Raw genomic sequence first — 57,271 nt, forward strand, 5'->3', positions numbered from 1 at the left:
TCCACGCGGTGACATCCCCAACGTCGACTGGGCGAAATACGCCGAGCGAAACCGCGAGCGCGGTATCGAACAACCCTTCCAGCGACACGGCAGCTGCTCGATACCTGCCCTCGGCACACCCGGCGTGCAGGAAGTCCCCCGTCCCGTCCACACGCCGGTCGACCGCCTTGACGCCGAACAGAGCGGTCAGATGGACGCCCACGGATGGCTCAATGCCACCGAAATCTTCGACGAAGACGGCGACATCCCACTCCCAATCTGGTGGCGCGAACAAGCTAACGTCGTCTACGTCCTCGTCGCCGCCGACACCGACCGAGACGCGATCCACGCCGCCGTCCACGACGTCATCGCCACCTCACAGCCCGAATCCACACCCGCGCCAGACCACCCCATCCCCCAGGGCAAGCGCCGCCTCTGGGCGCTCGTGCGCAACCTTGAGCACTTCGGGACCGCACTCGAGAACGACGACTCGGACGCCACCGGCGACACCACAGCGGCCACCGAGGACGCCAGCGCGAACGCGCTCACCGGCGTCGCGACTCCCGACACCTCCGAGACGACGGCGACGACAGAGCCGAGCCTCGGCCTCCCCACGACGACCTGCCGGTGTCCCGAGTGTTCCCACGACCGGGCGCACTACCGGCTCGTCCAACTCCGCTCCATCGACGAACCACCGACTAGACTCCTCTCGTGTGCCAGTTGCGCCCAGCGCTGGCGCGACGACAGCTAGGAACCACGGTTCGATTCGCTACACCTCGACTTGACTCGATACGATTCGACTCGACTCCACACCATCTGACGCTGCGATTCTCCCGTACTCCTATGTGCTCAAAGACCAACTCCGATCCCGATAGCAACGACACCGAGACCACTCCCGCCGACGAGGAACTGTTCGACCTCGATATCGTCGACGGTGAAGACCCCTCGCGAGCGGTCAATCCAGACGATCGCTATCGGCCCGACCCACCGGGCCCTGGCCCGACCGTCGGGACGCGCTTCGCCACGCTCCAAGACGGGTCGTTCGCCATCATCGAGCGAGCCGCCCTCGGCGGATGGATCAGCGCCGACGAAACCATTAGTCTCGAAGACGCCCGCTGACCGGGCGGGCCAGTATTCGCAGGCTGTCACGATCAGCAATCCCTCCCAGAGTTTTTGCTCCCCAAGGGGGGTGAGGGGAATCGGAGGAGAGACGAGAGATACCGTGTCTATTCACTCGCCTTCGAGTGTCCCGCTCGCAGGTGCGTTCCGAGTCGCACAACAAGCAGTAACCCTGTTTCGACGCTTCCCGGTCTGTCTAGCTCGTGAAGAAATTCCCCAGAAGACACCTCAAAACAGAACCTATGTCCACAAATGTAACCCCCGCAGATTCGGCGGTCAACGCCTCCAGCGACGATCTCGCGACGGCCGCGACCAGCCTCATCGAACAGTTCCCCGACGCCGCCGGCAATGGAAATCTCCCGAGTGTCGACGATATCGTTACCCGACTCGATCAGATGGTTAACGCCTATAACGTGCCGCTTGAGGAGGCCACTCGCGCCACTCGCAACCACTACCTCGACGTGCTCGGCATCGAATACGACAATCTCGTACTCCCCTCGCAGAGTGCCGGCGACACGACGCTCGACGCCATCAACACCGACGGCCAGTGGGTCAGCGTCACGGTCAAAGTCGTTGACCTTTGGGAGCCGACCAGCGACAGCATCGCCCAGGTCGGACTCATCGGCGACGAGAGTGGCCGACTCAAGTTCACCAAGTGGGCGAAATCCGACCTTCCCGAACTCGAAGAGGACGGCGTGTACCGCCTCGACAACGTCGTCACCAGCGAGTACGATGGCCGCTACTCACTCAACCTCAACTCCCGGTCGGTCATCGAACCCGTCGATGACGACATCGAAGTCGGAGACAACGCCGAGGAATTGACCATCGAGGCCCCGATGGTCGCGATCCAGTCCGGAAGCGGACTCATCAAGCGCTGTCCTCACGACGGCTGTACGCGCGTTCTCCAGGACGGCCGGTGTGCCGAACACGGGAAGGTCGAAGGCGAGTTCGACCTCCGCATCAAGGCCGTCTTCGACGACGGCGTGCGCGTCCAGCACGCCATCTTCGACAAGGACGCGACCGAAGCCCTCGCCGACATCACCATCGAGGAGGCCAAACAGCAAGCGATGGACGCCCTCGATACGAGCGTCGTCGCGAACGACCTTACCGACGCCCTCGTTGGTCGCTACTACCGAGTCACTGGCCGCGTCATCGGGAAATACCTTCTCGTCGATGAGGCTGACCCACTCGCGTAGTCCCACGCCCCGCCCACTACCCTCTCCAATTCACGACAATGAGTAACTCAGCATCCACAGCCGACAGCAGTACCGACAGCAACAGTACCCAGCGACAAGGCCGACAGGTCGCAAAGCGCTCCTTCGCCGCCGAACTCAACGACGCAACCCACGTCTTCAAAGAGAGCGACGAGGAGCGGGCCCCGAATTTCGCGCTGCTTCCCAGTGGCGAGACCGCGAACCGCTTCTTCCTCGTCGGGACCGTCACCGAAGTCAACGACGTTGGCAAGGACAGCGAATATTGGCAGGCCCGAATCGTCGATCCCACGGGGACGGTGTTCGCCTACGCCGGTCAGTACCAGCCCGACGCCGCCGCGTTCTTCTCCGGCCTCGAACCGCCCGCGTACGTCGCTATCACCGCCAAGCCCAGCACGTACGAAACCGACGACGGCAACGTGAACGTCTCACTCCGGCCCGAGACCATCACTCGCGTCGATGAAGCCATCCGTAACCAGTGGGTGCGCGAAACTATCGACCGAACGGCTGCTCGCCTTGACGCCTTCGAGAACGACGATGATGACGACGGCTCGAATCCGTATATCGCGATGAGCCGTGAGCAGTACGGCGAGGACCGCTCGCTTGAGACCTACCGCGTGGCCCTCAACGAGGCCCGCGAAGACGTAGGGATGGACGCTGTCCCCGTTCCCAACTCCGACGGCTCCGACGCCGACCACGGAGCGGCAGATGAGCAGAACGAGACCGAGGTGGGGGCAGAGGACGCCGTCGACGAGGCGGCCATCGCCTCGGCCGTCGCCAACGCCGATTTCGAGGAGTAATGCACCAGGGATAGCCCACACTCCGATACCTGGGAGTTCTCTCTCGAGGGGGATGTCCAATCATCCCACCCACTACGCTCCGGTTCATCTCCTCCGCGTTCACAGCGAGAACGCGAGTGAAGCCCACGACTGGCCTCGATTTTCAGTACCGCGATGATTCTCGATTTAATGCCGCTCAACCAGTACGGCCACCCGCACGGCGGCGAAATACTCGTGGTCGAGATCGTCGACACCCAACTCATCTAGCTCCTCGAACGCGCTCGCCTCACCACTCGTTTGTGCCCCTCGAATCGGTGGAGGGCAACAGTCCAACCTACTCATGGCCACACTCCAAGTCAGTACCACCTCGAATGTACCGACCGTCGACCCTGACCGCGTCGATGAACTCCGCTCGTTCCTCGACGAGTGGCTGCTCGGGACCGGCCCGTTCGACACCCTCACCGTCGACGTTGTCGAACCCGACCGCGACCCCGACACCGGCGAGCGCCCACCACCGTACCTCGTCCTGTACGGCTACGCCTCGTTCGGGCCAGTACACCGCCCGACTGTCCGCCACGCCGCTTACGAACAGCTCGACGCCGCCAGCGACCTCGAGGGTCTCAGTGACGCCGACCGCGAGGCCCTCATCGACGCCGAAACCGAGGACCTCGTGTACGACTACCAGCACGAGCATACTGAAGACTTCCTGCGCGAACTCGTAGCGTACCTTGTCGAACCGTTCATCGTCCAGACCGCCGGCTACGAGAAATGCCGATTTCCCCTCGTCGGCTATCAGTATTCGGTTGACCTCGATGGCGAGATCGACCACGTCTCGCTCAGTTGACCGGCATCGCTCACCTGTAGTCCTACGCAACAGAATTCACTTATCTGACTCGAATTGTTGCGTAGGAACTCCAGCAACCCAACACTACCCCATCTCTTATGACCTTCTACACCCGACTCTCCGGCTACCTCACGTATCGCACGCACAACCATCTTGACGCTGCTATCCAGTGCCTCATCCGTGGGGCTTGGCTCAACGACGACGAGCAGTGGCTTCTCAAGGGCCACCCACGACAGGTCCGCGCTGACGCTACCATCGACCACGACCGCAACCTCCTCGTCATCCCGCCCGGCGTGTATCAGAACCTCGGGCGGATCACCACCGAACTGTTTGCCGGGGCAACTGACGGTCTCGTCGTCACCTCCTCGAGTGACAACTGCTTCGACGCCTGGATCGAGACGCCACTCCTAAACGCCGCTGATATCCCCGCCGGCGATGGAGGTGACGTCTCCTCGATTCAGTGTATCGACCTCGAACAGGTTGCGCTCTCGAACGGCCTCGGCATCAAGCGGCTCGACGATCCCGGTCACGAACAGTGGCAGCGCGACGTTCTCGACGCCTTCCACGACCAGTACGACCCCGACGTCCACGCCATCCTTGAATCTCCCTTCCCACCGCCCGAGTAATACCGCTGGTAACTGTGCATCACCAAGACTAGCCAGTCAATCACCCATTCATCCAGCCATGACATCAAATCCAACCGATACTCTATACACGTTCGCCGACCTTCGTGAGCGATTCGACAAGGAATGCGTTCTCCACGCGCTCTCGAAAGCCCGAGAAATCGACTGCGAAAACCCCCCGACAGTCTTCTTCCTCGACGAAGAGACCGGCCGCGTCTATCGCGTCCTCGAAGCCACGCGTGGCTCACCCGACTCCGGATGGTTCGTTCTCGCCATTGGCGGCCCCCACGTCGACGACGGCTACGAACGCCAACTCCGCATCCACGACTCGGATACGCACCGCGTCCTCCTCGAATCCGATTTCAAGTCCGACGACTACAATGAACCGACGCCCATCGACGACATCCAGGCAACTGCCGATGTAGACGTGGAAGGAACGAACGATTACCGATTGGATCGTCGCGCCAGCTACCCACCCACCGAAGATGGCGAACTGGACTTCCGGACAATGGCCGACGACCTTGGCATTGCTGAGGTCGCTCCGTACTCGCAAGTATTCATCACCGACGGGACGGGTACCGTCCGGCGTATCGTCTCCTGCGATATTAACCGGGGGCTCGTCCGTCTCCGCGACAAATACGACGGTCAGGAATACGACGTCGACCCCTCCGACCTCTGGTCGGACTGGCACTACGACGATCTCCAGTTCCGCAAGCGTGTCTTCCTCGACTACGACGACTACGTCATCGACGATGAATGCTGCCCGGCGTTCGAGACACTTCTGGACGCCGCGAAAGCCCACGCCGCTGGACAAGACGCCGTGGATGAAGTCCTCGATGAGGTCATCCGCCTGTTCACCGACCTCCACGAACTCCCCTGGACGATTCGGTGATGCCCGGGCTCGCACTGCCCATCGACGGCGCTCAGTTTGTCTCCTCCGCCTCGCTAGAGGGGGCCCCTCCTCACCGTAGTTTCCATGTCCCAGCGCACTCTCACCGGCGACGCAAGCACCAGCCCTACCACTATCCCGCACCCGTCTTGGATGACCACACCGCGCCCCAGACGGGCTCCCAAGTCCGAAGGCGATCCGGACTCGGACGAACGAACACCAGCAGCCTTCGAGACCGAACGCCAACACCGCCGCCCCGACCGCAGCTGTCCCGAGTGTGCGACCGACGAACACCTCGTCGCCGACGAGACTGAAACCTACTGTCAGTCCTGTGGGCTCGTGGTTGCCAGAGACATCCTTGACCGGGAACTCCAGTGGGAGACAACCGACGATGGCGAACGACAACCTGCCCGGGGCGGCGCTCCTACGACCATCCGCCGCCACGACAAGGGACTCCCAACCGAGATTGGCTCCTACCGCGACGGCTACGGAAACGAACTCTCGTCGAAGACACAGCGCCAGTTCAATCGCCTTCGGAAGTGGGACGACCGCGCGAAGGCGAGCACTACTCACGAACAGTCGCTCCGTACCGGCCTTGGCGAAATCGCCCGTCTCGTGAGTGCGGTCGAACTCCCTGTACCGATCCACGACCGCGCTGCGAGACTCTTTCGCGACGCCTGGGAGAGCAATCTCCTCCGTGGGCGCTCCATCGAAGCCATCGCGACCGCCAGCATCTTCGCCGCCTGTCGCCTCGAACGCCTGCCACGGTTCCTCGAGGAACTCGCCGCCGTCGCCCGCGTCGACGAATCCGATATCAAAAGCGCCTACAAACTGCTGAATCGCGAGCTCGAACTCGCAACGCCACCGCCGCTCCCGCAGAATTTCCTCCCCCGACTCGCCAACGCCGTCAACACCCATCCCCGCGTCGAACGACGAGCCCATCAACTCGTCACTGCCCCCGCCGTCGGTATCCTCGCCAACGGCCGACAGCCCGCCGGCGTCGCCGCAGCGTGCCTCTATCATGCCCACGATGAGAGCGGGGTGACCAACCACAAGCTTACACAGCAGCGACTCGCCGACGCAGGCTTCTCCACCCCGACGACCATCCGCAACATCCGCCGGGAACTTCTCTCGCTCGACGACTCTGGTGATCTTCCCGATCCGGACGGCAATCTCGACGACTACCTCGGGTAGGTCGGTCGGCGCGGCATCGCCCCGCAGGTTCATCGTCCTACGCAACAACTGGATCGGCCATCGACTCCACTCTGTTGCGTAGGAGTGACCCACCGCCTCGTTTGTCTCCCTCGAAATCGCTGGAGGACAACCAGAATGGGCACACTCAGCCACCACCGTGCAGCGGATCGCTTCCAGACCGCACTCCGACAGCGTCTCGATGCCGCGTCTGACCCGAATGCGGCCCAGCAAGCCTACGACGACGCACTTGAGGCGCTCATCAGCATCGCCATCGACGAAGTCGAACTCGACCGGGCCGCCCGCGCCCTTGCTACCGACCCCGACGCCATTGACTTCCCCGAGACGAACGCACAGTCACACTCGAACCCCACCTCTGAGTCTCAAACATAACGAGTACTTCGACACACCGACTCCGAGAGCCGACAGCTCGCAGCCAGCAACCCAGACCAACGCCTCAGTATCGTCCTGCGCGACTACCCTCACCATCGCCGGTTCCCCCCGTGCGATACCGACGCTCAGTTTTGGCCCCCCAAGGGCGGTGAGGGGGCAGAGATGAGCATTATCCACACCGTGACTGCGTTGCTCGCTCGCGAACTCCTCACCCGACTCGACGAGCAGCCGAGTTCGACCACCGAAGCATGGTCGAGTACCCAGAACCGTACCGACGCAGACCAACCCCCCGAACACGCTCGAAACCGATGAGTACCAACACTGAATCTGACACCGCTGACGCACAGCCCGCGACCACTCCCAACGTCGAATCTGAAACCGCACCTGAAACCGAACCCGAGATCGACACACAACCGGAACCCGAGGTCAAAACAGAAGTCGAACCGGAACCCGACCTCAGCGTCGAAACCGACACCGACGCCGACGGTGAGACGGACACCGAGAGCGAGAGCGAACCCGATAGCGAGGGTGACGATGACGCAGAAGAGGTCGTCACGAGCCCGCCCCAGCAGTTCACCGCCGCCGTCAAGGGCGGAGCGATCAAGGAGTTTGTCAGCACGCTTCGCGCCATCGTCGACGAAGCGAAAATTCGCGTCGGCCCAGACGGTATCCACACTCGAGCCGTCGACCCCGCCAACGTCGCGATGTACGACGTCTCCCTCGCAGCCGGAGCCTTCGAGTCCTACGACGCTACCGAGGGCATCCTCGGTGTCAACCTCGAACGCTTCGAGGAAGTCCTCAAACTCGCCAAGAAAAACGACCTCGTCCAGCTCTCGTTCAACACCACGTCATTCAAACTCGTCATCCATATCGACGGCGTCGAGTTCACGATGGCGCTCATCGACCCCGACAGCATCCGCAAAGAGCCCGAAATCCCCGAGATGGACCTCCCCATCTCCCTCACGCTCGAGGAAGCACAAATCTCGCGTGGCGTCAAGGCCGCCGATATGGTTTCCGACCACATCCGCTTCCGCTGTGACGAGGCCGAGACCACCGTCTACATCGAAGCCGAAGGCGACACCGACAACGTCAGTCTCGAACTCGCAGATGACGACCTCGCCGCGCTCACGGCCGCCGACGGCAACGCACTATACAGCCTCGACTACGTCAACGACATCTCCAAACAGTTCCCCAAGGGCACGGAGATCACGCTCACCTTCGGCGGCGACTTCCCGATGATGTTCGAGTACCAGTTCAGCGACGGCGAATGCGACGTCCTCGCGATGCTCGCCCCGCGTATCCAGAGCGACTAGTTGACTCCTCCCCCACGCCGTATCGCACAACCACCACAGCCACACTCCGTGCATCATCCCAGATTCTTATGAACTCACTCACCACCCTCAGCGACGGCGAAACCTACGCCGACGTTCGCTTCGGTGACGACTTCATCGTGACCATCGACCGCACCGCTCGCAAGGACGCCATCACCATCCGTGTCTTTCATCCCGACACGCCCGAGACTCCCGTCGGCGAACACCACCTCAACCTCTCCCTCGACGACGATTCCGGCCTCGGGACGCCGAGCGAGTCCACCGATCCCACCGGGGCTCTCGGCTGAGATGGCTCTCGACCGCTACGCAGCGCCACTCTCCCTCGTCGAATCCGAATCAGAGACCGGCGACCAACGCAAGTGTCCGTATTGTCGGTGGAACTCGCACACACTCTATCGACTCGACAGCTGGCCCGCTGACCACGCCGGATGTACCTACTGTGTTCTCGAGTTCCTCCGCAGCGACGAGTACCTCATCTATCACGACCGCGACCACGGCGCCGCGCCGACTGGCCCGCCCACATCTGAAAACGCCACCGGGTGACCACCCCGTCCCACACCATGCCAGCGAAAACCGACTACTCCAGAAAGATCAAATGGAAGACCGAACCGTACCGAGGCGAACGCTCCATCGGGGGCAACTTCGTCTACTCCGGTGAGAACCTCCTCGACAAGCATCTATTCGTCCATCGAGTCGCCCCCGGCGGCTTCGATTGGGGGCCCGACGCCTCCGACGAGAAAGCCTGCCAACTCGCCATCGCGCTCCTTGCCCCGTACAAGGGCGTGGACTACGCCGTCGAACACTACCACCTGTTCGCCGAGAACTTCGTCCGGCGCGAACTCACCGAGGACACCTGGGAAATCAAGCGGAGCGACTTCCGCAGTCCAGACTACGTCCGTGCCATCGACGGCCGCGACTACCCAGAGCATACCGCCCCCAGCCCAGAGGATATGCCCGCCCTCGAGGACGTCGACCTCGACGCCATCACCTACGCCGAGGAGATTGCACTCGCAGAGAAATACGACGACGTCCTCTGGCACAGCGGTAACCGGCGCGACAACCTCCGTCGTCTCCTCGCCATCTGGAACGGCAAGGAAGACCCGAGTACCGACTCCGTTTCCTCGAGCACCCTGTATCGGGTTCAGGGCCTCTCCATTCCCTCGAACGCCCTCAGTACGCTCGTCCGCGAGTTCGACACGATGGGCGACCTCGCCGGCTGGATCTGCTTCGGTCGCCACCACGACCGACTGAACGGCATCAGCAAAGCGACCGCGAAGAAACTCACCGATGCTCGCCCCGGCCTCATCCAGTACTTCGGCGGTAAGGAGTACATCCCCGAACACGAAGGTCGAGAGATGACGCTCTCGGAAACCACGGGCCACGAGAGCGCCCAACAGACGTTCCGGAGCGCGCTCGCAGACGGCGACGATGCCTGATTCCACAGCTCACTCTCACCCTCCGCAGTACCCGTAGAACGCGGGTTCTACGTGTTCTTTGAGTTCTTCTCGTTCTCCGCGTCCTTCGAGACAGGAGTCGCGACCTACGGTCTGCCCGTTCCTACGCAACTGACTACACTTGCTGGTCGGTCCAGTCGTTGCGTAGGACTCGTTTGTCTCCCCCGGAGGAGGTGGAGGGCGGACGTCCACACGGAGCGCTCCTAGCGTGTTGTGTCGACACCAACGGCCCAGTGCGGTTCCGCGTGGGCGTGCCACACCTCGCCCTCTATCTTCGGAACGGAACACCCTCCGTTCTTTCTCCCTCACAGAGGAAGCACCGACACGCTACTTGTCAGGGGCATCACTCTCCCGTCCTCTCCGGTCTACTCTCCCCTCTCCGCTGAAGCTCCTGTCCTGACCTCTCTTCGCTCGTCTCTTCTCGAACCGTTGTACCGCCCCCGACCGCACTCCCATCTCCGTTCTCCGGTCTCTCTGGACAACCGCTGTGCCACCCAACGGCGGTTGCCACTTTTCGTACGAGAAACCGCTCCACTCCAATGTCCACAGAACCCACCACCACGTCCGATACCGAATCGTCCACCTCGACCGAGACCGAGACCGAGGCTGAAACCGAGGCCACGGCCGAGGGCGAGAATAAGAACACGAACGATACCCAGCACGCGAACAGAGCTGATACCGCGTCCGGGGTGACCGGCCGCCCGGCCGTTGCCCTGGCAGATCTCCTCACCCGAGAGACGGACATCAAATTCGCCGGTCTCACCGAGACCGACAGCGGGTCGTATCCCGACGAAATTCCACCGGAAACTAGGTGTCTCGCCGATTCACCTCGCTCGTTCAAAGAGGCGATTCGCGTGCTGCCGAAGGCCAGTCCAGGCGAACTCTGGGCGACTAACGATTTCGTCGAGACGAGCGGCCGGGTCGATACCACCGCCATCCGCGATGTGCACGGCCTCGATATCGACGCCCTCGAAGCCGCCACTGGTCGCTCACTCGAGGACCTCGCCGCTGGGAGTAGCGCCGACGCCGTCGTTCGAGTCCGCGACCACAAAGACATCGTCGACGACCGCCGGAAAGCGTTGAACGCGCTCGGCTACGACGTCAAATTCCGCTGGCAGATCGCCAGCGACTCCTACAGCATCATCAACCCGCAGGACGCGTATCTCCCCATCATCAGTGCGCTCCAGCAACGAGGCGAAACCGACGCCTTCGGATGGGTGTCCTACCGCGACTGGGGCGGCCTGCTCAAGATGGTCGTCATCTGTCCCAGCCTCCGCCACGTCGTCTCCAACGGGGAAGCAGACCTCGAGAACGCCGTCGACGAAGACGGTCTCGCGAGCGTCGTCAGCGCCGCTCAGACCGACAGTGACACGAGTGACGCCGAGACCGAGTCCGACTCCGACGCCCCGGAGACAGTTGTTTACGGTGGTTTCCAGACCGGCTACGACTTCCGAGGCACTCAAACACTCTGGGCGCGACCCATCCTGTTCTTCCCCGACTCAGGGACGGTCCTCCCGGATATGGGTGAGCGCTACACTCGACGCCACTACGGTCAGGCGACCAACGCCGCCCATGAGCGCAAACAGGGTCGCGTCCCCATCAGCGAGTGGTGGCGGAACATCTACGACGACATCGACACGCGGATGATCGAAGTCGATATCGCCATCCGACGGACCCGCGCCATCGCCTACGACTTCGACGACCTCCCCTTCTCGCTCGAAGACTGCTACACCTACTGGGGGGTCGCGTTCAAATACGCCGAGCGAGCCGCCGAGCGTGCAACCTCAATCGCTAAGCCCGCACGCCGCCCCACCGTATTCAACATCCAGCTCTCCTTGGTCATCGCACTCCTCGAGGAATACAAAGGCTCGATGGCCTCGAACTCCTACCAGGAATACCTCGAAGTCGCTGGCGAACTGTTCAGGAAGCCCGCGATGATGATTCAGTTGGCGATGCAAGAACACGACCGGCGAGCCGACAGCGATGTCGATCGGGTCCTCCCTGAGAGTCAACAGACGCTCTCAGACGCTCTCGAGGATATCGTCGATATCCCCGGCATCAGCGTCGATACCGAAGCAGACCTCACCGACCAGCAGGCCCAGCGCGTCCAAGACCGACTCCAGCAGCGGCTTGGAGACGCCTAGCCCTCTCACCGCCGGCTCGAAAGCATCTCGACCGCACCGCAGATGAACTCTCTCGAGTCACCGGAGGCCGCCCCCAGCCACCGAGCGTTGCACGTGGTCGGAGTGCGAATTTGAGTATTGTTTGTCGCTCCCGGAAGCGTGGAGGAGCCGAACAGACTCGGCCTCGCAATCTCAATCCCATGTCCTCAACCACCACATCCGGTAGTCCCGACAGTACCGACAGTCCCGAGGGGCAGGTTATCCTCTCGCACCTCGTGAATCGACTCCTTCAGCGCGAAGGAGGAAACATCCCCGTCGAACGCGTTACGCTCCGCGTCTCCGACTACGCTGATCTCTCCGACCAGGACGCCGCCGACCTCATCGACGACGGCGCAGACGCAGGCATCTACACACTGAATCGGTCACAGAGCGGAAGCGCCACCATCGCCGGCGTCTCACCACAGGGGCCCGAACCACAGGTGATCACCGACGCCTTCGGCGAACTCCAACACGACACCGGCGCAGACTTCCGCGTCATCAGCGTCGTCACCGACTCGATAAACGACGCCCTCCACGACGCCGGGTACGATGATTTCACCGCACTCGCGAGCGCCAGCACCGACGACATCGCCGGCCTCACCGGAACCCTCACCGAGAGCCGCGCCGAGAATCTCCTCAAAGAAGCCCAGCGACACGTCCCCGTCGGTCACCGCCTCGCACAGCGAGCCGCCGCCTACTACAGCCAACGGAGCAATCCAGACACCGGCCTCGGCGAAGCCCGCGTCACCGACCTCTCGCTCGTCACCGAATCCGTCGGCGAACCGCGCTTCTTAGCCGAAGGCTGGGACCCCGACGACGAACGCGGGATGTACGTCTCCAACATCGGACGGAACGCCGGGACTCCCGTCCCCACGGGTCTCCACATCCTCGATAACCCCGACCATCCCAGCGTCCCGAAGGCCGCGACCCATCCCGATGCGAACTACGATGCCCTCCCCGTCGACGAACACGGCGAGGTCATCCCGCCCGCTGTCCCCATCGACCCACGCCTCCAGCTCCCGCTCGACGAACTCATCGCGAAGAAACTCGCCCGAGGACTCGTCCCCGTTAGAGTCGTTGGCCCCCGGGGATCGGGGAAGAACTACCTGCTCAAGTACCTCTGCCACAAGACGAACCGTGGCTACCAGTCCATCGACGTCGATCGAGCGACTGAACCCGAGGACCTCTTCGGGCCGCTCGTTCCCGACGGCGATGTCATCGTGCCCCGCAACGGCGCCGTTAAACAAGGACTGCTGAACGGCGATACCATCGTCATCAACGAGTTCCCCGTCATGCAGGCTGGCGCCGCCATCACCCTCCACCGGCTCCTGAACGAGGGGACGCTCCTCGTCAAGTCTCACGGCGAACTCGTCGAGCCGCACCCTTCGGCCCGCCTCGTCATCACGATGAACCCGCCCACCAGAGAGTACCGTGACTCCGAGCCGATGAACTCCGCCACCCGTGGTCGGTTCCGAGCCTTGGAGCAACCCTACATCCAGGACGTTGAGGAGGAAGTCGAGACGCTCGACCGCCAGGTCAACAGTACGGACATCGTGGTGGACCGCCCGACGCTCCGGAAGATCGTCCAGTTCGCTCACCAGACGCGGCAGAACGAGTCCTGGCCGACGCTGTCGACCCGGAATCTCACCATCCTCTGCGAACACATCGAGGATGGAGCGTCACCGAAGGCCGCGACGAAAAACGAGCTCTGGGCGGTCGCGGAACCGAATCAGTATCCCGAAGACGCCTACGAAACGCTCAACGACTACCTCTAAGACCAAACAGGAATTATACTGCGGAGCGGATTATTGATGGGTATACTCTCGATACTCCCCTGCTAGTCTTCCCGATGACTCTTGCTCAGTGGCCATCTCGTGCAATAGGAGATTCTCCGTATTCCATTGGAGGAGCTGTTCGTGAATTGTCTCCACAGCGAGATTCGCGAGCGAGGTGTGTTCTTTCATCTGCATGAGATGGGGGAGTCCAGCAATATACAGACAGAGGCCATTATCTGAGTTCCGCTGGAATATCTCGACTATCCTGTCCCGCGTGTCAGTCGGGTCCTGTACAAGAAGATCCGTTAGTGTGGCTTCACGGAATCGTGACTGAGAGGGCTCACCTCTCTCACGCGCCCACGCATTGGCGATGGACTCAGGTGAGACCGCATCATCCTCGTTGATGACGGCGATATTCCCCGCAGACGCGAAGCGAACAGTTCGCCAAGCACTCTTACTGAGTGGAAGTTCTTGGTCGGTGTAGAAGTTTGAGTGTTGAATGTCCCGATCATCGATGAGGGCTCTAACCGATGAAGCGGTGAGTTGCTGGCACTCGTCCCCGCCAGTCTGCGCTTTGACAGCGGCTTCAATAAATACGTCCTCGATATCAGCCCCCGTGAATCCATCCGTCAACTTACTGAGTTCCGAGAGCATCCTAGACCTAGTTGGATGCTTGGCTACCTCTTGGAGATCCGTCTGGAGATGCTCGGGATTTCGTCGACGGATCTGTTCGACGTAATGGTGAATAATCGCTTGACGCTGTTTGTGGTCCGGACGTGGGAACGAGATCGGTTGGTTTCCGAGCCGACCGGGGCGAAGTAGTGCGGGATCGAGGACCTCTGCAAGGTTCGTCGATGCGATGACTTTCGGCGCGTCCTCAGTCTTCGCGTCGACCCCGTCGAGCAGGACTAAGAGTTGAGCGACAAGCTGTGCGCTGTGTTCCTGTGACGCCTCGCTTCGACTACGAGCGATAGCATCGATTTCGTCTATATAAAGGACGTTCGAGTCGGTGTTTTGGGCTTCGTCGAACTTCTTTCGGAGTAGCCGCTCGGACTCGCCCACCCATTTGCTGAGGATCTCTGGCCCGGAGATCGTCACTGGCATCGCGTTATACTCCTCTTGGCAGGTCTCGATGACGAGTTCCGTCTTTCCCGTCCCTGGCGGCCCCTCGAGGAGTATGCCGGTTCGATCCGCTAGTCCCCATTCGGCGTTCGACATCCGGAGGAACTCCTGGAGGTCGTGCTTCTGTCTGTCGAGTCCGGCCACTCTCCCAGCAGCCACCGACTGCACTGCGTCGTGCGCGACGAGTTCTCGAAACTCACCCGCCGTAAGGCTGATTGACTCTGTCATCCAGTCCAAGATGTCATCATCGGGTGGCAGTTCGAGAATGAGCCGTGTCCGGAACTCGGCTGAATCCTCACCAGCCTCCGTGTATTCATACCGTCTCCAACACTCACGTTCCAGGTCCCCAGTGTCGTTGGTTACGAGATGGTAATGCTCGGTTGGGTTCCCTCCGTCGTCACGTGTGAAGGTGTATGTGTCGTCGTCAGAATGGTTGAGCTGGTCTGGTGCTAGCCACCCGCGTTCGTCCTGTAACGAGAGATGAACCTCCCCGAGCGAGGAATTAGCGAGTTCTGCGAGTAACCACGTGCCGAACTTCTCATCAGTCATTGTCATAGAACGTGTCAATTAATGGCTCCACCCGCCGAATCCCAATACACCGCCCGTTCTCCAGAACGGGGACACAGAGTTCGACGGTCAAGTCATCGAACTGCGTTGCTTCAGCCTTCACGAGATCTTGCACGAGTAGTGCTTGCTCCCGTCCACGATAGAGGATACGTGGTGGGATGACTATGTAAATCGCGTCGATCGAACTCGTGTAGTCGTGATACTTTTCAAGCGCTTCAGATAGCTTCCGATACTGGAACGCCCCCTCTGAGAATCCAGTCTCGAACTCGATAACCGCCGGTAACCCTGTCTCAATCGACTCGTCGTCTTCACTAAGCAAGAACGCAGTGAGCGCGTCCTCAGCGTCGGATCGTGTCGCGTCGAAATAGATGTCCGCAACTGGTCCGCTCTCCCCGAAGTCGTGTTCGCTTTCTAAAGGATTCTCCTCCAAGAGTGTCGCCCGGACGAACGTATTAAATGGCGTCTCAGGATCCATCACCTGCCAGAGTTCCCGAGCCATTCCTTCGGTGAGTATACCCTTCCAATTGTAGTGTTGGTCGCTCTCTCCGCCTTCAGTCTGCCGTTCAGTGAGTGCGACCTGCGTCCAGCGACCACTCCGTAGAAGCCGTTGGAAGACGGTGTCCGCTTGTGCGATCGTCTCCCAGGATCCGGGAATGCCATTAAACGCGTAATAGCACGCAATCCGATCGTCGAACGTATCTTCCTCAACTCTTGGTGTCGCGATCGAGACGGGCGCCGCCTGTAGTCGCTCGAGAACACCCGTCTCCTCCTCACTGGCTTTGGGGAGAGACACAGAAGCGAGATGTTCGACGAGACGATGAGTAAATCCGGAGAATCGGACTGATCCCTCCCAGCGTTGTGGGATGTTGATAAGAAGATATCCGAGCCCGCCACTGTAGAGCGTCTCAACTTGGTCGACGAGATCCGGAACGATGTCGACGCCAGCATGCTCGATCGCAGGCCGTCCGTTCGTTTGCGACGGCGACCACTCATCCCCCGAGACGTCGATAGTGACGATTGACCCCGGGACGTCGGGAACTCTTAGTTCGTTTGCGACGAACTCCGCATGCTTGATAGTCGGCTCTCCACCGCGGGATTCCGAGTACGCATCGCGAAGGGAACGCTGTAGGAATTCAAACGACGGCACCTCTTCTGTCGCACGATGAACGATGCAAACGGGTCGATCACTACTATACGGTAGACCGCCACCCCACTGGAACACTGGGTCGAACTCTTCAAGCTCGTCCAGTAGTTGTTGACTTCCTGCTAGTGGAGTGAGCTGGGTGGTCGGCCGTGACTCGCGCCCTACTCGTTCGAGTAGCCGCGTTACAGTGATTTCCTGCCCGCCCAGGGTTCGTCCCCGGTTCATTCGTCGGTTCTGTTGGCTCGTGGTTGAGACTGGTTGTTCTGACGCCTTCTCTTTCTGCTGGGAGACCGAAACCGTCTGCGGGGTAAGCATCGGATCTGCGAGGTTAGCAGTGGATTTTGGAGTCCGAGATTTCAGGACAGGGCTACCGCTTCGCTGTAACGATATCCGAGGCGACGAGATGTCTCCCTCCGGCTTAACTTTGGAAACCGGTCGTGGGCTGACCGATTCCACTGGGTCGTTCGAGTTGTTGAGTTCAATCTGTTCGATGGCGAGTTCCATCCCTTCGTCGGATAGATTCGATTCCTCGTCTCCCTCACCACTGTCGGCTGCTGTATTCGACCCAGTGACTCGAGTATATTCTTCCCCCGTCCTCTGGTCCTCAGGAACGTCCCCACGACGATTGTCTTTATCAGTCATTCTCCGCAGTATGCCCGTGCTCCGAGAGTAATTGGAGAATCTGATTTCGAGCACCTGAATCTGTCCCGTATTTACTCTGATGAGTAAAGACTGGTTGATCGTTGTCAATCCGTAATGGCATACGGAACGCATATCTGGCGAACCGAAATTGTTCTCCCTGATCGAGGCTCGTTTGATTCTTTACTGCCTGGAGCCAGCGCTGCCCCCCGTGAATTCGTTCATTACCTTCTGCCCATGACCGATAGAAGAGATACTGAAGCGGAGAGAGTTTGTCTTTATCTCGAGAAATATCGATCGAAAGGTCGAACGGAGCGGCAGTGTTGAGTAGCTTGACGAGATTTTCATAGTACTTCTCGTTGAAGGTCCGCTCGTCTTCCTGCTCAGTTGTAACGATCTCGAGGGTCACTAATCGCTGCTGTTCATCAGTGTCTAAAGCCCCTTGCGCGTGGCGCCACTCGATACCTACATTCACACGTAGGAGTGCGGTGAGAGTTGGTTCTGCCGGTGGACAGAGGCTGATCACTCGCTGTACCCACTCCTCGGCAACGTTTGTCGTTGCGACACTCGCGTCTGGTAACTCGAAGAACTGATCCGGCATACTGTACGCATCCGGGTCGACATCGGATTCCTCCGCGAAGGTGGCCGGATCGTCATCCAAGATCCCGGTGAGCTTACTCTCAAGGCTCACAAGTGCATCGAGCGTATCTCGAAACGTTGTGGCACCAGTCAGTTCGATCGATTCAATGTAGGTCGATTCGCGGGGATACTCTTCGAATTCATCAAGCGTGCTGGACTCGAGGTGAAGTGCGGAAGTTTGCTCGCTATTGACCGTCCATTCGAATTCCGACAGCCACCAAGGCAACCGGTTTGCATCACCCTCAACGGAGCCAACGAGCCCCCCGTGTGCATCCTCGATTTCCGCGTACGTCCGCTCGGTGCCAACGATCCCGAGCTTCCGTTCGAGATCTTCGACGACCTCTCGCTGAAATTGATCACCCGACGGGAGTGCGTTGAGCTTGACGACGAGCTGCTTGAGGTATCCATCGTCAAGCCACTCGAATAACGACTGCGTCGACGGTGACTGAGACATGGTGGTCTCAACACAAAGAATATTGAAATAGATTAGCCATCGGTTCTTATGCGAATCAACCACGACTTCTAGAAGAGTGAGACCCCAATACGTAGACATCAGGGGGAGGGGTAATCCAGCCGACCTTATTTTCAAAACACAGTGGTGTAAGTGCGGAACGCAATAATCAGCCGTCTTGATATGACTACCGAGTCTCTATATTTGCGGAAATATCTAACAATAAGCCACCCACCAATCATCAATAACCCCCAGTCCGATGGCGCCTACGGATACGTCCGTAGCAAGACTTCCATCAACGGGTTGTAATTTATTTTGACCGGTTTGTACACCCCTCTACGGTGAGGGCGTCCAGAACTCCAATTCACCATGCCACTCGACCATCGACACAACAAACACCAGCAGGTCATCGGCGACCTCACACCACAGGCCGCGACCAGAGCCCGCATCTCCACACAGCGCGCTGACCGACTCCGCGAGTTCATCCTCAGTCATCTCCCCGATGAGGTGACCGTCGACGTCGTAATCACATCCGGTGTCCAGACTGCCGCCGTCCTCCCGGCCGACGTCGACGCCATCGTCTCCTCAGACGCCACCGACATCGAACGCGCTCAGGCCGAACAGTTCCTCGCCGGCGTCGACGCTGACTATCTCGTGCTCGTCACCGGGAACGAAGCCGACCTCACGCGAATCCCGCTCAACGACCAACTCACCGCCGACCACGCCCACCAATTCGGCCTCGCCTTCCACGAGCTCCTCCACATCCTCAAAACGGCGATCACCACCATCGGTGAGCTACTCGATACCGAAATCGACTCGCAGTATCACGCGCAGGTCCACGACCTCATCAACATCATCGAAGACGGCGCAATCGAGAGCGAAGCCATCAACGGCGAAAACTTCAGCGACAACGCTGGCATCCGCCTCGAACTCACCCGACGACTCCACTCGCAGACGCCCGATGACATCCCCACCGGACAAGAGATTCGCTACTCGTTCTGGGATGCCGTCACCTCGTGTCTCTACGACGAAGCCATCTATCCGACCGGCATCACGGATGTCCTCCTCGACGAGGACGACAACCGAGTCCGCTTCAAAAGCGAGGCCGACCGCGACGCGTTCGAGGCAATCCACCCCGAACTGTGCATCCTCTCGCGTGACGCACTCGCGATTCGGAGTACAGACCGCGACGACACGACCCACGCTCATGACAAGACCGCCTCCGTCCGTCGCGCCCGTCGCGTTATTCAGACCTGGACCGACCATATCCAGCCCGTCCTCGAAGCCGACACTCGAGACCACCAGCAGGCCCAGGACGATGAACAAACCGGGGAAGACGGCCAGGGGCAATCTCAGGAGCGTGACGGCGACGAGCAGAGTCAACAGCAGGAGTCCGGCGTAGACGCCACAGGCCGCCCCGAGTCGGCGTCCGGCCCCGACGGCGGCGATGATATCTCCAGTGGAAACGGACAGCCACAGAACGCCACAGCGGACGCGTCAGCCACGCCCGGTGAGAACGCCGAGTCACCCCTGCCCGAAGACTTCGATCCAAGCGAGGTCACGCTCTCACGAGATGCGACCGACGACCCCCGTCAGAACATCTTCGAGCAACCGCAAGTCACGGCCGACCCCAATCCAGACGATATCGATGTCGATTCCTCCAGGACGATCCCCGACGACATGGGTGACACCGACAGCGATGGCGACGGTGACGACGACGGTGAGGCCGGAGGGCCTTCTTCCGAATCCGGTAGTGATAGGGGGACTGACGCCAGCGGTGATAGTGACCAGGGCGATGACGGCGACGCCAGCGACCTCTCCGGTGGCGATTCTGAACCTGAACCATCGACCCGGGCACAGGCGATTGCCCAAGCCACTGAGCGGGCCCGCGAACGCGAGAAACCGGGAGCCGGTAACGGGACAGAAACAGAGTCCATCGCTGGGGATGAGTCAGGAGCGCAGCCCACTCCCGCTGACTCGCACTCTAAGGCCGACTCGACTGGGAGTCACCGTCCCCGAGAGCAGAGTAGCCAGCTCACGCTCGGGAACTTCGAGGAAAAAGATCAGGACACGGGGGACGCCAGTGAAGACTCGCTGTCGTCCAGTGAGGGTGGGAGTGAAGGAGAGAGCGAGAGCGGTTCCCCCGGCGTCAAGCGGGATGGCAGTGGCGATGTCGATGTTGATGACGGTGAGGATTCCGGGGACACGGAAGATACGGAGAACACGGGTTCTACGGGTTCTACGAGTTCTACGGGTAGTGCGTCCGACGAGACTCAGGACACTCCAGATGGTCCGGCCCACGCACAGAGTTCCTCCCGGTCACAGCACGAAGCGCAGGCGGCGTACGAAGACGCCCTTGCCCGCGACGAGCGTGCAGCCCGTACCGAAGCCGACCGCGAACAAATCGACGAACGGGCGCTCGGAGACGAACTCGACGCGCTCGCCGATCACCTCGACCGTCAACGTCGCCAGCGGACACCAGATACTGGGAGTGAGGAGAACAGCGGACAGAGCGGAGGGGCGGGATACTCGCCGGGGAGCCTCACCGACCTCGAAATCCTCCCCGTGGCTGACGATCTTGTCTCACTCCGTGAGTGGGCCGCCATCGAAGACGGGGTCGGTCGGGTTGCCGACACCCTCGAAATGTATCTCCGACTCGACCGCCGCAAGAGTACCCGACGCGGACTCTCCGCTGGAGCCTACGATACTCGCGCCGGCCACCGCCTCGCCATCGGTGACCCCCGGGTCTGTAAGAGCCGAACGATGGGCAACGAGAAACAGTATGCGCTCGTCCTCATCCTCGACCGCTCGGGGTCGATGCGGGGCGGGTCGCCCGCGAAGATAGAGGTGGCAACCCAAGCGCTCACTCGATTCGCCCTCGCCGCCGAGAATCTCGGTATCCGCGTCGCCGTCATCGACTTCATTCACGGCAACGCCCGCCTCGTCAAGCCGTTCAGCATCGAGACGCGACACGTCCAGTCATCTCTTCTCGATACATCCTGTGGCGGCGGGACGCCACTCGCTGAGGCCATCGGCCTTGCGAACGACCTCGTCGAAGCCCAGCGCGACGACCCACTCATCATCAGCGTTGGCGATGATCAGACCTCGGCCGATTCCGTGAAAGATGTCATCCGCCGGACGTACGCTCCCGTGTGTTCGCTCACCATCGCGACCGACACCGAACCCGGCACGCTCTCGGGGTCGGCCTCAGAACTCGCCACCTACTACGAGCGCCAGGAGGCGGTCTATACGCCTGAGCGACTTGACGATCGTCTCGACCAGTTCGCCAGTCTCCTCGCTGGTCTCTGAGGGTCACTCCTGGCCAGTTTGTCGCCCCCGAAACGGTAGCGGGGTGTCCCTCCGACGCCCGCAGCAGCCACCGAATCATGTCCTGTCGAACACTCCATACAGCCGACGGCAACGTGCCTAGCCTCGTCCTCCCGCCGGGGGCGCTCGCCCACACCGACCGAGGATACGAGTACGACGTCGAACGCGACCCGGCCAACGTCGAACCAATCGAACACCAGATCCGCCTCGACTTCATCCGCGGTGGCCCCGTCCGCCGCGACCAACTTCTCGGCAGCTACAATCCGTGGAAGTACGACCCGACAGATCCCGCCACCCTCCCCTGGCAGGGCGTCAAGCAGAAACCGCTCGGCCTCGCCTACGCTGAAACCTCCTGTGCCGCACGAATCCACGAGGAAAAAAGATTCTACGACCACGTCGACGATGACGCCGTCCTCGCGGATGCGCCGGCGTTCCTCGCAGCACGACTCCGAATCGCTCACGAAACCCCCGATCCAGAACAGGCCCTCGAAGAGGAACGCCAGCGCCGCGAGAAATGGTATCGCGAACTCATCCCCGGGCCCAACCTCAGTCAGGTCCTCAAGGACTCGTCGTACGGCTCACTCATCGAGACGTGTATCGGGCCCCCACCCGACGCCGACCGCCTCCTCGAACACAACGCCTTCGTCGGGATGGTCCTCGTCGACGACGACACCGACCCCGACACCTTCGCTCGCGACCGCACCCTCGATTCCACGTACGTTCTTCGAGAATCCGCGCTCTCGCATACCCAGACCGATGACCCCGTCCGACTCGCTGACTACGGCATCGACCTCCCCGCCCCGCTCCTGGTCGGCGAATACCAAAGCGGCAGCCAGTACCTGCTCATCCCGTGGGGCGACGCCCTGACCTGCGCGTGTCCATACAAGCAGTCCGCACCGTGGCGCGTGATGTGTAAACACGAACTGCTCGCGAGCGTCGTCTGTGGTGGCCGCGACTCGATCTTCCTCCCCGTCTCCCGGGGCATCGACGTTCCGCACCGAGCGCGGCGCTTCGTCAGCCCCGAAATCGCCATCTCACACCAATCACGAGCCGAGGACTACCACCGATGACAACGCTTCTCGAACGCGAACATCGAAAACTCGTCACCGACCCGCTCGACGCCATCAGCCAGCAGACCGGCGATTCGCCGTATCAGGTGTTCTCGGATTGGATCGACCTCGCACTCGCCAGTTTCACCGCTGACGAAGACGCCTATCAAAAACCGCTCACCCGGTACGCAAACGACGGTCGCGACGAAGACACCGTCCGAGAGCTCGCAACTCAGCACGCAAACGCCCTCGGAGGACTCGTCCTCGCGATGGAACAGACCAACAAAGACATCCTCGGCGGTGTGTACGAACACTACGGGCTTACGAGCAGCCACTTCGCCCAGTACTTCACGCCGGGGGCGGTGAGCCACGCGATGGCGGCGATGAACCTCCCCGATGGTGAGGACCTCCGCGACGCCACCCCCGAAGACCCGCTCGTCATCGGAGACGTCTCCGGCTGTGGAAGTGGCCGATTCCTCGTCGATACCGCGAACCACCTCCGCGAAACCGCTCCGGAGGCCCCTGCCGTCTTCCTGGGCTACGACAAAGACCCGATCTGCGCGAAAATGGCGGTTCTAAACTTCGTCCTCAACGATCTCACCGGGTACGTCTTGCTCGGTGATGCCCTGAAACTCGAGGCTCACCGCGTCTGGTTCGTCAGTGTCGCCCAGCTCGCCCGTGGCGACCACCCGGTGAAAGCCCTCGATGCTGAAGGGCGTGACCGCGTGTTAGCCCGCTTCTTCGGTGTGCCACTTGACGACGGCGCGACCGAACCGACCAAAGGGGCTACCGGGGGCTCGAAGAGCAGCAACGCCACTCTCGAAGCCGGGTATGAGAGCGAGAGTGAGAACGAGCGTGAAGGCATGACCGCAGACTCGACCAGCCAGCTCACGTTCGAAGAACTATGATCGGATGGTGGTTCGGTCTGTCCTACGCAACAATTGGGCCGTCGAATGACTCTACTCTGTTGCGTAGGACACGCGTTCCCGCACCCGTTTGTCGCCCCCGGGTCGGTGAGGGACTCGAAACATGACCTTCGATATCGAGACGGACGCGCTCGAGCGTGTCCGTTATGAAGCCGAACAGCTCCACGAACTCGCCGTCAACCACTTCGGATACAACACCGAACACGTCCTGTTCACCGCTCACGCCGACGGCACGATCTCCGGCCGTATCGCGCTCTATGTCGCCGGCGACTACCACGACTACGAGCACGACGACGCCAACGAAGCCGACGACAGCGACGAGATAGAACAGGTCTCGATGAACGCTCGGGACGACACGTACCACGACCAGGACCGTGACCCCGGCCCGCCGGGCGTCGGCGCGACCGTTCCTCGCCCGTCGACCGATGCGACCACTGATACCGCCGAGACCGGAGCCTGACGATGGGTGTCCTCGAGGACCACCCGGACGCCACTCACGTTCGCGTGACGTTCCACCCGCAAATCTGGCACCACGGCCGGGCCGTCACCAGCGACGACACCGAAACATATCTCGTTCCCCTCGAGCACGCGCTCACTCGCGACGGCGAACTCGTCGCCGACGATACGGACGGCTCAGACCAACTTGCTCGCGTCGACGACGCCCCCGACATCGCACGGAACTGGTCAGGCCCCTTCTACGTGACTATCGACGAACTCGTCGATGAGACTGAGACCGAGGCCGAGAACGCACCACGGTAACTGTGCCGCCCCACGACATCCCCCGCTGGGAAGAGATCGACTTCGAAGAGATCGACTACGAAGCCCGCGATGAGAACCCGACCGGCCACGAGCGGACACTTCGCTCACTTCGGTCACAAATCGACTCCTCCGAAGCGATTCTCAAGCGCTATCTGCGCGAACTCGGCGTCTCAACAGTCGGTGACCTCGTCCATGTCTCGATCCCGACGCACGTACAGTATCGCGATCCGTTCGCATTTGACCGAGCACGCAGGGCCCGCACCGCCCAATCGAATCTTCGGAGCCGACGCCAACGCTTCTGCCAAGTATATGCCGAGCATCGCCGCCGCAAACAGAAGACTGAAACCACGGATTCGGTTCAATAGACCTTTATTCGCCAGGATACGGGCTATTTACAACACGAAAAGGAGGTGTGTTACAACACGAAATTGGGGGGTCCGAAGCTAGTTACAACTCGAAAAAGAGGGGTATCCGGCCAACCAACCGCTCGCAATTTCTATCCTACGCAACAACTGAATCAGGATGGCTTCCTTGTTGCGTAGGAACCAATTCGACGTCGTCGAGTGGCGCTTCTTCGAACAACGATCTCTCGACCTCTGAAACCGATACTTCTGCGATCCGTGTCTCGGTGTATTGGCTACAGTCTTCACATTTCCACATTCAATGTGGACTACGCGCAGTTATGCCTGAACTCCGCCTACAACGTGTGTGAATATCTCCTCCACGTACCCGACACTCAGCTTGGAATCCGAGGTGGCCCTCAACTCATTTGAAATGATTACGATCATGGATGGCCCGGGTGTGAAGGGCCTCGAGCGGTACTTTGTCGGGTACTACAACGAGGACCTCCGCGACGCTGATGGAACCTTTCTCGCCCGCCCCGTCGGGCATCACGAACTTCCCCATCCGATGACGCTCCCTGAAATCGAGGAGTGGGCGCTCAAATATCTCAGCGTTCCCGAGGAAGCCCTTACAGAATGTGAAGAACAAGAGCTCCGCACCAACCGAAGCGAGCGGGCAGACCAGCCTGACCGAGAGAACTCCGAGGGCAGCACCGGAGCGATTTAGCCACCGATTGACCCGTCCCCACGACACGCCGCCGTGCCTCACCATCAAAAATCAAGAGAACACCCTCCCATGACCGACCCGACCACCACCAGCAACGAACCACTGACCGACCACACCAGGATGCCGGCGACCTCATCGACGACCGATGTAGATACAACTCCGGCTGGATACCCCCAACGACCTCGAACGACGGGAAGGAACCTAACACGCCGAAGCGCCCTCGCCGGTGCTGGCCTCCTCGCAGCAAGCAGTCTCTCCGGCTGTCTGGGACTCCTCGGCGCAGAACCCGTCGCCGCAGACCAACCGACGACCACTCCCGGAACCGCAACCCCCACGCCAAGCACCGGCCCGGGAGCGGGAGGCAGTGACGGCAACGACTACCACGACTACGGTGACCACGACGGGCCATCGACACCGGACGCCGACCAGACGCCGACGCCCGAGGCACCGACTTCGCTTGTCGGCCCCGGTGTCCTTCCGGCCGATGTCGAACCAGAACAGGGACGCGGTGGCTCCGGTCAGTGGCAAAAGCCCGACTACCGCGCCTGGGTGGGACCACTAACCTCCGCGAATCACGGCCTCCAAGACGTCACCGTCACGAACACCCCTCACGCCGACCGGAAGAGTAGTCCGTTGCCTGCGTACCTCGATATCGACTACCTCGATGAGCCCGTCATCGAATCTGACGGGACGTTCACCATCACTGGCGCGATGCACTACGCCCACGCGTGTGGCTACTACGGCATCAACTATCTCGACGTGATCGACGGCGAAGCCATCATCGCGCTCGCGTACACCATCGACGAGACCACCTGTACGCCCGAATATCCAGGACGACTCGGCGCACGATACGGACCCGTCACCCTCATCGGAAAACTCGACCCCAGTATGGACGCTGACCATCTCATCGTCACCTTCCTCAGCGGCGTCCACGACTACAAACTCGAAGAATCTGGTGGCGACTGGGGCGGCCCGTGGCGCTCCGTCGCAAACTGGCACTTCCACGTCTAGACGACCACTCCTCGAGGGGCGCGGTTGCCACCTCACACCCTGTTTGTACCCCCCGTCGAAAGCGCGGGGTCGGTCATCAAAGGCACTCCCGTCCTGTCTCACCCCCGGTGACGCGACCACCACCGACGAACTCCGACGATACTATGAGCTCCGATACAGCCAGCGCCAGCCCGCAGAACCGCTCGTTTACCGTCCATCACCAATCCGTCTTCGTCATCGACTCCGAGTGGGATGCCGACGGTGATACCGACCGCACGCCCGACGCGAAGACCAAGACCGTTGACGAACACGGCCTGCTCGCGCTCGACGACGAACCGTTCGAGACCACGCTCTTCCATCACGGGGTCCACGTCGATACCCGCCAGCGAACCTCGCGGATCGAGACCGGCGGGAGCGACGAGTTCATCGACGACCGGCCACTCTCAGACATCCGCTCGGGACGGCCCACCAACCCCCTCGAGCCCGCCCCCGGTCAGCAGGGGACGCTGTTCCCCGACACCGCACTCGACCAGCGAACGCTCAACGGCGACCAGGCCAGTGCTCGCTTCATGTTTGAGGTCGAGCAACGTCGACAACAGACCTGTGACAATATACGGGACGACGTGTCGTGAGCTCGAATCTCTTTTAACTAGGATGGTGACCTAAAGAGGGCAATACATCCTCCCTATGACTACCGAGGACCGCGATTACTCTACTGTCTGTGACTACTCCGGGGCTACAACGTCCGTACACGCCGGGCACTCAGTCCACACGCCCTCAGTACCGTCGTTCTTTTCGTACTTAACAAGAATCCACGCTTCCGAGATCTCCTCACCACATTCTGGACATCGACCGATCGACGATTCGTCAGCGTTCATTGAAAGGGAAGGAGCGTGTGACAGTGTTCCTTCCAACGGAAATATCAACCGGGGTTGAACGTAAGCTTTTGGCGGCTTTGCGGGTCAAGCGCACCGGATATTCGGTGGATATAGACCACCAGTACCATTAACTCACGGCCACCAAAACAACCGACTCCATGAGTGTCCGCACAGTACTTACTCGACTATTGCCCGGTGACGAGACAGAAGTAGTCGTGGAGTGCCGTCAGTGCGGTGAGAATCTGGCGTCAGGCACAGATGAGTGTCCCAACTGTGGGTCTGATGAGATAGAGCACTTTCAGATTTCAGAGTAGATTACCGCGGTCGGGATACATTCGCCTAGAGGGTGTCATAGAGCAGTTCACATATTCGCTGTATGGCGATCTATTTGAAGAGTGAACCGAATTGATCTTGTTGAAATCCCCAGTGAAGGACACTTTTGACCCCGTTGCGGTACATACGTAAGAACGGTGTCAATGTAGCCGCTAGAACCGTCATAAACCGATACTAGTCGGCGGGTGTATTTCCTATATTGAGCGAACCAAGCCAGAATATCTCATCTTCTGAGGATTTCAACAAAGCCAAGAAACCGTATTCACAACAACTGCTAACTACCCAAGAGAACGTCCACCAGGTCTGCGCTATTCTCAGCCGGTTTGTGGCCCCCGAGACAGTGGAGGACCAAACTGAAATGCCTACTACTGACACGTCCAGCGGTGCGCCCAGCTGTACCCAGATATACGACGTCGTCGTCGTGATAGCACTCCAGGATACCGACCGAGAACTTGCGGATGAGTTCGTCGCTGCACGCGATGTGCGCGAACTCAACCCCGCGACCATCGAAGTGACACAGAATGTTGTCGCCCGAACGGACCACGAAGCCTACCGCTGCGGTGTGAATCTTATTCGAGCCATCCTCGACGCCGCCGGCCTCGTCGATCAATACAGCCTCGGTGACGTTCGCCCGGAGGTCGCCCGATGAGCACGGATATCGAGGCTAAACGCGGGAGCGACAGCGAATTCCTCGCCTGCCCTGAATGCGGTGGTGAACGCTTTTCGTGGGTTCTTCATCAGGTTCAGTTCGGCTCTGTACATCGCTTCGAGAACGGCCACGTGGACGTCGAGGCCAGCAAAGACGGCCCCATTACGGGGTCTGACATCGGCGAGAACGGCGTCTTCTGCGTCGAGTGTGGCGAAGACCGTACTTACGACGACCTCGTCCTTACGGACCGCGTCACCACCATGGAGGAGCGATGATGCCGGAGTGCCTCAACTGCGGGCAGACCGTCGCATTCAACCACGAAGTCGAAGGAACCGAAACCCGAATCTACGACGGGGAGGGCTGCTTCGACAGCGTAGAGCACCAGCAACTCGAGACGCGAGCCTGCTGGTGTGACGAGTGTGGAAGCCACAACGTGGAATTCCACTAATGGCCCGCCCCAGCCACGTCTTCGACGACGAGGAACCCATCTACGCGCAACTTCACCCGGGAATGGTCTTCGTCACCAGAGACCGCGGCCACATCGTCCGCGTCACCCACGTCGACGAAGCCGCCGACGAAATCAGGTTCACCGACCAGTCAACGGGCGACCACGAGACATGCTCCGGCGACGAGATGTGGGTCTTCTGGGACCACGAAGCGTTCGCCGTCCCGCCAGCGGTCCTCAACAACCCCGAACGGGTCGTCGCCGAATACGCCTGGTTCCACCTCGGACGTGATCTCGAAACGATTGGCCGTAGCCACGAATACCATATCGCCGGGAGCGAACGCGTCTCCGACATCGAATTCGCACTCTGGGCCACCAGCGAGGCACGCCGCGACAGCTGGCCACCCGACGACGCTGCCGGCGTTTACCTCGGCACCACCCCCGAAGAAACCGATGAGGCCCGCTAATGGGAGCACACACGTTCTACACCCATTCGAGCGGTGAAAACGCAAAAAGTGCCTTCCAGAACGCTGTCGAGGACGCGCAATACCGCCACGGACACGCCGGCTACACCGGGACGATAGCCGAGAAGACGTCGTTCACCGAGATACCGGCCGCCGAAGTCGGCGACACCGACCCCGACGAATACGCCAGCCAGCTCATCCGAGACCAGGACCCGCGTATCGACAGCAAGTGGGGGCCCGCTGGCTGTATCGCCCTCGGTGACAACACGTACCTGTTCTTCGGCTGGGCGAGCGCCTGACGGCTGTCACCCGAAATTGTGTATCTTCCCCACCCCGAGCCAAGCGTGATACGGCCGCTTCGTCCCGGCGACATCGTGGCATTCCCCTACCTCGATGCCATCGGCCGCTACATCGCCGACGACGCCACTCCGATGTTCGAGTGGTACGTCCCACCAGGAGGCTCACTCTGTCTCGGGTATCCCTCTGCTATCACCACGGCCGACACGGACGATCTCGACACAATGGTTGACACCGGCGAGCTCGTCATCGTCGCGACCGACTTCGAATCGCTTACCGCATACGACGCCTTCCGAACCTATCGCGACTGCGATCCCCGACGCGTCACCCCCGGTGGAGCGCCAGCGACCAGCCACCTCGAACTCCGCGTCGAACGTGGACATGGCGCTCGCAAACGGGTTAACGGCTTCCTGAAACATCCGACCGTCCAGTACCAGCACGACCCCGTCACCAAGCCATTTCGAATCGCACTCACCGCAGTCTCCAACGGTCGAGACGTCGGCTCCGTCCGGGCCGACAGCGACACCGGCAACGACCTCATCGAAGGTGCGTGGCACTCGACGATGCAGGAACTCTCGCGGAAACTCGCTGTCGTTCGCGCTGGCTTCGAGCAGTTCACCGACGAGGAAATCCTTGAAGGCTCCAGCGTCGAAGCTACGGTCGAACCCTGGAACCCCCTCGGTCTCGCGACAGACGAAGCCGACTCCGCAGATACCTACACCAGCGACGTGCGGTGGGCGATGCACGGCATCGGGCGATACGACGGCCCCGTATACTACCTGTATGACGAATATGGAACGGCCATTCGTGCCCCCTCGGAGTACCGCAACTTCCTCGAAACTATCGCGACCGGCGACACCGACAACGACCAAGAGTGGTTCGTCACACCCGTCGATGTCCACTACTAGCCGACCTGCTCTACCCACTCATCCCACAGCAGCCGCCTCCTCACTCATATCTGACTACCTCCGACCGTTACTCACCAGCTTTCCCCGCATACTTCGACGTCACCGTTCCCTTGCTATTGCGGAACACGCAGTAACGGTAGGGGCCGTGAGGACACTGTTTGCAGCCGGGACCACAATCGATCTTCCGTATCTCGACTGTCCCATACTTTCGTAACTCTTCGTCCGAGAGTGCGATTCGTTCCGACTTCGACATCGTCTCGATCTCTTTCTGTCGTCGCTGGCGCTCCTGTGCCGACTGCTCTTTCTGAGGAAGAGTCTTGACCGTCTCACCGTGCTCCTCCTCGCCGTCAGTCCCTGTATCTGTCGGAGAAACAGGCCGCGACTTGTGGGCGATTAACTCCTCGGCGTACTCGATAACGTGCTCGAGCTTCGGGATGCTCTGGGATTGCAGCGGGTCCACGACCCAGTTCGCCAGCTCATCCGGGGGCTCAGGGTAGTCCTCATCGGTGCTGTCGGATTGGTCCGTGGGCATTGTCCTACGCAACAATTAAAGCGATTACTCAGTATAGTTGTTGCGTAGGAAACACCCCCCTACGCGCCCGTTTGTCGTCCCCCGAGTCGGTGAGGGACTTACCCGATGGACACAGAACCCGCCACCGCGAGTCGAACCACGATCGACTACCAGCCGACGCTACCCGCCCCAACTCCGGATGCGGACTCCGTCGACGCGAGCATCGCCCGCACCCGCCGTGTGCAACACCTCAGTGCTGTTGTCAGGGCACGTCTCGACGCCGCAGACCGCCACACAGACGACCCAGAGGCGCTTGCGAAGGTCGTCATCGAAGCCCTCTATCGAGAACACCCACACATACGCCTTGAGGACGCCCTCGAACTCGCACGTATCGTCGAGCGCCCGCCCGAGGACGTCTCGACGAAACGCGCAATCGAACACGTCGTCGACGATGCCTGCTCTTACCTCGAATCGTGGGGCCGCTTTGGGCCGGTGAACGCGAATAGCCCCGGCGAACACAAGCGAGCACAGGTGTGACACAATGGGCCACGACGCCGCTATACTTGAACAGCTCCCGCCGGAGAAACTCCTCGGTACATCGAACTATCGCGTCATCTCTCCTGCAATCAGGATGATGGGGGAAGTCGAAACCGTCGAACAGTACCTCAAGCACGAACGAGCGAAACAAAATCGTGGCGGGATCATCCGTCGACTCTCTGAACGTCGCGATGCAATCTACGAGGAACGCGCCGAAGCACCACCAGAACGCACCACAGAGACGGGGGGTTCATCCACACCGCCAGTCGAAGTCGAGATCCCGATCGAGAATCCGGATGACCTTCCGGTTCGGATTCAAGTAGAGCCCACCACACGGACGGAAACGGAAACGCCTGCATCGTTTATTCCACCGTCGCTATCGGCAGACTTGCTCGCACTTGTCCACGAACACGGCCCAACAGGCGTCGCTAGGTCGCCCGAAGCGCCAGCCTGGGACGAGCTCTAGTCGCGAATCAGGTCCGGCGAATTGCCCGTCATCCGTTCGCGAGCCGCCGTCGATTCCCCCGTCTCCGTCACAGGCTCAGACCCCGTGTCCATCGCCACGTCTCCGAACAAGCGTCGAATCGGATGTCGCAACGCCGCCAAGCGACCGAGATCGCCGCTCCGGTAGTTCGCCGCCCACGTCCGAGTGTTTCCCTTCATATCTCGGCGGGCGACCACGAACTTCACCGGGCCGAACGGGACCTTCACCAGCGACAACCATGACTCGCACAGCGCTGTCCCTCGGAAACTCAACGACGCTCCACCCACCCAGTGTGCAACCTGCTGGTCGACGTCCTCCGAAGAAAACCACGTCCGAGCTTCCTCCATGAACTCCTCGAACCGCTCGGGAAACTCACTCCCGATGTGGGTGATGAGATACTCCGACTCCCCGTCCTCAGTATCCTTCTTCCAGAACTCGAGGAAGATGTGATTCGACGGCGAGCGCAGGACATTCACCCAGGCTCGTTCGCGGCCCTTGCCGTGGAGAGACACCGCGTCGATTCGCTCCCATCCATCTGGAGACCGCCCCTCATCGTAGTAGCCGCGCAGCGGCGGGGTAACCTCGAGCGCGTGGGCCCGCAAATATTCCGTCGGGAACGGCACCTCCACGCACACTTCCTCGGTCGGTTCGGGGTCCAACAATCGTTGCACAGGTTCAGAGTAGCCGTCTACCCCCTCAACGAGAGGGACAGCGTGGGGCCACGGCCGCTTGACGCGGCGTTCAGCGAACGTCATATCGTGGCTGTCGAAATCGGACTGGTACGCCCAGAACACCGAATAGCCCGCGTTCAGGTACTCCCTGGTGATCGGGCCGATCTCTTTCTCGTCGTGCTTGTGCTGAATCTCGACGATAAGCCCCTTCCCAAAGGGGTATAGCTCCGCAGAAAACGTCGCGACGACATCCGCAATCCGATTCATCCCCGGGATTTGCCGCTCGTGATCCACGGACGCCGTCTCGAACACCTCGCGAAGTTTCATCGCCGCGATAGTCTTGAGTTTGGCGTGCAGATTCGACTCGCCGGGACACTCCGAGCCTCGCGGGTGGACGAAATGCTTCGAGACAAAGTGCCCCCGGTTGTAGTGTGATCGGCGAACACCGAGTGACTCTTCGCAGAGTGGGCATAGAATCGTGTTGTCGTCTCCGACGTCCAGGGGAAGAACCCGGTCGCCGTTCGGACGCATCGCGAGGTATGGCATAGTGGAGGTTTTCGGAGGGGTGCGGCGTTCTCGTGTCGCTCAAATACTCTACGCGACGAGGAAACAAAAAGGAATTCGCGGCTTTACGCTCTTTACCCCCACAAAACCGCGTATTCACGTCGAGACGGGACTAGGGGATGGCCAGACTACGGCACTTACCGGAGCATCTGTAACGGAAGGGCTTCTCACGGTACCACCCGTGGGATTCCACTGGAACACCCTCCCAAATTCCCTGCCTCAAGCACGAGGTGGTCGTGGCTGAACTCCGCGCGTAGCAGACCTACGGATTCGGGCGGGTGCTATCGGGGAGATCCGGGACTCGATCTCGAAGTTCACTGAGGCAGGTTTCGAGGATAGCCATCGGATTTGAATCTGTAAAGGATGCGGATTCACGATGCGGTAGTGACCACGCTTCGTGATCAACTTGGAAATGGCTCGGGCCCAGGTTCTCATGAGTTTCGTCCTGATGCCAGCCGCATGACCACTGTGTCCCCGATTCGTTATACTGGATACGGAACTCATCGCGCTCGGAATGTGGACGCCACTCGAATTCGAGCGTTGCATCGCCAGCATCCAGATCCTGATCACAAAAGACCGCACGATCGAGTGTCGCCACGAGCCGAACTGGACGCATCGGACTTGGGTTCGCGTTCACGGCCGTGACGCCAGCTTCCCGTCGAAGACGGGTTGCGACTCGTTTGTGGACCTCATATCGGTGGAGATGCGTGTCTCCAGGAATCGGTGAGTTTCCCATTCGCTGTCACCGAGTCAGTTGGCGGATACGAGCCGATTATCGCGAGTCGCCTCGATCGTGTCGTAGAGCTGGATGGCCTGCTTGATGAGCGTGGCTTGGTGCTCGTAGTACTCCCAGTCCTCTGCGTCGTGCCGTCGCTGTCGGCGTTCGGCTGCCGGAATATCATCACCGACGGTCGCCCGGAGTTCGTCAGCAGACGCCACATCGTATGCATCCTTCCACTCGTCAATATCGTCCCGGATGGCAGCTAATTCAGCTGTGAGTTCGTCCTTCTGATGCTCATTGATGAGGTCACGGATCTGATCGAAATACTGGGTGACTGGGTCTGGATAGTAGCAGGTTTCGCGGCCACGCTGGATCGTTTCGAGTTTATCGGCCTCAACAAGTTGGGTGAGATACTTTTCGGCCGTGTTCCGGGCAACATCAGCAGCAGCAGCTATTTCTCCCGCGTTTTTTGGTTCGCGAACCGTCATCGCGACATCCCGGATCCGGGCGACCTTTGCTGTGTGGTCCGTGGTTCCTGCGTCGCTCATACACGTACTCGGATTTCCAGCATCATTAGTTTTTTGAAACCCGATTTAAAATATTAAATTGGTCTTGTTCGTCTCCTTCGCGAAATCCGATCTCGAGGTTCGGACGTGGCCGCCGGAGAGCCCCGGCATCGATGCCTTCGGTCTCGATCCCGAGCGCGTTCAGGTCCTCCTCGAGAAGCGAAAGCACATCGCCGCCACGATTATCGACGAGTGCTACCCGACGAGCGAGGGGGACATCCCCTTCGAGAAGTGCAACTGCTGGCTCTGCGAGAAGGAGTCCCTTCGCTTCGACCACCTCCAGATGCTAACCCCACCTCCGCCCTCGACGGACCCCCAGTAGAAGCCGATGATACAGCGGACGTCGAAGCCGCCGAGGACGATAACACCGAGGACGCTACGAATTGTAGTGGGACTTCTCAGTCCACCGCTGACGCCTGATCACTGTCTTTCTCCGCTCTCGTTACCTCCTGTATTCGGCGGACCGCTTCGATAAATGCTCTCGAGAAATCAAATTAGCCTAGTAACCCGAGATCATTGAGCTGATCTTCGATTTTTATCAGGGCTTCTTCTGCGTCATCGAGTTTCGTTCCCCCAGTGATAACGAGTTTTCCACTCCCAAAGAGGAGTGCGACGACGTCCGGGTCATCAAGTCGGTAGACAAGCCCCGGAAACTGTTCAGGTTCGTATTCGACGCTTTCGAGCCCTAAGCCGATAGCGATGGCGTTCAAATTGAGCGTGTTGTCGAGATCTCCGCTTGAGACAATATTCTGAATCTCAATCTCTGGCGAGGCTGCGACATTGACGCCCAATTCGCGGAGTTCGTCGAAGACGTGCTTAAGTGTAGTCGTCACGTCATCAACGCTGTTTGCTCCCGTACAGACGGCTTTTCCCGAGCGGAAGATGAGTGCCGTAGCTTTGGGATCGTACATCCGATAGATGAGTCCCGGGAAGTTATCCGGATCGTAGTCGGTCGCTCCTAAGTCCCTGGAGAGCGTTTCGAGGTCGAGTTCTTGACCGATGTCGGACGAGGAAACGACATTCTCGACTTGAATGGACTCCGTTGGCGTACTCATAGAGATACCTACCAGTCACAAGCAGCTTAAAACAAGGAGTGAATTCGAGCAGCGCGGTTGGTACTTTTTGGGTGAGTTAGAGGTCGCTGGGCTGGACAGTCTTTCGGTCGTTTGCCTCAGCACGCTGGGCGGCCTCGTCGATTAGCTCAGTAACTTCGTCGTCGAGTGCCTCGTAGAAATCTGCCGCAACGTTGTGGTCATCGAGTGCTTCCTTCACAGCCGATTTGACAATTAGGTCTGCCATACACCCCAGTTGTTCTCTCGTCCTCTGTATAAATATACAGATATCTGACTCGGCTCCTGTAGGGAGGGCTCACGGCCATCCTTAGGGCAACAGACGTATTCAATAGTACTACGTATCAAGTAGCGGGACGATGTACGACCTGACTGGATTCCAGCGGGATCTCCTGTACGTGATCACTGGCCTTGATGAGCCCCACGGACTCCCCATCAAGGAGGAACTCGAAGATTACTATGAGAAAGAGATCCATCACGGCCGACTCTACCCGAATCTCGACACACTTGTTGAGAAGGGACGTGTCGAGAAAGGCGAGAAAGATCGGCGAACAAACGTCTATACGCTCACGCGTCGTGGCCGTCGTGAACTTGAAGCTCGACGCGAGTGGGAGTACCAGTACGTCGAACCCGCGGAGTCAGCTTCTGTATAGATACGCTTAGACAGTCAATCCGACCTATCGAACGACGCTCTTGGGTAGAGGATTGTTGGTCAGTTCTCAGCAGTAGCTGGAAGTCACAGCAGGCAAGGGTGACGCGACCGCGTCACCCGACGAACGATGTTCCCTATCAAGACGTTCGTCTCGGAGCGTCGCGCCGCGAACCTGCTGGAACAGGTTCGCTGGCGCGACGGCGTCTATTGCCCGCGCTGCCGTGGCGAATCTGTGATTCGGTACGGCAGCTATCGGGTGTTTCAGCGGTATCTCTGTAAGGATTGCGACCGCACGTTCAACGGTCAAACCGGCACGATCTTCGAACATTCTGCGGTAGCACTCAGAAAATGGTTTCTCGCGGTCTACACGTATATCCGCTTCAACACGAGTCTCAGGCAGCTAGACGTAGAGATTGACGTTTCCTACAAGACGATCTACCGGCGCGTCCAGCGCTTCCTGCGAGCGCTGGACGCGCCTCGGATCCATCTCAAAGGCCCCGTTGAGATCGACGAATTCTACGTGAAGGCGGGGCTCAAAGGCCGCGAGCGCGACCATAATGGCTTAGAAAAGGTTTGCAAGCTAATCTTCGAGAGAGAAATAATGCTCTGAGAACGGCGTGCACCAGGTGCACGTCGATTTAAGCAAGTCTAAGGTTTACTGTATCTTTTACCGTAATTTCTTCCGAGTGGATCACCGGGGCTTGAATTAGGCCGGTAAACACGCGAATTCGTCGGTTTTGGATGGGGGAATATAAACCCCGTTCACCATTTTCACGTCTTCTGTGAGTCGGCAGTAACAGCCTTCTAGCCCCAGAATTCTGAGCTAGCTTTCAGATCGCGTCTGGATCATTACAGTCGCGCTCGCGTGGCCTGTCCACGCGTGGACGTGGCACGTTCGCTGAGGACAAGCCTCCTGTATTTGTTCTCGCAGATCGTGGCAGCGGTGAGCGATACGTGGTCCCGGCGAAAACCGCGACCGAATCACGGATTCGACTCCTGCTGGCCGACCGCCAGCAGGAGTCGTTGACCGTCTATACTGACGGTTTTCGGGCGTATGAACCGCTTGAGGAGGACGACGCATTCACTCGTGAATACGTCGTCCACGGTGACGGTGAGTACGTTGATGGAGACGTTCACGTGAACACCTGTGAGAGCCACGCGTCGCTGGCGCGACGGTGGCTCTCACCGCATCGAGGCGTCTCTAAAGACAGACTCACACCATATCTCCGAGCGTTTCAGCTCCGTCGTGAAGTGCTCCGAAAACCGGGGAAAGAAGCACTCAAAACCATCCTCGAAACTGCGCTATGACTCACCAACAATCTCCGCCACAAGAGCGATCGAACGAAGTTTAATTCCCTCCATATTTACATCCATTCTGATGGACGACGAGGCGTTCTTCGAACAGCTACGGTCAATCTGTTCAGACGCAGTTGAAGCATACCGGGCGGAGTACCCGGATGCACCTCCTCTAACCGAGTCACTCCAACAGGATCTCGATGGCCCCCTCGCCAGCGAGGTTAACCTCAGTCGATCACATCGAGTTAGAGGAAGCGTCTGCTTGGAGAGGGTGTGGAAAAACCCCAAGCAGACAGCAAGATAGAGGAAGAGCACCTGCTTAATTTTGTCGTCAACAGCCTCGACGAAGAGCTTGCGATAGATCTCGGTGAGGATGTCAAGGTCACGACCGAGACATTGTACGAGGTCCTCGCCGGCGCTAGCGCCGGCGGGACCTCGATCAACCACGTTTGCGAAACGACAGACGACTCGCCACACGCCAATACCGTCCGTGGCCATCTCACTGACCAGTTTGAGCTTGACTCCGTTGAGGAAGTTGGCGATATGCTACTTCAGCGAGATACACTCGAGACGCTTCCAGATCGACCGGTGGAGGTCTGTGCAGACCTCCACCTCGATCCCTACTACGGTGATGAAGACGAGACAGAGGCGCTGTACTCCTCGCAGGCGAAACGCGGAACCACAACGTTTCACGCGTACGCGACGCTGTACGTGCGAGTACGCAACAAACGGTACACTCTGGCGGTGCGCCAGCTGGTCGCTGGCGACACCACCAGCGATGTCCTCGCTGAGTTTCTCGAGCTGCTCGACGGCCTTGACCTCGGCGTCAAGGCCGTCTACCTCGATCGCGGATTCTACAACAGTACCTGCCTCAAACTGCTGTACGCGCACAACTACGCCTACGCGATGCCGATCATCAAGTGGGGTGAGACGATTCAACAAGAGCTCAACACAGGGTGGAGCCGCGAGATCGAACACGATCTCGCCGGCGAGGTAACGTTCCCTGTGTTCATCGACTGCGTCTACCAGCAAGGACGATACGACGAACACGGGGTGGCGCGTCACGGCTACGCCGCTGACGCGCCGTTTATCGACACACCGCAAGATGCCCGAGAGCACTACAGCAAGCGCTTCGGCATCGAATCAAGCTACCGCTTAGCCAAGCAGAGCCCCGCGTTCACCAGTTCTCAGGACGCTGGGCTGCGGCTAGTGATGTTTGTCGTGAGCCTATTGCTTCAGAACAGCTGGCGGTATTCCATTGGAGGTACGTGGCGGCGCCCCGCCGCGGGGGGCGCCGCCTCTGGAGATGGCCGTTCACGGAGTTCTGTGAGATGGTGCTGCGAGCAGCTTGGACAGCCCTTGGCGTCCGGAGGGCTGTCCCAGCGAATCAACCACTTGACGACCGGTTCTTCCGGTAGCTGTCCACCACTCAGGACAGCGGTCGTGAGTGACAACGCCGCCGCGTCGGCGGCAAATCGCCGCCGACGGCGGCTCCGAGCTATCGAGACTCACCGTTTGTGTCATCTTGAGAGCTGACCAGACATCGAAAACACAGATTCACGCTCTACTGGAGCGATTAGGGAGCTCTCGATGTGATCGACTGAACCTCCACGAATGCTTTGATGAACTCACGCGATTCTACGATGACCTCCTCAATGTCGACTCTACACCGTACCGTGAAACGTGGCGCGAGCATCTCGTCTATGACTGTTCGCGACGCGAACGTCTCGCACTTCTCACGAGCGACTTGCCGGAGTCATTAACACTCGTGTTTATCGGTGGACGGTATTCCGCCCGGACAGGCTGGATTGGCGTAAGCCCAAATCCCCTCCCCGAAGCGACGACGTACGCATATTTAGCGTCAGAGTTGTGCCACGCCTATCAGCATCGGTTCGACTCTCCAACGTGGGCTCATCCATACCAACAGGAAGGTTTCGAACAGGCTGTGTCAGTCCGCGCGCAAGCACATCTCGCCACCAAACTGCAGTATAACTCGCAGGCCCACCTCGCAGAGAGACAGTATACGAAGGCGCTCTTAGAGGGCGTTCTCGCCCACGGGACCCGTCGGGGCGGGATCGTACCGGTAACCGTTCGCGAACTCGGTGTTACTGAGGAGGAACTGTCCGCCCTTCGAGCTCACCCTCTGTGGCGGCCTTTGGGATTCCTTCATCCACGATATCGTTGGAGTAATATTGCATTTTTCCCCGAATATGCCCTCTTTGGCTCATTACTACTCGTGAGTGAGACAGTAGACGTATCGGCCACCTACGCCCGGGCATTCCACGGCGACCACCCGTGGACGTCAGTTATCGACGAAATCACCGCATCAACACCCAGCTGGCTCTGGCGGCTCTATCACCGATAGGTTAGCACAGCGAACACACCCAACACGCCAACCACGTTGCCACACTAAGTGCCCGCAACGACGCGAAAGCTTACACATCCGCAACTGAGTCACACTGAGATGGATTCGGTCCTCCAAGATACTCCTCTCGACAGCAAGGCGTCCCTGTCACTGAACCCGAAGCCGATCTTCCCAGCAAGAATATCCACCGCGTCCCATCCCACCCAATCCGAGCATCCGCCTACAGTCGCAGCGATCCTCGGCCGCTGTCCCCTTCAGACACATCAGATACCGCAGTGATCACAGAACCGATACTACAATCAGTTACATCAGTTGCCTCAGATATAACAGATACATCAGAAAGTGAGGCCGGCCACCGATTTTAGAAAACAGATCTTCTCAGATGCTTCAGATATCTCAGATACATCAGTTCACTACTTGCGCACCATCCCTCAGTTACGTCAGATACCGAGTAGACGCGCATAGAGTTAGCCACCTCAGTTTTCTCAGATACGTCAGATATAGAAGGTACGTCTGACAAACAATTATATCAGACGCCTCAGATACATAGGACATGACGCAGATAATCGCCATCTCAAATCAAGCAGGTGGAGTCGGAAAGACCACTACCACTATCAACCTCGGTGGTGCTCTCGCGAACCAAGGCCACGATGTCCTCCTCATCGATGCCGACCCCCAGGGAACCCTCACTGAAGGCACGGGCTTCCGTGACCTCTACGATCAGAAGATTCCGTCTCTCCACCAGGTGATGGTTGATCCGACACGCACCGAGGAGATCAACGACATCATCAAGCATCACGACGAATTCGATGTCATTCCGTCCAACAAGGCAATGGACGGGCTGAAGGATATGCTCGTCACGCAGGTCGCAAACAGCGAAATGCGGCTCAAAATCGCTGTCGACGGGCTCGACCACGACTACGACTTCATCCTTATCGACTGCCCACCCGATCTCAGCCAAATCCTCGATAATGCTCTCCTCACGGCCGAACAAGTCCTTATTCCCGTTGAGCCAACCCGACGGTCCATCCGTGCTATCGAGAAAATGAACGAGGAAATCGCCTACCTCTCAAATAGTTTCCCTGGCCAGATCGACACCATCGACATTCTCGGGATTGTCATCAACGCCGTCGAGAGCGTCCAGAATAACGATACCAAGCAGATGATTGAGTTCTTCAATGACGCTCCCTATGATGTCTTCGAGGTGCCTGATCGCGTCGCTATCCGGCGTGCCTGGAACAACGGTATCTCCATCTTTACCCACGAAGACGACGCAAAGACCGAGGACGCACGCGAGGCCTATACCGAGATCGCGAAAATGCTCGAACGTCATACGACGGAGGTAGAAGCATGAGTAGCAACGACGGGGACGACGACCTCGAGGAGCGGAAGGGCGACGTTTGGAGTATGGACGAAGTTCGGAGCGGTGGTGCAGAAACCTCAGAAACCTCAGACACCTCAGATACAGCCGACGAGGAATCGACGGCCACCGCGTCCGACACCACAGAATCCACAGAGGTCTCAGAGACTTCAGACACCTCAGATACATCTGACGACGAATCATCGTCCACCACACCCGATCCCCAAGATTCCGAAGACACGACAGATACCTCAGATACGACAGATACGAAGAGTGAGATCGACGACTCCGCTGTTGAAGCCGATGGAGAGACCGTCCGGCAGATGGCACTCGACGCAGACGCAAAGGAGATCGTAGTTCGCGACCTCCACAACGTGAATGTCTACCTCTACGAGAGCGTTTACCAGGAGATGCGGGTGAAGTACAAGGAGCTCGATACCGAGTACTTCGCTACACACGGCGACGATCTCTCGAAGAACAAGAACTTCTTCAACGCCGTCTTCCGGGCTGGACTACAAAGCCCCCAACTGAAAGAAGAACTCGAGATCGACTGATCGTCGCCGGCACTCCAATCATCCCAAGAATCACGAGAGAAAGCCAGTATTCTCCTGTTTCTCGTCTCTACCACCCCCAATCACTACATCATCACCCAGCTGTGTTCTCTGCGAACCGCCAAGGTCCGCCCGCATCTCCTCCCGGCGATGCCGACGCTTCTCTGCCTCCGAGAGGTAGTTATCCAAGACAACCTCCGCCGACTTCGATCCCTGCTCTTCAGCGACATCTGCAAACCGCTCAGCCACCCGATACACCGCCTCTCCATACGCTGTATACCAGTATCGTCGCCCCGTCTTCGGCGTCGGAACCTCCCCATCGACAGTCACTCCAGCGCGTTCTGCGAGGTCCTTGAATCGATGCCGGATCGTTGACGTCGACAGGTACCTTCACTCTGCTGTCGGCAACGGAAACACATGGCCTATCTAGCCGTCGTCTGCCATTCGTCTTTAGTTAAGCCTGATAGTAATATTCTCTTGTAGTATTATGTCTATTAGTATTGGGAAGTACTAATTGAACGAGCTAAACACCGTACCCCTGAAACCAAGCAATAAAGCAACCCTAGAAACAAGGTTTTCTCGCCGTAGCGGGAGTAAATCGACAGAATTCGAGCGGAAACTGGGCCTAGGTAGTATTACTGAGAGTATTAACTAAAGACGGATGGCCGTCGTCTGCTTCCTCAGTGACGGCGTCGATTTGCTCGAACACGTGCTTGAGACTGTGAGGAGTGCGACCGTCCCGGGTCCATTCTTCGGCTTACTCCCAAATTCGATGTACGGCCCGGCCTCTGTATCGTCCTCTAGTGGGTCGAAGACCACCTGGTCGACGTGGAGCGACGCAACCTCACTCGATCGAATCCCCCAACTAGCGTGTCATAGAATAGTCCGCATATCTGTCTACGTATTCGAAGTTAGCAGCTCTAAGATCGTACTGCTACTGGTCACTTACCCGCTGGTCCGTCTGTGAGAATGCCTCGGTCGCCATGTCGGCCCGTTCGGCCGCCTCGATATGCTGGTACGCCTCACGGACCTGTTCCTCACTGTTGTCGAGATACCGAGCAGCAGCGGCGTAGCCGAACTGCCGAACGAGGACCTCACCGACGCCCCGTCGCCCACCGTGCAGTTCGAGATAGTCGCCATCAAGTGAGAGGTCCAGCTCGTCGCGACGCTCCGCGAGCGCGTCGTGGGTCCAGAGCCGCTCCATAATTGACCGCCCGCCGTCAGTGGTGAGCGGCTTCGGCGCATCGAGGTCGTGCTCGGCGGCGACAATCAGGTCGGGAGCGCCCGCTCGAACGCGCTCGATCGCGTCGTCGTCGTCGAGGCCGGCGTCAGCAAGCCCACTGGTGACGTGCGAGGCGAGCGAGGGTCGGTGGAGCGTCGTGAACACCGGCCACGAGTCCGGCACCTCCAGCACCTCGGCGTACCGTTTCAGCGGCGCAATGACGGGTTCGGGGAGCGATGCTTCCTTCCACTCGCGACTCTTCCGAAACACGGTGACGCTGCTGTCCGCGAACGACACGTCACGCCAGCGGACGCCGTCGCGCCCCTCACGATCCTCCTTTGGCGCGGAAAGGAACTCTGAGCCGCGCAGGCCCGTATAGGCGACAACGTACACGAGCGCCTGTTCGCGACACCGCTGGTACGCCTTGAACCGTGCCCGCTGTTTGGCCTGCCACAGCTCACTCTCAGGGTCACCGCGATCAGTGTGGGGAACTTCGATCGCACCGAGTTCGTCGAACGCCTCAGAGACCCGCCGGTCGACGAACTGCGTGACCAGGTCACGATGGATTGGTTCCCACGCCTGCTGGTCACCTGGACGTCGACCGTCGTTCTCGGGCAGCGGGTCCTCGGCGTCCGACTCGCGGGCGTAGTGGCGCGGGAGATACCCCTGTGCGTGCGCCCAGCCGCACCACGACGCGATATGCGCGTAGTAGGTGAGCACTGTGCTAGCGGCGTAGCCGGCGGTCGAGAGGTACCGCGCGTAGTCCGAGAAGACCGTCGTGTCGAGGTCCGCGAACCGAACGGTGTCGCCGTCGACGACGCCGGCCCACGACTCTGCCGGCGACGCGTTCGCGGAGTCGGCAGTCTTCCCAAGACACCAGCGCCGGAATCGATTCAGCTCGCGTTCACCATCCGTTCGATACGCACCCTCCTCGCCGGCGTCGCCTTTCCCCTTGTCCGTGAGGTACTTCGTGAACGTGTCCTCGATCGGCGTCTCGACGGACCGACGACCCGTCATCGGGCCTCCGGAGTGTGGGGGTTGTGCCGTCGAATCACCGCTCTAGAGGCGTCGATCCGGCTGGAGCGACTGTGTCGGGAAGCGTCGGCCATAATTCTGAACCTGCCTCGTTTGGGGCCACGGGTGGGGGTCACTAAGAGTTTACTCTGTCTTACCGAGATAAGACAAAGTAACCTATCTTCCGTAGTTTGCCTGGTTGTGAACGCAGATCGCCAGAATTCTGGTGAGAGAGCGCTTGTAAACCGGTTGGGGGCTTTAGTATATCGCATAGCGCTATACATAATCCGAACAAAATTCTGACCTTTGAAAACAATAAAACAGAACTTCTGGCCGTTGTGCGCGACCTGTGGACCGGCAAGGAACAGGCCGGGGGTGGTGGTCGACTCGTCCCGTTCGGTCAGCTGGGGCTGACCATTCTCGAACTCGAAGTATTCGTCGACAAGACCGAGTCCACTCTCGAATCCAGTCGCGAGCACTGGCCGATTCCGTGTGTTAAACGACGCTCCGTCGGTACCAATTACGTCGAACGTCCCGTCCTCGACGTCGACGCGCCTGACTCGGATTCCGTCTTCGAGGGCGATCGGTGCGTCGTGTTCGAATGCGTCCTGCAACCGTTGGCTCGTATAGGGGGAGAGGACTTCGCTCGGATCTGGTCCCCGGAACTGCCACGGCCCGTCCTCGTCGACGACGAACACTTCGTGACCCAGGTCGGCGAGTGCGAGTGCCGCGTCGACACCGCTTTCGTACCCGCCGACGACCACGATGGGGTCCTCGACACACTCGTCGGCGAACGCACTCCAGGACTCGACTCGGGAGTTGTGGACGCAGTGATTCGCGCCGGGGAACGGGTCGTCGTTCGGTTGCCCGAACTGCCCGGCTGCCCAGATGACGAATCGACTGTGGATGACGCCAGTAGACGTGTGGAGTATGAATCCGTCGTCGTGTCGTTGTACCGACTCCACTTCGACACCGGTTCGGACGGGTAAGTCGTGAAACTCGACGACTCCCTGGAGATATTCGGCGTACTCTGCGCCGGTCGGGTGTTCACGGTCGAGCGCAAATGCGGGTGAAGTGTCGGTGGTGACGGCGTTGAGGTCGCGGCAGCCGAAGCTGTTGCTGGGAAACGATGGCGTGATGAGGCGCATCTCTTCTGGCCACTGTTGGAACGACGCCCCGACTTCGCCTCGCTCGAGGATGGCGTAGGAGTCGAGACCCAGATCCGCGAGGACGGCCCCAAGACCGACACCTGCGGCACCTGCCCCGACAATCGATACGTCGAGCGACTCGTGTTTACGGGCTTCTTCGGATGTCACTGTTAACAACATAGGGTAGTAGATAGCCAATTATAAATAATATACGCTCCAGTATTAATAACAGATGAGTCGAGAGACGATTCCCGTCACTGTGCTGAGCGGCAACCTCGGCGCGGGGAAGACCACCGTGCTGAACAACCTCCTGAACACGCGAACGGACCTGGACGTCGCGGTCCTCGTCAACGACATGGGCGAGGTGAACGTCGACGCCGAGCGCGTCGCCGAACACTCGGACATCTCGGAGAACGACGAGGACCTGATCGAACTGTCGAACGGCTGTATCTGCTGTGAGCTACGCGGCGACCTGCTGGACGCGCTCGCGAAGCTCGCACAGGCCCGCGAGTTTGATTACTTGGTCATCGAATCGACCGGCGTCGCCGAACCGTTGCCCGTCGCCCAGACGCTCACCATGGGATTCGATCAAGGAGACCTCGATCCCACGGAGTTCTACGAGGAGACCGGCATCGAAGTGATGGACTACTACGAACTCGACACGACCGTCACTGTGGTCGACGCCCACCAGTTCTGGACAACGTTCGATTCGAAGGAATCGCTGATGGACGGCGACACCGAGAAGGACCTCGGAAGCCTCTTGATCGAACAGATCGAGTTCTGTGACGTCCTGTTGTTGAACAAGTGCGACCTCGTCGACGAGGAGACGCTCGGCGAGATCGAAGAGATGATCGAGGTGCTGCAACCGCGCGCGGAGATCATCCGAACCGAACACGGCGCGGTCGATCCCGGCGAGATCCTCGACACGGGACGGTTCGACTTCGAAGCGGCGAGCCAGTCTGCGGGGTGGTTACGGGAACTCCAGCAGCCGCACGAGTCCGCCGAAGAGGAACACGGCGTCACGTCGTTTGTCTACACGTCGCGCCGTCCGTTCCACCCCGAGCGGTTCGCCGATCTGCTCGACTCGTTCCCCGCGAACGTCGTCCGCTCGAAGGGGCACTTCTGGCTGGCGGGTCGCGAAGAAATAGCACTCGGATTGAACGTCGCGGGACGGTCGATCCGAGTTGGGTCGGCTGGTAATTGGATTGCGATGCTGCCGGAGAACGAGCGCGAGAGCTACTTCGAGGCCAATCCGGAGCTCGAAGAGATATGGGACAACAAGTGGGGTGACAGGGGGACTCAGCTCGTGCTCATCGGTACGGACATGGACCACGACGCGCTCCGCACCGACCTCGATGCGGCCCTGCTGACCGACGAGGAAATGGACGCCGACTGGACCGCCTTCGACGACCGGTTCCCGACGTGGGACGACGGAGACTCCGCCACACCTGAAGAGGGGACCGAGGAGCCGACCGAGACGACCGACGACGGCGCCGAAGAGGTCGGCCTCGCGGACTGACGATGTCCTCGCCACGATCCCTCTTCCGGACTGTCGTCAACAAGAACGCACCGCACGAGACCCGTAAAGCGGCGATCGACGAGCTTGCCGAGCTAGACGCGACGACACAGCTTCGCGTGATCGTCGTCGCAGACGGCCTGAACGGGTCGTTCCGCCGGAATGCGTTGAACGCGCTCGGTCGATGCCGGGCTACGACAGAACTCGGTGCGCTGGTCGACGACGCAAGCTTACCGACAGCGCTCCGAGAGCGGGCGGACCAGCTTCGCTAGCGCTCGGTTCGGTTCGTTGGGTTTCGTTCTGAGCACGGTGGTTAGTTAGTGAGCGGTCCAAGTTAATATTCTAAAGCAGTCAACACAGACCATTTCTTAATAACATTATTGTATATGTGCCCCCGAGTTGTTAATGTAATGTCGTACACCTGCTCCAACTGCGATGCACAGTTCCAGAGCGCTGCCGGCGTGACCCAGCACGTTGCGCTTCACCACAACACGTGTGCCGAGTGTAACGAGGAGTTTGAGGAGACCGACGCCCTACGCGACCACATCCACGAGAATCACTGAGCGAGCGGCTCGTCACGAGTTCGCTGGAACTCCACTTCTCTGTCAGGGCCAATCATCGTCGGCTGTTGACACACTCTCAAGCTGCCAGCCTGCGGCCTTTGCAGCCTCCGTCACCGACTGGTAGGCCCAGTCGGGTACCGTCCCTATCACCCCGGCGGTCTCGTCTGTCCCGACGAGCACGTACCGTTCCGTCTCGAAGTGACCGCGAACCGCCGACAACGCCTCCGCTATCGAACGTGGTCCGGACAGGAACTCTTGGTGGTATTCGGCCTCTCGCACCCGTCGCCGTTCGATGTACGACGGCTCCGAGGAGACGATCCCGACGTGGCTGGTCCAAGTGGTGGCGTCTTCGAGAGCGTGAGCGGGCCGTGCGAGTCGATCGAGTGCGCCAAGCGAGACGGCAAGCGTGAGATCGGCCGAAGCCACGTCAGGACCCTCCTCGAGAGCTCATCGGGAGCGGGTCTGTCCGCGCCTGATCTGGTGGGTCGAGAATCCGTTCCGCGGCCCGACTGGCACCGACGATATTGCGAGCGAAGGGACCGACGCTGGGCTCCGCGAGCGCGCCCGAAACGTACACCTCGGAGTCGGCGCCGTCGGTGTGTCTCCACGCGAGGGTTCGATCGCTGAGAACGGGGAATCCTTCGGCTCCACGTGCAAGCGACAGAGATTCGCTGAGGCGGCCGACCAGCGGCTGCTCGGGAACCGGTTCGAGTCCGGTCGCGAGGACGACGCGTGCGGCCGTCGCTCTCGTGCCGTCGTCGAAGCGGAGGGACAGTCCCTCGTCTGTCGCGTTCGCAGACGTGATTTCGCCTTGCCGGTGTTCAAGCGCACCACCGTCACGCGCTTCGGCCAGTCGTCGCTCAACGTACGGTGGGATCGTGGCGTCGTTGCGGACGGCCCGGATCCGATTGAGACGGGCCTCCGATCCCGGAGGGAGTGTGTGGATTTCTTTGCCGATGTGACGCCAGTTGATCCAGTACGGGTCGGCCTCGGTCAGTTCGATTTCGAGTTCGTGACGCGACAGGAGTGTCACCGCGGTCCATTCTGCTAGACGGCAGGCGAGGTGCCCGGCAGTGATACCCCCTCCGACGACGAACGTTTGCCCCTCGAACGGGCTAGGCGTCGCTGGATCGAACGCTTCGTCCCAGACGTGTTCGAGGGGCGCGTCGTCCGGGAGCGACGCCGTCCACTCTGGGAGCGTCGGCGTCGCCCCTAGCCCGACGGCCAAGACGACGCGGTGGGCCTCAATCGCTCCCGCGTCCGTTTCCACCAGATACGTCTCTGTGCCCGCAGACTGGGTAACATCGGTTACCTTCGACCGATGATGACAGTCGGAGAGATCACGGCGCTCGATAACGTCGCGAGCGTGGTCGAGAAACAGGCCGAGAGTCGGTCGGTCCGGGTAGTTCTTCGTCGACACGAGTTCGTTCGCTCGGTGGTGTCCTTCTGCGAACGACTCGAGCGAGAACGACTCGGTGTCGATGTGGTGGACGAACGTCGATCGGAGGGTCTCCATGCCGCACTGATTGGCCTTCTTGGCGAACGAAGCGAGTAACTCCTCGCGCGGGTCGAGGATCCGAATCTCGTCGCGCGTGTATTCACCCTCCGTAATGAGGTGGTTTGCGAGGCAAGTGCCGTGAATTCCGCCGCCAACAATCACGTACTCGTAGGGGGAATCACCACTCAGTGGGTGATCAGCGGTCAACCTACCGACTGTCACTCTCGTTTTCCTCCGTCGACTTCCAGTTCTTTTCGGTGGTGCTTGGACTGACGATCACTGAACCGTTGTACGATCGGGAGCCGATACCCCAACTTTCGACTACTAAGCGCGACGGTGTACACGGCAATCGCCGCGACGACGATCGAGCCGCCGGCCGCAATTCCGTAGACGTACGACAGCGTCACACCGGCTATCGCCGCGAACTCGGCGGCGAGGATCGCCAGCAAGATAGATTGCTTGAAGCTCTCGGCGACTTGCGCCGCAGCAGCGACGGGAACGACGAGCATCGCAGCGACGAGGATGACGCCCATGATCTGCATCGCGCTGACGACGACTAGCGCCGTGAGCACGACCATGAGGCGTTTGTACAGGCGGACGTTCAGTCGCGCCGCGCGGGCAGCCGTCGCGTCGAACGTGACGTACAAGAGTGGCCGATAGGCCAGCGTGACGAGGCTACCGACGAGGACACTCATTAACACGAGGATACCGACGCTCTCAGTCGAGACAGTCGCCAAACTGCCGAACAAGTAGGCGTCGATACCGACCGCGATGCCGCCGTCGGTGGCAGTGATGAGGATACTGCCGACGGCGAACCCTCCTGTCAGAACAATCGCCAGTGACGTGTCGCTGTACGCTCCGGCGTGTTCGACGAGCAACTCTACGAGTAGCGCCGTGACGATTGCGACCACGAATGCGGTGAGCAGCGGCGACAGCGTGAGCGAGAAGGCCGAATTGAGGAACAACCCGACGGCGACGCCGGCAAAGGCTGTGTGTGCGAGCGTATCGCTGATCATCGCCATCTCTCGATGAACGAGGAACGTCCCGACGACCGGCCCAATGAGAGCGATACACAACGCAGCGAGGTAGGCACGTTGCATATACGGGTATTCGAGCATCGGTACGCCCAGCAGGTCGGCCAACACGTCCATTCCGGGACCGAAGACGTAATTGAGGAACCACTCGATAGGGGCGAAGACGTTGACAGCAAAAAGCGGAGCCGCTATCACGTTGTCGAGTGGAACACTCTCTCCGAGGCGACGTAGTGTGAACATCATTTGTGGTCGTGCTGGAGGATGTGTTGGTCTTTCCCATAGGCCTGCGAGAGGGCATCAGTCTCGACGAACTCCTCCGGGTCGCCGTCGAAGAACAACTGACGGTTGAGACAGGCGACATCCGTCGCGTGTGTGGTAACGACACCGATGTCGTGCTCGATCAGGATGACGGTCAGTCCGGTCGCGTTCAGGTCATGGATGAGGCCGTAAAACTCCTCCCTGGATTCGGCATCCACGCCGACCGTCGGTTCGTCGAGCGCGAGCAGATCGGCCTCTGAGGCGAGCGCACGGGCGATGAACACCCGTTGGCGTTGGCCACCGGACAGTCGACCGACCCGGCGAGACGCGAGGTCTGTGATTCCCACCTGTTCCAGCGCGTCTTCGATCGCTTGCCGGTCCGCTGCCGAGAATCGACCGAAAAGCCGCCGCGGGTACCGCCCCATCTCGACAACCTCTCGAACCGTGATCGGCATATCGCGCGCCGCCTTCGTCGCATCCTGTGCGACGTATCCGATCCGCTCACCGGCGTCGAACTTGTGGGCAGATTCGCCGAACAGCGACACCGTGCCTTCGTCTGGTCGACGAAGTCCGAGCATCAAGTCAAGCAGCGTGCTCTTGCCGCTTCCGTTCGGCCCGACCAGTCCGAGAAAGGAGCCGGGCTCGACGTCGATCGACACCGACTCGAGAACCGGGACCTCTCCGTAGCCAAACGTGACGTCGTCGACGCTGATGAGGGGGTCCCCCGACTGTTGCCGCTCCATCGTTGCTGTCGTCATCGGTAGTCGTCGAGGTCGACGAACGAGTTGCCGTACGCCGTAATCCAGGTTGTTGTCCGATACGGAACAGCCACGTCTGGCGGATAAATCGTACAGACAGGTCTCTCCGCAGGGCCGACGACCAATGCCATCAGTCCCGAACGAGGGCTCTCGGATGGGCCGGGCTCGGCGTTCCCGTCCCACTTCGGTTCCGTGTCGCCAGACGTGGTGTCGCTCATTCTGCGTCGAGGGCCTGCTTCAGGGTCTCGAGATTGATGTTTTCCATGATCTCAATGTAGCCCCAGCCCTCATCGGCCCACTCTTGGGTCTGTCCAGGGATCGGCGTCAGCGGGAGGACTTCGGTGGCGTCGGTCTCTGCGACGAGCTGGTTCGCCGCTGTCTGGGATTCGAGCGGGTCAGCACAGACGTACTGGAGGTCGTGTTCGGCGATGATCTCCTGGGCCCGTTCGATATCCCTCGGCGTCGGCTGGTCGTCCGGTGACAGTCCCGTCAGCGTCCGGACCTCGAAGTCGTAGCGCTGACCGAGGTACTGGAAGGCGTTGTGACCAGCGACGAACACGACGTCTTTCGAGGCGCCCTCTAGCGTGGACCGGAACGACTCGTCGAGTTCGTCCAGACGATTACGGTACGACTCGGCGTTCTCGGCGTAGGCACTGGCGTTGTCGCCGTCGACGTCGACGAACCCGCTCCGGATGTTGTCGACGGCCTGCTTCGCTCGCTCGGGGTCTAACCAGAAGTGCGGGTCCGCTCCGCCGGAGTGGTTGTGGCCGTGCCCCTCCTCGCCTTCGTGATCGGCTTCTCCCTCGTGCTCGCCTTCGTGTTCTTCACCACTCTCGTGGCCGTGTTCACCCTCATGCTCGCCATCGCCCTCGTGCCCGTGTCCGCCCGCACTCTCAGTCACTTCGGGCTCGATGACCGACCCACTGCCGTCGGTGAGCGTCGCGTCGAACTCAGCGGGAGCGTGCTGGGCAAAGAAGACATAGTGACCCTCTGTTTCGGTGTCGAGGGAGAACGTCGTCTCACCGGAGTCCGCGAACTGGAGGTGATAGAGTGACTCACTGGACGGCGTGAGTGTCTCGCCGCCTTCGACCGGTGTGTGCGTGTCGTGGTCGCCGTAGAGGGCTGCCGCAGTTTCCTTGACGTGGTGAATGCCGTGGTCGCCACCCTCGTCGGTCGCGATGACGGCGAGCTGCATCTTCGGATCGGGGCCCTCGTGGAACGTGTGCGTGTAGGTGCCAGCTTCGAGGTGGTAGAGGCCAGCCCACTCCCAAGGAGTCTCTCCACCGTGATCGTGTTCTCCTTCGCCGTCGTGGCCTTCCTCGTGTTCCCCCTCGTGACCTTCCTCGTGTTCGCCCTCATGATCTCCTTCGTGACCGTGATCGTGGTTATGTCCGCCTTCAAGAAGGTTGATACCAGCACCGGCAGCGACCATGTCGACGTCAGCGTCGTCGTCACCGAGACTCGTCACGAGGTCGTCAGCCCACGGCTGGAATCCCTCCATCCCGTAGAGGAAGAGGTCAGATTCGAGGACTGTTCCCTGGATCTGTGGCCCCGGTTCCCACCCATGGCCGTGTTGGCCGATCGGGACGAGCGTCTCTGCGGTCGCGGTGTCGCCTGCAACCTGGCTGGCTAAGTCACCGAATACGAAGAACGAAGACTGGGCTTCCGGCCCGGTATTCTCTGTCGCTGTTGAGCCGTCATTCTCCGCCGCGCCGGAGTCGCCGTTGTTCGATGTACAGCCCGCGAGCGCACCGATGGTTGCCGTACCGAGTCCAGCTACGATGAGTCGACGTCGAGTGTATCGAGGCATCTGTTGATAACATTAGCAAATTAGATAATAAAGACTGTGATTTTAGCCAGTCAAGTTAATAAGAATCACTAACCAAAATCTGAGTTTAGTAACTGGTGTCGTGGTAACTAATGCGAGTCGTAGAATTGCTAATTATTGCTACCTCGAAATCCGTATTACACAACCCCGAGAATGGTGCTAACAGGCTTTTCCTACTCGCATCCCGATGAATGGATGTAATGTGCCACTGTTTCAGCGACCTAGCCGAGATGAGTGATGAAGAGCGTACGGAAATCCTCAGCGAACACTCGACCAAAGAACTTCGCGCGGAATACTCCACGGAAGAACTAGAAACCCTCGGCGTTATCGCCTGAGGCTAGTTCACGTTGGTCTTACCCGGACGACCGACACCGTCCGCTCGTCATTTAGACCTAGTCGCCTCCTGTTTCTCTGCGTACGCGAGCGTGTAGTAGTCTCGATCCGTCACCTCACCGGGGTCGTCGGTAACAAGAGTTTCTTGAGTATTCATGAAGAGTCGCCGGCCGAATGTCACCTCGTACCCCGCTTCGGTCATCTTGTCGTAGGTCGTCGGCGCGTCGGTCACTTTGAACAGGATCAACCGATTCGGACCGATCGGTGCTTCTCCGTCGGTCGCCTCGCGGAGCGTCAGTTCAGCACCAGCGTCGATGTCGACCCCGAGGACTGAAGCGAACGCAGTCACACTGCTGACACCCGGAACGACTTCGATGTCGACGCTGGGATGCTGCTCGCGAAGCGTCCGACGCAGGTGTCCGAACGTCGAGTAGATACAGGGATCGCCGAGCGTGACGAACGCCGCGTCGGCGTCGCGCGCGTTCGGCGCGACTTCCGCGGCCGCCGCCTCCCACGCCGCCTCCAGCTCTTGGGGGTCGGTCGTCATCGGGAACTCGAGGTCACCCAGTTTCGAGTCGGGAACGTACTCGGTCGCGACGCGCCGTGACAGTCGTCCGGGTGAGTAGACGATGTCGGCCGATTCGAGCCGTCGCTTGCCGCGAACCGTGAGCAGGTCAGTCGCGCCCGGCCCCAGTCCAATTCCGTAGAGCGTCATCGTTGCTGCTCCCTCGGTAAGCTTGGGGCTCCGCGCACTTGCTCACCCATCGATCTCACCGACTGTGTGTCGCGTCGCGAGCCCGGCGAGATGCGGGGCCTCTTCGACGATGATCTCGGCCGTGGCGAGTTCAACGGCGTTTACGCTTCCGGGCAGCACGAACACTGGGACGTCGCGGGCGATACCCGCCGTCGCGCGGGTCGCGACGACGCGGGTTCCGACCTCCTCCCACGAGAGCCGCCTGAACGCCTCGCCGAAGCCTGGTAGCTCGCGGTCGAAGAGCTCGCTCACCGCGTCCGGACTGACGTCGTCGACAGTGACTCCCGTCCCGCCGGTAGTTACGACAAGGTCAACGTCCGACCGATCCAGACACCCGCTCACAGTGGTCTTAATCCGGACGTAGTCGTCCGGAACCGTCCGGCGTGACGTGACGACGTGACCCGCGTCGACGAGAGTGTTCGCGACGGCGTCACCGCCGGGATCGGTCGGGTCTGCTTCCGTGGCGGTTCCTCGGGACGACGAGACGGTCACGATTGCGACACCGAGTGGATCAACGCAGTCGTGACCGTCTTCGTCCGTCGTCCGTCGGTCCGCCGCCGACGGGAGCTCCGAGTGATTCCCGGTCACTGTCCCTCACCGACCACGAGACGCTGTTCCATCGGTGGCTGAGACCGGTCCATCGTCCCCGGAAACGGATTCTCGAGTTCGTCCCAGTTCCCCGCCATCTCCGGTTCTGAGAGGAGACAGTCGTCAAGGGCGGCGGCGATGGCCGAGTCGTCCATTCCAGCGCCGATGAAGACGAGCTTTATTTCACGGTCTCCCCACTGTTCGTCCCAGTGGAGATCCGGTCGTGACTCACGGTAGGAATCACGCTGGAACTTTGGGACCGTGACCGCCCATCGGCCGTTGACTTCGACGTGCGTCTGCGTACCCGCTTGGCTCAAGTCCAGCGCGTATCGCTCGCGTCCAGCGACCCACAGGTGTCCTTTCGCCCGGACGACGGACTCGGGGAACGAGCGGAGCCACTCGTTGAACCGTTCCGGGTGAAATGGCCGGTGGCGCTCGTAGACGAAGGAGCCGACACCGAACTCCTCCGGCGGGTGACGGTGATCGTGGTCGTCACCCTGACCATCGTGGGTACCGTCGTGACCGTTGTCACGCTCGGAACCCTCATCGTGACTATGACCGCCACCGTGGTCCATCTCTGCTGATTCCGGATCTCCGGTCCCTCCGTGGTCGCTCGAGAGCACCTGCTTCCACCGAGCGGACCCCTTCGCTTGTTCTCTGTCGAATCGTCCAGTTCCGAGAACGTCGTCGGGTTCGACGGCGCTCTCGGTCGTGCGGGTGATGTCGACTTCGGGGTGGAGCGTTTCGAGTACGCGTTCGACCGCCTCACGTTCGTCTTCCGTGACGAGGTCACACTTGTTGAGGACAAGTACGTCGCAAAACTCGACCTGCTCGGCGAGGAGGTCCGAAAGCGGCCGGGAGCCGTCATCCGTCGACTTGATCGGACGACCGTCGACGAACGCCTGATGGAACTGTGCGGCGTCGACCACCGTGACGGTCGTATCGAGATCGTACAGCGTCGACGCACGTGCGGGCGAGACGAACCGCTGGGCGATGGGGACCGGATCGCTGATCCCCGAGGCTTCGATGACTAGATAATCGAACTCCTCGTCGAAGGCCAGACGCAGCAGCTCCTGGTCCAGTTCATTCTGGAGGCCGCAACAGATACAGCCGTTCGACAGCTCCGTGACGCCGCCGTCTTCCAGCGAGAGCTCAGAGCCGTTCTCGATGAGGTTGGCGTCGACGTTTACTTCGCCGACGTCGTTGACGAGAACGGCGATATCGTACTCCTCGCCGCCGACGGTAAGGAGGTGGTTGAGCAGGGTCGTCTTTCCGGCGCCGAGCCCGCCACTCAGGATCGTGACCGGGGGTTGCTCGTCGACGGCCATCAGTCGTCAGCCAGTGCGAGTTCGCGCTGTTCGTCGGCGGTGAACGGATCCGGATACTCGTTCCAGTCCTCCTCCATTTCTCCGTCTGAGAGGACACAATCTTCCAGTCGCTCGATCAGTATCTCCTGATCAAATTCGCGGCCGATGAATACGAGCTCTGATCCCCGGTCTCCCCACTGGTCGTCCCAGTCCTCTTTGATGCCGGGACGGGCGGCGAAGTAGCGCTCCTGTTGGGCCTTTGGGAGCGTGGCGATCCACGTCCCTTTCGGACCGGCCCGAACCGACTTGCCCGCTTTGTCGAGACCCATCGCGATGTCTTCGCGACCGGCGGACCAGAAGAAGCCCTTCGCGCGAACGATGCCATCGGGGAGGTCGGCGAAGAAGCGAGCGATCCGCTCGGGGTGGAACGGTCGGCGGGATTCGAAGACGAACGAGGTGACCCCGTGTTCGTCGGCGGCCGACTCGTGGTGATGGCCGTGCTGGAGTTCACGCTTCCATCCGGCGGACTGACTTGCGCGATCGAAGTCGAACCGACCCGTATTCAGGATCTCTCTGGGGTCTATTGCCCCGTGTTCTGTTCGGACAATATTTGCTCGCGGTTGGAGCGCCCGTAACACTGCCTCTATCTCTTCAAGTTCATCGTCGGGGACGAGATCGCACTTGTTCAACAAGAGGACGTCGCAGAACTCGATCTGATCCATCAGCGCCTCCTCGGGGACGCGATTCCCTTGTGGATCGATGGAGTCATCGGTGAGGGCCTGACCGGAATCAAACCCCTTCCAGAAGCTGTGCGCGTCAACGACGCTGACCATTGTATCGAGTTCGTAGACCCCCGTAGGGTCGAAATCCGCGTCTTCGAACCCGCGAGCAAACGTCTGTGCGACCGGAATCGGTTCGCTGATCCCAGACGACTCCACGAGGAGGTACTCGAAGTCTCGCTCTTCAGCTAATCGGCCTACCTCGTCAAGCATGTCCCCGCGAAGCCGACAACAGATACACCCGTTCGACATCTCGATGATTTCATCGTCGTTCTGGGTAAGATCCGACTCGCGTTCGACGAGGTCGGCGTCAACGTTCACTTCGCCCATATCGTTTACTAAAACGGCGGCGTTGAGTTCCTGTCCGCTACTAAGAATGTGGTTGAGCGTCGTCGTCTTGCCAGCTCCGAGGCTTCCGCTGAGAATCGTTACCGGGATCGGGTCGTTGTTGGACGGCATACTCTAATTATGAATCTGCTACACTAAAATACTAATTATTATGGTTATACTCTATCGTCATAACAGAAACTAATAAGACTGAATAAAACTTTAATACATGAGCGTCGTTAGCATCTCGATGCCTGAGGCGTTGCTGGAACGCATCGACGAGTTCGCCGAAAAACACGGGTACAGTGGCCGAAGCGAAGTCGTTCGAGAAGGCACACGCACGTTATTCGAAGAGTTTCAAGAGCAACACATCGAGGGACAAAAGCATATGTGTACGGTAACGGTCGTCTTCGAGTACTGTCAACCTGCCGTCCAGGAGCGTCTCACGAGAGTACGCCACGAGTACGATGCTATCGTCTCCGCAACTACCCACACACACGTCCAAGACCAGTACTGTATGGAGTTGTACGTTTTAGAGGGGGCCACAGAAGCACTATCTGGATTCGTCAACAGCGTTCGAGCAGTGCCGAA

The 57,271-nt window shown here is 59.9% G+C and carries 59 protein-coding genes and 4 pseudogenes (2 of these 63 cut by a window edge); 41 read left to right on the top strand and 22 right to left on the bottom strand.

The window, feature by feature from the left end; all coding sequences use genetic code 11:
* The 14 genes from EXE51_RS08310 to EXE51_RS08375 all read left to right on the top strand — a co-directional run.
* On the top strand, positions 1-730 hold the final stretch of the coding sequence (locus EXE51_RS08310) for a hypothetical protein (RefSeq protein ID WP_137692434.1). It extends 1,007 nt beyond the left edge of the window; the window shows 730 of its 1,737 coding nt (coding positions 1,008-1,737); its start codon lies off the left edge, out of view; its stop codon occupies positions 728-730.
* Positions 731-822: 92 nt separating this feature from the next.
* Entirely contained in the window at positions 823-1,098 is a 276-nt protein-coding gene (locus tag EXE51_RS08315) for a hypothetical protein (RefSeq protein ID WP_137692435.1), read from the top strand.
* Positions 1,099-1,340: 242 nt separating this feature from the next.
* On the top strand, positions 1,341-2,294 hold the full coding sequence (locus tag EXE51_RS08320; RefSeq protein ID WP_137692436.1) for a replication factor A: 954 nt from the start codon (positions 1,341-1,343) through the stop codon (positions 2,292-2,294).
* Between the two features lie 38 nt (positions 2,295-2,332).
* Positions 2,333-3,109 (top strand): RPA family protein, encoded by a 777-nt coding sequence (locus EXE51_RS08325; RefSeq protein WP_241990608.1) that lies wholly within the window; start codon positions 2,333-2,335, stop codon positions 3,107-3,109.
* Positions 3,110-3,428: 319 nt separating this feature from the next.
* A complete protein-coding gene (locus EXE51_RS08330) occupies positions 3,429-3,932 on the top strand; it encodes a hypothetical protein (protein WP_137692437.1) in 504 nt (167 codons plus the stop codon).
* Between the two features lie 98 nt (positions 3,933-4,030).
* Complete coding sequence (locus tag EXE51_RS08335) at positions 4,031-4,558, top strand: hypothetical protein (protein WP_137692438.1); 528 nt, start codon at positions 4,031-4,033, stop codon at positions 4,556-4,558.
* A 58-nt stretch (positions 4,559-4,616) separates the two neighbouring features.
* On the top strand, positions 4,617-5,447 hold the full coding sequence (locus tag EXE51_RS08340; protein WP_137692439.1) for a hypothetical protein: 831 nt from the start codon (positions 4,617-4,619) through the stop codon (positions 5,445-5,447).
* Between the two features lie 150 nt (positions 5,448-5,597).
* Positions 5,598-6,638, top strand: coding sequence for a transcription initiation factor IIB family protein (locus EXE51_RS08345; protein WP_158413891.1), 1,041 nt, complete (start codon positions 5,598-5,600; stop codon positions 6,636-6,638).
* 135 nt (positions 6,639-6,773) lie between these two features.
* Positions 6,774-7,028, top strand: a complete 255-nt coding sequence (locus tag EXE51_RS08350; protein ID WP_137692441.1) for a hypothetical protein — start codon at positions 6,774-6,776, stop codon at positions 7,026-7,028.
* Positions 7,029-7,336: 308 nt separating this feature from the next.
* Positions 7,337-8,341, top strand: coding sequence for a DNA polymerase sliding clamp (locus EXE51_RS08355; RefSeq protein ID WP_199234041.1), 1,005 nt, complete (start codon positions 7,337-7,339; stop codon positions 8,339-8,341).
* A 68-nt stretch (positions 8,342-8,409) separates the two neighbouring features.
* Positions 8,410-8,646: a hypothetical protein gene (locus EXE51_RS08360; RefSeq protein WP_137692442.1), complete on the top strand. Its 237-nt coding sequence runs from the start codon at positions 8,410-8,412 to the stop codon at positions 8,644-8,646.
* Between the two features lie 273 nt (positions 8,647-8,919).
* Positions 8,920-9,795 carry a DUF6166 domain-containing protein gene (locus tag EXE51_RS08365; RefSeq protein WP_137692443.1) on the top strand — a complete coding sequence of 292 codons (876 nt, stop codon included), beginning with the start codon at positions 8,920-8,922 and terminating at the stop codon, positions 9,793-9,795.
* 557 nt (positions 9,796-10,352) lie between these two features.
* Positions 10,353-11,957 (top strand): hypothetical protein, encoded by a 1,605-nt coding sequence (locus EXE51_RS08370; RefSeq protein WP_241990609.1) that lies wholly within the window; start codon positions 10,353-10,355, stop codon positions 11,955-11,957.
* A 179-nt stretch (positions 11,958-12,136) separates the two neighbouring features.
* Positions 12,137-13,750: an AAA family ATPase gene (locus EXE51_RS08375; RefSeq protein WP_137692444.1), complete on the top strand. Its 1,614-nt coding sequence runs from the start codon at positions 12,137-12,139 to the stop codon at positions 13,748-13,750.
* Positions 13,751-13,780: 30 nt separating this feature from the next.
* Here the strand turns inward: EXE51_RS08375 and EXE51_RS08380 are convergent, their stop codons facing one another.
* The 3 genes from EXE51_RS08380 to EXE51_RS08390 are packed head-to-tail and all read right to left on the bottom strand — an operon-like array spanning position 13,781 to position 18,315.
* Positions 13,781-15,421 (bottom strand): ATP-binding protein, encoded by a 1,641-nt coding sequence (locus tag EXE51_RS08380; protein WP_158413892.1) that lies wholly within the window; start codon positions 15,419-15,421, stop codon positions 13,781-13,783.
* Complete coding sequence (locus EXE51_RS08385; protein ID WP_137692446.1) at positions 15,414-17,225, bottom strand: hypothetical protein; 1,812 nt, start codon at positions 17,223-17,225, stop codon at positions 15,414-15,416. Before EXE51_RS08385 ends, EXE51_RS08380 begins: the two co-directional genes overlap by 8 nt.
* Positions 17,218-18,315, bottom strand: coding sequence for a hypothetical protein (locus EXE51_RS08390; protein WP_137692447.1), 1,098 nt, complete (start codon positions 18,313-18,315; stop codon positions 17,218-17,220). The genes EXE51_RS08385 and EXE51_RS08390 overlap by 8 nt, the downstream gene beginning before the upstream one ends.
* Positions 18,316-18,681: 366 nt before the next feature.
* On the opposite strand from EXE51_RS08390, the gene EXE51_RS08395 reads away from it, so the two are divergent.
* The 9 genes from EXE51_RS08395 (at position 18,682) to EXE51_RS08435 (ending at position 27,063) form a co-directional block, all read left to right on the top strand.
* Positions 18,682-21,621 carry a VWA domain-containing protein gene (locus tag EXE51_RS08395; RefSeq protein WP_137692448.1) on the top strand — a complete coding sequence of 980 codons (2,940 nt, stop codon included), beginning with the start codon at positions 18,682-18,684 and terminating at the stop codon, positions 21,619-21,621.
* 113 nt (positions 21,622-21,734) lie between these two features.
* Complete coding sequence (locus EXE51_RS08400; protein WP_158413893.1) at positions 21,735-22,709, top strand: hypothetical protein; 975 nt, start codon at positions 21,735-21,737, stop codon at positions 22,707-22,709.
* Positions 22,706-23,596, top strand: a complete 891-nt coding sequence (locus EXE51_RS08405) for an N-6 DNA methylase (RefSeq protein WP_137692450.1) — start codon at positions 22,706-22,708, stop codon at positions 23,594-23,596. Before EXE51_RS08400 ends, EXE51_RS08405 begins: the two co-directional genes overlap by 4 nt.
* A 121-nt stretch (positions 23,597-23,717) precedes the next feature.
* Positions 23,718-24,074: a hypothetical protein gene (locus EXE51_RS08410; RefSeq protein WP_137692451.1), complete on the top strand. Its 357-nt coding sequence runs from the start codon at positions 23,718-23,720 to the stop codon at positions 24,072-24,074.
* A gap of 2 nt (positions 24,075-24,076) precedes the next feature.
* Complete coding sequence (locus EXE51_RS08415; protein ID WP_199234042.1) at positions 24,077-24,373, top strand: hypothetical protein; 297 nt, start codon at positions 24,077-24,079, stop codon at positions 24,371-24,373.
* Positions 24,374-24,375: 2 nt separating this feature from the next.
* On the top strand, positions 24,376-24,738 hold the full coding sequence (locus tag EXE51_RS08420) for a hypothetical protein (protein ID WP_137692452.1): 363 nt from the start codon (positions 24,376-24,378) through the stop codon (positions 24,736-24,738).
* A 343-nt stretch (positions 24,739-25,081) separates the two neighbouring features.
* Positions 25,082-25,441, top strand: a complete 360-nt coding sequence (locus EXE51_RS08425; protein ID WP_137692453.1) for a hypothetical protein — start codon at positions 25,082-25,084, stop codon at positions 25,439-25,441.
* A 549-nt stretch (positions 25,442-25,990) separates the two neighbouring features.
* Positions 25,991-26,452, top strand: coding sequence for a hypothetical protein (locus tag EXE51_RS08430; RefSeq protein ID WP_137692454.1), 462 nt, complete (start codon positions 25,991-25,993; stop codon positions 26,450-26,452).
* A 143-nt stretch (positions 26,453-26,595) separates the two neighbouring features.
* Positions 26,596-27,063 carry a hypothetical protein gene (locus EXE51_RS08435; RefSeq protein ID WP_137692455.1) on the top strand — a complete coding sequence of 156 codons (468 nt, stop codon included), beginning with the start codon at positions 26,596-26,598 and terminating at the stop codon, positions 27,061-27,063.
* Between the two features lie 93 nt (positions 27,064-27,156).
* On the opposite strand, the gene EXE51_RS18190 is transcribed toward EXE51_RS08435, so the two are convergent.
* Positions 27,157-27,309, bottom strand: coding sequence for a phage terminase large subunit family protein (locus EXE51_RS18190; RefSeq protein WP_321167011.1), 153 nt, complete (start codon positions 27,307-27,309; stop codon positions 27,157-27,159).
* A 532-nt stretch (positions 27,310-27,841) separates the two neighbouring features.
* On the opposite strand from EXE51_RS18190, the gene EXE51_RS08440 reads away from it, so the two are divergent.
* The 5 genes from EXE51_RS08440 (at position 27,842) to EXE51_RS08460 (ending at position 30,405) form a co-directional block, all read left to right on the top strand.
* Positions 27,842-28,291, top strand: coding sequence for a hypothetical protein (locus EXE51_RS08440; protein ID WP_137692456.1), 450 nt, complete (start codon positions 27,842-27,844; stop codon positions 28,289-28,291).
* Positions 28,288-28,566 (top strand): hypothetical protein, encoded by a 279-nt coding sequence (locus EXE51_RS08445; RefSeq protein ID WP_137692457.1) that lies wholly within the window; start codon positions 28,288-28,290, stop codon positions 28,564-28,566. Before EXE51_RS08440 ends, EXE51_RS08445 begins: the two co-directional genes overlap by 4 nt.
* Before the next feature lie 172 nt (positions 28,567-28,738).
* Positions 28,739-29,203, top strand: a complete 465-nt coding sequence (locus EXE51_RS08450; RefSeq protein ID WP_137692458.1) for a hypothetical protein — start codon at positions 28,739-28,741, stop codon at positions 29,201-29,203.
* Complete coding sequence (locus EXE51_RS08455; RefSeq protein WP_137692459.1) at positions 29,203-29,499, top strand: hypothetical protein; 297 nt, start codon at positions 29,203-29,205, stop codon at positions 29,497-29,499. Before EXE51_RS08450 ends, EXE51_RS08455 begins: the two co-directional genes overlap by 1 nt.
* A 75-nt stretch (positions 29,500-29,574) precedes the next feature.
* Complete coding sequence (locus tag EXE51_RS08460; RefSeq protein WP_137692460.1) at positions 29,575-30,405, top strand: hypothetical protein; 831 nt, start codon at positions 29,575-29,577, stop codon at positions 30,403-30,405.
* Positions 30,406-30,472: 67 nt separating this feature from the next.
* Here the strand turns inward: EXE51_RS08460 and EXE51_RS08465 are convergent, their stop codons facing one another.
* Positions 30,473-30,937: a hypothetical protein gene (locus EXE51_RS08465; protein ID WP_137692461.1), complete on the bottom strand. Its 465-nt coding sequence runs from the start codon at positions 30,935-30,937 to the stop codon at positions 30,473-30,475.
* A gap of 105 nt (positions 30,938-31,042) precedes the next feature.
* On the opposite strand from EXE51_RS08465, the gene EXE51_RS08470 reads away from it, so the two are divergent.
* Both EXE51_RS08470 and EXE51_RS08475 read left to right on the top strand, forming a co-directional pair.
* Positions 31,043-31,453: a hypothetical protein gene (locus tag EXE51_RS08470; protein ID WP_137692462.1), complete on the top strand. Its 411-nt coding sequence runs from the start codon at positions 31,043-31,045 to the stop codon at positions 31,451-31,453.
* A gap of 4 nt (positions 31,454-31,457) precedes the next feature.
* On the top strand, positions 31,458-31,919 hold the full coding sequence (locus EXE51_RS08475; protein WP_137692463.1) for a hypothetical protein: 462 nt from the start codon (positions 31,458-31,460) through the stop codon (positions 31,917-31,919).
* On the opposite strand, the gene EXE51_RS08480 is transcribed toward EXE51_RS08475, so the two are convergent.
* Together EXE51_RS08480 and EXE51_RS08490 are read right to left on the bottom strand one after the other, a co-directional pair.
* Positions 31,916-33,154 carry a hypothetical protein gene (locus tag EXE51_RS08480; RefSeq protein ID WP_137692464.1) on the bottom strand — a complete coding sequence of 413 codons (1,239 nt, stop codon included), beginning with the start codon at positions 33,152-33,154 and terminating at the stop codon, positions 31,916-31,918. The two genes, EXE51_RS08475 and EXE51_RS08480, sit on opposite strands and share 4 nt — an antisense overlap.
* Positions 33,155-33,922: 768 nt before the next feature.
* Positions 33,923-34,441 carry a helix-turn-helix transcriptional regulator gene (locus EXE51_RS08490; RefSeq protein WP_137692466.1) on the bottom strand — a complete coding sequence of 173 codons (519 nt, stop codon included), beginning with the start codon at positions 34,439-34,441 and terminating at the stop codon, positions 33,923-33,925.
* Positions 34,442-34,499: 58 nt separating this feature from the next.
* Here EXE51_RS08490 and EXE51_RS08495 point away from each other — a divergent pair, with 58 nt between their 5' ends.
* The gene (locus tag EXE51_RS08495; protein WP_137692467.1) at positions 34,500-34,781 is read left to right on the top strand and encodes a hypothetical protein; all 282 of its coding nucleotides are present in this window, start codon (positions 34,500-34,502) and stop codon (positions 34,779-34,781) included.
* 172 nt (positions 34,782-34,953) lie between these two features.
* Here the strand turns inward: EXE51_RS08495 and EXE51_RS08500 are convergent, their stop codons facing one another.
* Both EXE51_RS08500 and EXE51_RS08505 read right to left on the bottom strand, forming a co-directional pair.
* Complete coding sequence (locus EXE51_RS08500; RefSeq protein WP_137692468.1) at positions 34,954-35,514, bottom strand: TATA-box-binding protein; 561 nt, start codon at positions 35,512-35,514, stop codon at positions 34,954-34,956.
* Between the two features lie 76 nt (positions 35,515-35,590).
* Positions 35,591-35,758: a DUF1931 domain-containing protein gene (locus EXE51_RS08505; RefSeq protein WP_137692469.1), complete on the bottom strand. Its 168-nt coding sequence runs from the start codon at positions 35,756-35,758 to the stop codon at positions 35,591-35,593.
* Positions 35,759-35,888: 130 nt separating this feature from the next.
* On the opposite strand from EXE51_RS08505, the gene EXE51_RS08510 reads away from it, so the two are divergent.
* From EXE51_RS08510 to EXE51_RS08540, 7 genes and pseudogenes are all read left to right on the top strand, one after another.
* Positions 35,889-36,182, top strand: a complete 294-nt coding sequence (locus EXE51_RS08510; protein ID WP_137692470.1) for a PadR family transcriptional regulator — start codon at positions 35,889-35,891, stop codon at positions 36,180-36,182.
* A gap of 126 nt (positions 36,183-36,308) precedes the next feature.
* Positions 36,309-36,734 (top strand): annotated as a pseudogene (locus EXE51_RS08515) (transposase); the annotation flags it as partial.
* A 302-nt stretch (positions 36,735-37,036) separates the two neighbouring features.
* Positions 37,037-37,489, top strand: a pseudogene (locus EXE51_RS08520) (IS1595 family transposase); the annotation flags it as partial.
* Positions 37,490-37,559: 70 nt separating this feature from the next.
* Positions 37,560-37,781 (top strand): hypothetical protein, encoded by a 222-nt coding sequence (locus EXE51_RS08525; RefSeq protein WP_137692471.1) that lies wholly within the window; start codon positions 37,560-37,562, stop codon positions 37,779-37,781.
* Positions 37,751-38,895, top strand: a pseudogene (locus EXE51_RS08530) (ISH3 family transposase). Before EXE51_RS08525 ends, EXE51_RS08530 begins: the two are co-directional and overlap by 31 nt.
* A 1,500-nt stretch (positions 38,896-40,395) precedes the next feature.
* On the top strand, positions 40,396-41,196 hold the full coding sequence (locus EXE51_RS08535; protein WP_137692473.1) for a ParA family protein: 801 nt from the start codon (positions 40,396-40,398) through the stop codon (positions 41,194-41,196).
* Entirely contained in the window at positions 41,193-41,756 is a 564-nt protein-coding gene (locus EXE51_RS08540) for a hypothetical protein (RefSeq protein ID WP_137692474.1), read from the top strand. Before EXE51_RS08535 ends, EXE51_RS08540 begins: the two co-directional genes overlap by 4 nt.
* A 114-nt stretch (positions 41,757-41,870) precedes the next feature.
* On the opposite strand, the pseudogene EXE51_RS08545 reads toward EXE51_RS08540, so the two are convergent.
* The 3 genes and pseudogenes from EXE51_RS08545 to EXE51_RS08555 all read right to left on the bottom strand — a co-directional run.
* Positions 41,871-42,125: pseudogene (locus EXE51_RS08545) on the bottom strand (integrase); the annotation flags it as partial.
* A 562-nt stretch (positions 42,126-42,687) separates the two neighbouring features.
* Positions 42,688-43,992 carry a site-specific recombinase gene (locus EXE51_RS08550; protein WP_137692475.1) on the bottom strand — a complete coding sequence of 435 codons (1,305 nt, stop codon included), beginning with the start codon at positions 43,990-43,992 and terminating at the stop codon, positions 42,688-42,690.
* Positions 43,989-45,317 (bottom strand): NAD(P)/FAD-dependent oxidoreductase, encoded by a 1,329-nt coding sequence (locus EXE51_RS08555; RefSeq protein WP_394348084.1) that lies wholly within the window; start codon positions 45,315-45,317, stop codon positions 43,989-43,991. Before EXE51_RS08555 ends, EXE51_RS08550 begins: the two co-directional genes overlap by 4 nt.
* A gap of 52 nt (positions 45,318-45,369) precedes the next feature.
* On the opposite strand from EXE51_RS08555, the gene EXE51_RS08560 reads away from it, so the two are divergent.
* Entirely contained in the window at positions 45,370-46,656 is a 1,287-nt protein-coding gene (locus tag EXE51_RS08560; protein ID WP_137692476.1) for a GTP-binding protein, read from the top strand.
* A gap of 2 nt (positions 46,657-46,658) precedes the next feature.
* Positions 46,659-46,925, top strand: coding sequence for a hypothetical protein (locus EXE51_RS08565; protein WP_137692477.1), 267 nt, complete (start codon positions 46,659-46,661; stop codon positions 46,923-46,925).
* A 333-nt stretch (positions 46,926-47,258) separates the two neighbouring features.
* Here the strand turns inward: EXE51_RS08565 and EXE51_RS08570 are convergent, their stop codons facing one another.
* The 10 genes from EXE51_RS08570 to EXE51_RS08615 form a co-directional block, all read right to left on the bottom strand.
* Positions 47,259-47,642: a hypothetical protein gene (locus EXE51_RS08570; protein WP_137692478.1), complete on the bottom strand. Its 384-nt coding sequence runs from the start codon at positions 47,640-47,642 to the stop codon at positions 47,259-47,261.
* Position 47,643: 1 nt separating this feature from the next.
* On the bottom strand, positions 47,644-48,936 hold the full coding sequence (locus EXE51_RS08575) for an FAD/NAD(P)-binding protein (protein WP_241990611.1): 1,293 nt from the start codon (positions 48,934-48,936) through the stop codon (positions 47,644-47,646).
* Positions 48,933-49,991: a metal ABC transporter permease gene (locus tag EXE51_RS08580; RefSeq protein ID WP_137692479.1), complete on the bottom strand. Its 1,059-nt coding sequence runs from the start codon at positions 49,989-49,991 to the stop codon at positions 48,933-48,935. Before EXE51_RS08580 ends, EXE51_RS08575 begins: the two co-directional genes overlap by 4 nt.
* Entirely contained in the window at positions 49,988-50,764 is a 777-nt protein-coding gene (locus EXE51_RS08585; RefSeq protein ID WP_137692480.1) for a metal ABC transporter ATP-binding protein, read from the bottom strand. Before EXE51_RS08585 ends, EXE51_RS08580 begins: the two co-directional genes overlap by 4 nt.
* Positions 50,761-50,982 carry a hypothetical protein gene (locus tag EXE51_RS08590; protein ID WP_137692481.1) on the bottom strand — a complete coding sequence of 74 codons (222 nt, stop codon included), beginning with the start codon at positions 50,980-50,982 and terminating at the stop codon, positions 50,761-50,763. Before EXE51_RS08590 ends, EXE51_RS08585 begins: the two co-directional genes overlap by 4 nt.
* Complete coding sequence (locus EXE51_RS08595) at positions 50,979-52,574, bottom strand: metal ABC transporter substrate-binding protein (protein WP_137692482.1); 1,596 nt, start codon at positions 52,572-52,574, stop codon at positions 50,979-50,981. Before EXE51_RS08595 ends, EXE51_RS08590 begins: the two co-directional genes overlap by 4 nt.
* A 400-nt stretch (positions 52,575-52,974) precedes the next feature.
* A complete protein-coding gene (locus EXE51_RS08600) occupies positions 52,975-53,640 on the bottom strand; it encodes a cobalt-factor II C(20)-methyltransferase (RefSeq protein WP_137692483.1) in 666 nt (221 codons plus the stop codon).
* 42 nt (positions 53,641-53,682) lie between these two features.
* On the bottom strand, positions 53,683-54,267 hold the full coding sequence (locus EXE51_RS08605) for a molybdenum cofactor biosynthesis protein B (protein ID WP_137692484.1): 585 nt from the start codon (positions 54,265-54,267) through the stop codon (positions 53,683-53,685).
* Entirely contained in the window at positions 54,264-55,595 is a 1,332-nt protein-coding gene (locus tag EXE51_RS08610; protein WP_137692485.1) for a GTP-binding protein, read from the bottom strand. The genes EXE51_RS08605 and EXE51_RS08610 overlap by 4 nt, the downstream gene beginning before the upstream one ends.
* A complete protein-coding gene (locus tag EXE51_RS08615; RefSeq protein ID WP_137692486.1) occupies positions 55,595-56,812 on the bottom strand; it encodes a GTP-binding protein in 1,218 nt (405 codons plus the stop codon). Before EXE51_RS08615 ends, EXE51_RS08610 begins: the two co-directional genes overlap by 1 nt.
* Positions 56,813-56,909: 97 nt before the next feature.
* On the opposite strand from EXE51_RS08615, the gene EXE51_RS08620 reads away from it, so the two are divergent.
* Positions 56,910-57,271, top strand: partial view of a CopG family ribbon-helix-helix protein gene (locus tag EXE51_RS08620; RefSeq protein WP_137692487.1) — the 5' portion only. The gene runs 70 nt beyond the window's last position; the window shows 362 of its 432 coding nt (coding positions 1-362); its start codon is at positions 56,910-56,912; its stop codon lies off the right edge, out of view.

Origin of the sequence: Halorubrum sp. CGM5_25_10-8B (genome assembly GCF_005435095.1) — an archaeon.
In the GTDB taxonomy this organism is placed as follows: domain Archaea; phylum Halobacteriota; class Halobacteria; order Halobacteriales; family Haloferacaceae; genus Halorubrum; species Halorubrum ezzemoulense.

Coding starts and splice junctions, on each gene's coding strand:
- EXE51_RS08315 (WP_137692435.1), top strand. CDS start 823: ATGTGCTCAAAGACCAACTCCGATCCCGATAGCAACGACACCGAGACC.
- EXE51_RS08320 (WP_137692436.1), top strand. CDS start 1,341: ATGTCCACAAATGTAACCCCCGCAGATTCGGCGGTCAACGCCTCCAGC.
- EXE51_RS08325 (WP_241990608.1), top strand. CDS start 2,333: ATGAGTAACTCAGCATCCACAGCCGACAGCAGTACCGACAGCAACAGT.
- EXE51_RS08330 (WP_137692437.1), top strand. CDS start 3,429: ATGGCCACACTCCAAGTCAGTACCACCTCGAATGTACCGACCGTCGAC.
- EXE51_RS08335 (WP_137692438.1), top strand. CDS start 4,031: ATGACCTTCTACACCCGACTCTCCGGCTACCTCACGTATCGCACGCAC.
- EXE51_RS08340 (WP_137692439.1), top strand. CDS start 4,617: ATGACATCAAATCCAACCGATACTCTATACACGTTCGCCGACCTTCGT.
- EXE51_RS08345 (WP_158413891.1), top strand. CDS start 5,598: ATGACCACACCGCGCCCCAGACGGGCTCCCAAGTCCGAAGGCGATCCG.
- EXE51_RS08350 (WP_137692441.1), top strand. CDS start 6,774: ATGGGCACACTCAGCCACCACCGTGCAGCGGATCGCTTCCAGACCGCA.
- EXE51_RS08355 (WP_199234041.1), top strand. CDS start 7,337: ATGAGTACCAACACTGAATCTGACACCGCTGACGCACAGCCCGCGACC.
- EXE51_RS08360 (WP_137692442.1), top strand. CDS start 8,410: ATGAACTCACTCACCACCCTCAGCGACGGCGAAACCTACGCCGACGTT.
- EXE51_RS08365 (WP_137692443.1), top strand. CDS start 8,920: ATGCCAGCGAAAACCGACTACTCCAGAAAGATCAAATGGAAGACCGAA.
- EXE51_RS08370 (WP_241990609.1), top strand. CDS start 10,353: ATGTCCACAGAACCCACCACCACGTCCGATACCGAATCGTCCACCTCG.
- EXE51_RS08375 (WP_137692444.1), top strand. CDS start 12,137: ATGTCCTCAACCACCACATCCGGTAGTCCCGACAGTACCGACAGTCCC.
- EXE51_RS08380 (WP_158413892.1), bottom strand. CDS start 15,421: ATGACTGATGAGAAGTTCGGCACGTGGTTACTCGCAGAACTCGCTAAT.
- EXE51_RS08385 (WP_137692446.1), bottom strand. CDS start 17,225: ATGACTGATAAAGACAATCGTCGTGGGGACGTTCCTGAGGACCAGAGG.
- EXE51_RS08390 (WP_137692447.1), bottom strand. CDS start 18,315: ATGTCTCAGTCACCGTCGACGCAGTCGTTATTCGAGTGGCTTGACGAT.
- EXE51_RS08395 (WP_137692448.1), top strand. CDS start 18,682: ATGCCACTCGACCATCGACACAACAAACACCAGCAGGTCATCGGCGAC.
- EXE51_RS08405 (WP_137692450.1), top strand. CDS start 22,706: ATGACAACGCTTCTCGAACGCGAACATCGAAAACTCGTCACCGACCCG.
- EXE51_RS08410 (WP_137692451.1), top strand. CDS start 23,718: ATGACCTTCGATATCGAGACGGACGCGCTCGAGCGTGTCCGTTATGAA.
- EXE51_RS08415 (WP_199234042.1), top strand. CDS start 24,077: ATGGGTGTCCTCGAGGACCACCCGGACGCCACTCACGTTCGCGTGACG.
- EXE51_RS08435 (WP_137692455.1), top strand. CDS start 26,596: ATGAGCTCCGATACAGCCAGCGCCAGCCCGCAGAACCGCTCGTTTACC.
- EXE51_RS18190 (WP_321167011.1), bottom strand. CDS start 27,309: ATGAACGCTGACGAATCGTCGATCGGTCGATGTCCAGAATGTGGTGAG.
- EXE51_RS08445 (WP_137692457.1), top strand. CDS start 28,288: ATGAGCACGGATATCGAGGCTAAACGCGGGAGCGACAGCGAATTCCTC.
- EXE51_RS08450 (WP_137692458.1), top strand. CDS start 28,739: ATGGCCCGCCCCAGCCACGTCTTCGACGACGAGGAACCCATCTACGCG.
- EXE51_RS08455 (WP_137692459.1), top strand. CDS start 29,203: ATGGGAGCACACACGTTCTACACCCATTCGAGCGGTGAAAACGCAAAA.
- EXE51_RS08465 (WP_137692461.1), bottom strand. CDS start 30,937: ATGCCCACGGACCAATCCGACAGCACCGATGAGGACTACCCTGAGCCC.
- EXE51_RS08470 (WP_137692462.1), top strand. CDS start 31,043: ATGGACACAGAACCCGCCACCGCGAGTCGAACCACGATCGACTACCAG.
- EXE51_RS08475 (WP_137692463.1), top strand. CDS start 31,458: ATGGGCCACGACGCCGCTATACTTGAACAGCTCCCGCCGGAGAAACTC.
- EXE51_RS08480 (WP_137692464.1), bottom strand. CDS start 33,154: ATGCCATACCTCGCGATGCGTCCGAACGGCGACCGGGTTCTTCCCCTG.
- EXE51_RS08490 (WP_137692466.1), bottom strand. CDS start 34,441: ATGAGCGACGCAGGAACCACGGACCACACAGCAAAGGTCGCCCGGATC.
- EXE51_RS08500 (WP_137692468.1), bottom strand. CDS start 35,514: ATGAGTACGCCAACGGAGTCCATTCAAGTCGAGAATGTCGTTTCCTCG.
- EXE51_RS08505 (WP_137692469.1), bottom strand. CDS start 35,758: ATGGCAGACCTAATTGTCAAATCGGCTGTGAAGGAAGCACTCGATGAC.
- EXE51_RS08510 (WP_137692470.1), top strand. CDS start 35,889: ATGTACGACCTGACTGGATTCCAGCGGGATCTCCTGTACGTGATCACT.
- EXE51_RS08525 (WP_137692471.1), top strand. CDS start 37,560: ATGGACGACGAGGCGTTCTTCGAACAGCTACGGTCAATCTGTTCAGAC.
- EXE51_RS08535 (WP_137692473.1), top strand. CDS start 40,396: ATGACGCAGATAATCGCCATCTCAAATCAAGCAGGTGGAGTCGGAAAG.
- EXE51_RS08540 (WP_137692474.1), top strand. CDS start 41,193: ATGAGTAGCAACGACGGGGACGACGACCTCGAGGAGCGGAAGGGCGAC.
- EXE51_RS08550 (WP_137692475.1), bottom strand. CDS start 43,992: ATGACGGGTCGTCGGTCCGTCGAGACGCCGATCGAGGACACGTTCACG.
- EXE51_RS08555 (WP_394348084.1), bottom strand. CDS start 45,317: ATGTTGTTAACAGTGACATCCGAAGAAGCCCGTAAACACGAGTCGCTC.
- EXE51_RS08560 (WP_137692476.1), top strand. CDS start 45,370: ATGAGTCGAGAGACGATTCCCGTCACTGTGCTGAGCGGCAACCTCGGC.
- EXE51_RS08565 (WP_137692477.1), top strand. CDS start 46,659: ATGTCCTCGCCACGATCCCTCTTCCGGACTGTCGTCAACAAGAACGCA.
- EXE51_RS08580 (WP_137692479.1), bottom strand. CDS start 49,991: ATGATGTTCACACTACGTCGCCTCGGAGAGAGTGTTCCACTCGACAAC.
- EXE51_RS08585 (WP_137692480.1), bottom strand. CDS start 50,764: ATGACGACAGCAACGATGGAGCGGCAACAGTCGGGGGACCCCCTCATC.
- EXE51_RS08590 (WP_137692481.1), bottom strand. CDS start 50,982: ATGAGCGACACCACGTCTGGCGACACGGAACCGAAGTGGGACGGGAAC.
- EXE51_RS08595 (WP_137692482.1), bottom strand. CDS start 52,574: ATGCCTCGATACACTCGACGTCGACTCATCGTAGCTGGACTCGGTACG.
- EXE51_RS08600 (WP_137692483.1), bottom strand. CDS start 53,640: ATGACGCTCTACGGAATTGGACTGGGGCCGGGCGCGACTGACCTGCTC.
- EXE51_RS08610 (WP_137692485.1), bottom strand. CDS start 55,595: ATGGCCGTCGACGAGCAACCCCCGGTCACGATCCTGAGTGGCGGGCTC.
- EXE51_RS08615 (WP_137692486.1), bottom strand. CDS start 56,812: ATGCCGTCCAACAACGACCCGATCCCGGTAACGATTCTCAGCGGAAGC.